This window comes from Arsukibacterium tuosuense (assembly GCF_900215315.1).
GTDB classification, from domain to species: Bacteria; Pseudomonadota; Gammaproteobacteria; order Enterobacterales; family Alteromonadaceae; genus Alishewanella; species Alishewanella tuosuense.
In genome coordinates this window covers 115,344-173,014 of sequence record NZ_OBEB01000003.1, presented here as the reverse complement: position 1 = coordinate 173,014, position 57,671 = coordinate 115,344, and the positions used below count along the sequence as shown (strand labels likewise).

Annotated in this window: 49 protein-coding genes (2 of these 49 cut by a window edge); 22 read left to right on the top strand and 27 right to left on the bottom strand. The window is 49.4% G+C overall.

The features are described 5' to 3' along the window. The 3 genes in view from CRO03_RS07675 to CRO03_RS07665 are tightly spaced (at most 15 nt apart) and all read right to left on the bottom strand, a layout consistent with a single transcriptional unit that may run on beyond the window. A protein-coding gene (locus CRO03_RS07675) for a CPXCG motif-containing cysteine-rich protein (protein ID WP_097111043.1) crosses the window boundary here: on the bottom strand, positions 1-150 show its 5' portion. It extends 51 nt beyond the left edge of the window; only the first 150 of its 201 coding nucleotides appear in the window; it begins with the start codon at positions 148-150; its stop codon lies off the left edge, out of view. A 15-nt stretch (positions 151-165) separates the two neighbouring features. Further along, positions 166-918 carry a pteridine reductase gene (locus CRO03_RS07670; protein WP_097111042.1) on the bottom strand — a complete coding sequence of 251 codons (753 nt, stop codon included), beginning with the start codon at positions 916-918 and terminating at the stop codon, positions 166-168. 8 nt (positions 919-926) lie between these two features. Next, a complete protein-coding gene (locus CRO03_RS07665) occupies positions 927-1,787 on the bottom strand; it encodes a fructosamine kinase family protein (protein ID WP_097111041.1) in 861 nt (286 codons plus the stop codon). 172 nt (positions 1,788-1,959) lie between these two features. Here CRO03_RS07665 and CRO03_RS07660 point away from each other — a divergent pair, with 172 nt between their 5' ends. The 6 genes from CRO03_RS07660 to rplT all read left to right on the top strand — a co-directional run bounded on the left by CRO03_RS07660 (position 1,960) and on the right by rplT (position 7,328). Continuing rightward, positions 1,960-3,453, top strand: coding sequence for a methyl-accepting chemotaxis protein (locus CRO03_RS07660; RefSeq protein WP_245861524.1), 1,494 nt, complete (start codon positions 1,960-1,962; stop codon positions 3,451-3,453). Between the two features lie 8 nt (positions 3,454-3,461). Further along, positions 3,462-3,986: a DUF6436 domain-containing protein gene (locus CRO03_RS07655; RefSeq protein WP_097111040.1), complete on the top strand. Its 525-nt coding sequence runs from the start codon at positions 3,462-3,464 to the stop codon at positions 3,984-3,986. Between the two features lie 185 nt (positions 3,987-4,171). Then, a complete protein-coding gene (gene thrS / locus CRO03_RS07650) occupies positions 4,172-6,082 on the top strand; it encodes a threonine--tRNA ligase (RefSeq protein WP_097111039.1) in 1,911 nt (636 codons plus the stop codon). Positions 6,083-6,123: 41 nt separating this feature from the next. Continuing rightward, positions 6,124-6,666 (top strand): translation initiation factor IF-3, encoded by a 543-nt coding sequence (infC, locus tag CRO03_RS07645; RefSeq protein WP_026349420.1) that lies wholly within the window; start codon positions 6,124-6,126, stop codon positions 6,664-6,666. Between the two features lie 91 nt (positions 6,667-6,757). Beyond that, entirely contained in the window at positions 6,758-6,955 is a 198-nt protein-coding gene (gene rpmI, locus CRO03_RS07640) for a 50S ribosomal protein L35 (RefSeq protein WP_027672243.1), read from the top strand. 16 nt (positions 6,956-6,971) lie between these two features. Next, entirely contained in the window at positions 6,972-7,328 is a 357-nt protein-coding gene (rplT, locus tag CRO03_RS07635; protein ID WP_019676566.1) for a 50S ribosomal protein L20, read from the top strand. 158 nt (positions 7,329-7,486) lie between these two features. On the opposite strand, the gene CRO03_RS07630 is transcribed toward rplT, so the two are convergent. From CRO03_RS07630 to CRO03_RS07610, 5 genes are all read right to left on the bottom strand, one after another. Beyond that, positions 7,487-8,590, bottom strand: coding sequence for an META domain-containing protein (locus CRO03_RS07630; RefSeq protein ID WP_097111272.1), 1,104 nt, complete (start codon positions 8,588-8,590; stop codon positions 7,487-7,489). Positions 8,591-8,654: 64 nt separating this feature from the next. Beyond that, positions 8,655-9,536, bottom strand: coding sequence for an alpha/beta fold hydrolase (locus CRO03_RS07625; protein WP_097111038.1), 882 nt, complete (start codon positions 9,534-9,536; stop codon positions 8,655-8,657). Between the two features lie 65 nt (positions 9,537-9,601). Further along, positions 9,602-10,228 carry a uracil phosphoribosyltransferase gene (gene upp, locus CRO03_RS07620; RefSeq protein ID WP_097111271.1) on the bottom strand — a complete coding sequence of 209 codons (627 nt, stop codon included), beginning with the start codon at positions 10,226-10,228 and terminating at the stop codon, positions 9,602-9,604. Positions 10,229-10,271: 43 nt separating this feature from the next. Continuing rightward, on the bottom strand, positions 10,272-11,540 hold the full coding sequence (locus CRO03_RS07615; RefSeq protein WP_097111037.1) for a cyclic di-GMP phosphodiesterase: 1,269 nt from the start codon (positions 11,538-11,540) through the stop codon (positions 10,272-10,274). 159 nt (positions 11,541-11,699) lie between these two features. Then, positions 11,700-14,303 carry a TonB-dependent receptor plug domain-containing protein gene (locus CRO03_RS07610; RefSeq protein WP_097111036.1) on the bottom strand — a complete coding sequence of 868 codons (2,604 nt, stop codon included), beginning with the start codon at positions 14,301-14,303 and terminating at the stop codon, positions 11,700-11,702. Positions 14,304-14,771: 468 nt separating this feature from the next. Between CRO03_RS07610 and psrA the strand changes: the two genes are divergently transcribed. Together psrA and CRO03_RS07600 are read left to right on the top strand one after the other, a co-directional pair. Then, positions 14,772-15,446: a TetR family transcriptional repressor PsrA gene (psrA, locus tag CRO03_RS07605; protein ID WP_097111035.1), complete on the top strand. Its 675-nt coding sequence runs from the start codon at positions 14,772-14,774 to the stop codon at positions 15,444-15,446. An 11-nt stretch (positions 15,447-15,457) separates the two neighbouring features. Continuing rightward, the gene (locus CRO03_RS07600) at positions 15,458-17,773 is read left to right on the top strand and encodes an acyl-CoA dehydrogenase (protein ID WP_097111034.1); all 2,316 of its coding nucleotides are present in this window, start codon (positions 15,458-15,460) and stop codon (positions 17,771-17,773) included. Positions 17,774-17,861: 88 nt separating this feature from the next. On the opposite strand, the gene CRO03_RS07595 is transcribed toward CRO03_RS07600, so the two are convergent. Next, positions 17,862-19,049, bottom strand: coding sequence for a Leu/Phe/Val dehydrogenase (locus CRO03_RS07595; RefSeq protein WP_281256380.1), 1,188 nt, complete (start codon positions 19,047-19,049; stop codon positions 17,862-17,864). A gap of 82 nt (positions 19,050-19,131) precedes the next feature. On the opposite strand from CRO03_RS07595, the gene CRO03_RS07590 reads away from it, so the two are divergent. Beyond that, entirely contained in the window at positions 19,132-19,581 is a 450-nt protein-coding gene (locus CRO03_RS07590) for a DUF4826 family protein (protein ID WP_097111033.1), read from the top strand. A 98-nt stretch (positions 19,582-19,679) separates the two neighbouring features. On the opposite strand, the gene CRO03_RS07585 is transcribed toward CRO03_RS07590, so the two are convergent. The 5 genes from CRO03_RS07585 to CRO03_RS07565 form a co-directional block, all read right to left on the bottom strand. Next, positions 19,680-20,834 (bottom strand): ribosomal protein uL16 3-hydroxylase, encoded by a 1,155-nt coding sequence (locus CRO03_RS07585; RefSeq protein WP_097111032.1) that lies wholly within the window; start codon positions 20,832-20,834, stop codon positions 19,680-19,682. Between the two features lie 4 nt (positions 20,835-20,838). Beyond that, positions 20,839-22,212, bottom strand: a complete 1,374-nt coding sequence (gene purB / locus CRO03_RS07580) for an adenylosuccinate lyase (RefSeq protein ID WP_097111031.1) — start codon at positions 22,210-22,212, stop codon at positions 20,839-20,841. 15 nt (positions 22,213-22,227) lie between these two features. Further along, the gene (gene hflD / locus CRO03_RS07575; RefSeq protein ID WP_097111030.1) at positions 22,228-22,857 is read right to left on the bottom strand and encodes a high frequency lysogenization protein HflD; all 630 of its coding nucleotides are present in this window, start codon (positions 22,855-22,857) and stop codon (positions 22,228-22,230) included. 2 nt (positions 22,858-22,859) lie between these two features. Then, positions 22,860-23,963 (bottom strand): tRNA 2-thiouridine(34) synthase MnmA, encoded by a 1,104-nt coding sequence (gene mnmA, locus CRO03_RS07570; protein WP_097111029.1) that lies wholly within the window; start codon positions 23,961-23,963, stop codon positions 22,860-22,862. Between the two features lie 123 nt (positions 23,964-24,086). Continuing rightward, positions 24,087-24,632 (bottom strand): pseudouridine synthase, encoded by a 546-nt coding sequence (locus tag CRO03_RS07565; protein ID WP_170948983.1) that lies wholly within the window; start codon positions 24,630-24,632, stop codon positions 24,087-24,089. Between the two features lie 297 nt (positions 24,633-24,929). On the opposite strand from CRO03_RS07565, the gene CRO03_RS07560 reads away from it, so the two are divergent. Beyond that, positions 24,930-27,158 (top strand): NADP-dependent isocitrate dehydrogenase, encoded by a 2,229-nt coding sequence (locus CRO03_RS07560; protein WP_097111028.1) that lies wholly within the window; start codon positions 24,930-24,932, stop codon positions 27,156-27,158. 149 nt (positions 27,159-27,307) lie between these two features. On the opposite strand, the gene cspD is transcribed toward CRO03_RS07560, so the two are convergent. Beyond that, positions 27,308-27,520 carry a cold shock domain-containing protein CspD gene (gene cspD / locus CRO03_RS07555; RefSeq protein WP_019676583.1) on the bottom strand — a complete coding sequence of 71 codons (213 nt, stop codon included), beginning with the start codon at positions 27,518-27,520 and terminating at the stop codon, positions 27,308-27,310. 192 nt (positions 27,521-27,712) lie between these two features. On the opposite strand from cspD, the gene clpS reads away from it, so the two are divergent. Together clpS and clpA are read left to right on the top strand one after the other, a co-directional pair. Further along, positions 27,713-28,033, top strand: coding sequence for an ATP-dependent Clp protease adapter ClpS (gene clpS / locus CRO03_RS07550; protein WP_097111027.1), 321 nt, complete (start codon positions 27,713-27,715; stop codon positions 28,031-28,033). A 52-nt stretch (positions 28,034-28,085) separates the two neighbouring features. Continuing rightward, a complete protein-coding gene (gene clpA, locus CRO03_RS07545; RefSeq protein ID WP_097111026.1) occupies positions 28,086-30,353 on the top strand; it encodes an ATP-dependent Clp protease ATP-binding subunit ClpA in 2,268 nt (755 codons plus the stop codon). A gap of 84 nt (positions 30,354-30,437) precedes the next feature. Here clpA and infA read toward each other — a convergent pair whose 3' ends face one another. The 4 genes from infA to trxB all read right to left on the bottom strand — a co-directional run bounded on the left by infA (position 30,438) and on the right by trxB (position 33,174). Further along, positions 30,438-30,656, bottom strand: a complete 219-nt coding sequence (gene infA / locus CRO03_RS07540; RefSeq protein WP_019676586.1) for a translation initiation factor IF-1 — start codon at positions 30,654-30,656, stop codon at positions 30,438-30,440. Positions 30,657-30,752: 96 nt separating this feature from the next. Further along, positions 30,753-31,481, bottom strand: a complete 729-nt coding sequence (locus tag CRO03_RS07535) for an arginyltransferase (protein WP_097111025.1) — start codon at positions 31,479-31,481, stop codon at positions 30,753-30,755. Further along, positions 31,474-32,190 (bottom strand): leucyl/phenylalanyl-tRNA--protein transferase, encoded by a 717-nt coding sequence (gene aat, locus CRO03_RS07530; protein WP_097111024.1) that lies wholly within the window; start codon positions 32,188-32,190, stop codon positions 31,474-31,476. The genes CRO03_RS07535 and aat overlap by 8 nt, the downstream gene beginning before the upstream one ends. A 27-nt stretch (positions 32,191-32,217) precedes the next feature. Then, entirely contained in the window at positions 32,218-33,174 is a 957-nt protein-coding gene (gene trxB / locus CRO03_RS07525; protein WP_097111023.1) for a thioredoxin-disulfide reductase, read from the bottom strand. A gap of 390 nt (positions 33,175-33,564) precedes the next feature. Between trxB and CRO03_RS07520 the strand changes: the two genes are divergently transcribed. After that, positions 33,565-35,106, top strand: a complete 1,542-nt coding sequence (locus CRO03_RS07520; RefSeq protein WP_097111022.1) for a S8 family serine peptidase — start codon at positions 33,565-33,567, stop codon at positions 35,104-35,106. An 85-nt stretch (positions 35,107-35,191) separates the two neighbouring features. On the opposite strand, the gene trhA is transcribed toward CRO03_RS07520, so the two are convergent. Then, a complete protein-coding gene (gene trhA / locus CRO03_RS07515; protein WP_097111021.1) occupies positions 35,192-35,839 on the bottom strand; it encodes a PAQR family membrane homeostasis protein TrhA in 648 nt (215 codons plus the stop codon). A gap of 185 nt (positions 35,840-36,024) precedes the next feature. Here trhA and CRO03_RS07510 point away from each other — a divergent pair, with 185 nt between their 5' ends. Beyond that, positions 36,025-37,275 carry a glycosyltransferase gene (locus tag CRO03_RS07510; RefSeq protein ID WP_097111020.1) on the top strand — a complete coding sequence of 417 codons (1,251 nt, stop codon included), beginning with the start codon at positions 36,025-36,027 and terminating at the stop codon, positions 37,273-37,275. A 43-nt stretch (positions 37,276-37,318) separates the two neighbouring features. Here the strand turns inward: CRO03_RS07510 and CRO03_RS07505 are convergent, their stop codons facing one another. After that, positions 37,319-37,738, bottom strand: coding sequence for a hypothetical protein (locus tag CRO03_RS07505; RefSeq protein ID WP_097111019.1), 420 nt, complete (start codon positions 37,736-37,738; stop codon positions 37,319-37,321). 140 nt (positions 37,739-37,878) lie between these two features. Here CRO03_RS07505 and CRO03_RS07500 point away from each other — a divergent pair, with 140 nt between their 5' ends. Then, positions 37,879-38,640 carry a Nif3-like dinuclear metal center hexameric protein gene (locus CRO03_RS07500; RefSeq protein WP_097111018.1) on the top strand — a complete coding sequence of 254 codons (762 nt, stop codon included), beginning with the start codon at positions 37,879-37,881 and terminating at the stop codon, positions 38,638-38,640. After that, positions 38,637-39,422: a methyltransferase domain-containing protein gene (locus CRO03_RS07495; RefSeq protein WP_097111017.1), complete on the top strand. Its 786-nt coding sequence runs from the start codon at positions 38,637-38,639 to the stop codon at positions 39,420-39,422. Before CRO03_RS07500 ends, CRO03_RS07495 begins: the two co-directional genes overlap by 4 nt. Positions 39,423-39,432: 10 nt before the next feature. Here the strand turns inward: CRO03_RS07495 and tamB are convergent, their stop codons facing one another. Continuing rightward, a complete protein-coding gene (gene tamB, locus CRO03_RS07490; RefSeq protein ID WP_097111016.1) occupies positions 39,433-43,068 on the bottom strand; it encodes an autotransporter assembly complex protein TamB in 3,636 nt (1,211 codons plus the stop codon). Beyond that, positions 43,065-44,777 (bottom strand): autotransporter assembly complex protein TamA, encoded by a 1,713-nt coding sequence (gene tamA / locus CRO03_RS07485; protein ID WP_097111015.1) that lies wholly within the window; start codon positions 44,775-44,777, stop codon positions 43,065-43,067. Before tamA ends, tamB begins: the two co-directional genes overlap by 4 nt. A gap of 316 nt (positions 44,778-45,093) precedes the next feature. On the opposite strand from tamA, the gene CRO03_RS07480 reads away from it, so the two are divergent. Then, entirely contained in the window at positions 45,094-46,212 is a 1,119-nt protein-coding gene (locus tag CRO03_RS07480; RefSeq protein WP_097111014.1) for a beta-ketoacyl-ACP synthase III, read from the top strand. A gap of 83 nt (positions 46,213-46,295) precedes the next feature. On the opposite strand, the gene CRO03_RS07475 is transcribed toward CRO03_RS07480, so the two are convergent. Continuing rightward, the gene (locus tag CRO03_RS07475) at positions 46,296-46,604 is read right to left on the bottom strand and encodes an isoamylase early set domain-containing protein (protein WP_097111013.1); all 309 of its coding nucleotides are present in this window, start codon (positions 46,602-46,604) and stop codon (positions 46,296-46,298) included. A 487-nt stretch (positions 46,605-47,091) separates the two neighbouring features. On the opposite strand from CRO03_RS07475, the gene CRO03_RS07470 reads away from it, so the two are divergent. The 4 genes from CRO03_RS07470 to CRO03_RS07455 are packed head-to-tail and all read left to right on the top strand — an operon-like array spanning position 47,092 to position 53,819. Next, on the top strand, positions 47,092-48,330 hold the full coding sequence (locus CRO03_RS07470) for an efflux RND transporter periplasmic adaptor subunit (protein ID WP_097111012.1): 1,239 nt from the start codon (positions 47,092-47,094) through the stop codon (positions 48,328-48,330). A gap of 1 nt (position 48,331) precedes the next feature. Continuing rightward, positions 48,332-51,853, top strand: a complete 3,522-nt coding sequence (locus tag CRO03_RS07465; protein WP_097111011.1) for an efflux RND transporter permease subunit — start codon at positions 48,332-48,334, stop codon at positions 51,851-51,853. Between the two features lie 38 nt (positions 51,854-51,891). Beyond that, a complete protein-coding gene (locus tag CRO03_RS07460; RefSeq protein WP_097111010.1) occupies positions 51,892-53,526 on the top strand; it encodes an L-lactate permease in 1,635 nt (544 codons plus the stop codon). 29 nt (positions 53,527-53,555) lie between these two features. Beyond that, positions 53,556-53,819, top strand: coding sequence for a putative signal transducing protein (locus CRO03_RS07455; RefSeq protein ID WP_097111009.1), 264 nt, complete (start codon positions 53,556-53,558; stop codon positions 53,817-53,819). A gap of 10 nt (positions 53,820-53,829) precedes the next feature. Here the strand turns inward: CRO03_RS07455 and CRO03_RS07450 are convergent, their stop codons facing one another. The 3 genes from CRO03_RS07450 to pabB all read right to left on the bottom strand — a co-directional run bounded on the left by CRO03_RS07450 (position 53,830) and on the right by pabB (position 57,523). Continuing rightward, the gene (locus CRO03_RS07450; protein WP_097111008.1) at positions 53,830-55,212 is read right to left on the bottom strand and encodes an L-serine ammonia-lyase; all 1,383 of its coding nucleotides are present in this window, start codon (positions 55,210-55,212) and stop codon (positions 53,830-53,832) included. A 306-nt stretch (positions 55,213-55,518) separates the two neighbouring features. Then, positions 55,519-56,121, bottom strand: a complete 603-nt coding sequence (locus CRO03_RS07445) for a CoA pyrophosphatase (RefSeq protein WP_097111007.1) — start codon at positions 56,119-56,121, stop codon at positions 55,519-55,521. After that, the gene (pabB, locus tag CRO03_RS07440; protein ID WP_097111006.1) at positions 56,111-57,523 is read right to left on the bottom strand and encodes an aminodeoxychorismate synthase component I; all 1,413 of its coding nucleotides are present in this window, start codon (positions 57,521-57,523) and stop codon (positions 56,111-56,113) included. Before pabB ends, CRO03_RS07445 begins: the two co-directional genes overlap by 11 nt. Positions 57,524-57,663: 140 nt before the next feature. Between pabB and CRO03_RS07435 the strand changes: the two genes are divergently transcribed. Beyond that, positions 57,664-57,671, top strand: the beginning of a protein-coding gene (locus tag CRO03_RS07435; protein WP_097111005.1) for a fumarate hydratase. Its footprint extends 1,525 nt past the window's final position; the window shows 8 of its 1,533 coding nt (coding positions 1-8); the start codon lies at positions 57,664-57,666; the stop codon falls past the right edge of the window.

Genomic DNA, 57,671 nt, shown 5'->3' with positions numbered 1-57,671 from the left:
CTGAATATCTTTATGTACTTTTAAGTGAATCGGATTGCAGCAATTGCTGCAATCCTCAATGTAATCCTGATCATCATCTGTGACTTCAATATCCATATGCACCGGATGGCCGCAAAACGGACAACTGATGGTCTTATTTAGCATACTCATACTGTCTCCTTGCGCTCAGGCTTTTTGGGCTGCTCCCAGGCTGCGGCCACCATCAACGGCGATGATCTGGCCACTGATATAGGGCGATTGCAGCAAAAACAACACGGTATTGGCGATGTCCTCCGGGGTACCGGTTCGTTGCAGTGGAATTTGCTGCAAAATGGCCGCTTTATCCGCCTCTGCCAGTTGCTGGCTGGGCCACAAAATGGCGCCCGGTGCTATACCGTTAACTCTTATTGTAGGCGCTAATTCCCGGGCCAGCGATTTTGTCATCATTAATAATGCTGCTTTGGCCATACAGTAAATACTATGGTCTTGTAATGGCTGCTGTGCATGTATATCGACCATATTGATAATACAGCCATTTCTGGCCGCCAGCGCCGGCGCCAATGCTTTGCTCAGAAAGTAAGGTGCTTTAACATTACTGCCAAATAAATCATCCCAGTTATCCAGAGTGGCGCTGCCAAGTGGCGTGGGATAAAAGCTGGAAGCATTATTAACCAGTACGTCCAACCGGTTAAAACAAGCCTGTGCTTGACTTGCCAGTTGTTCAACTTGTTGATTATCCAGTAGGTTTGCCTGCAGAGTTGCAGCGCTATCTGGCCGCTGCCCGTTCAGGCTGTCAGCCAGGCTGTTAGCGTCCGTTGCTGATTGATGATAGTGGATGATAACCCGATAACCAGCCTGGTGTAGTTTGCAGATAATTTGTTTGCCTAACCGTTTGGCACTGCCGGTAACCAGCGCTACCGGGCTGTCGGAGCTGGACATAAGAGATCCTAATAAAATTGCTGTTTAATCATCTCCTGTGCTTGTATCAGAAAACTGCCGCGAAACAAATATGCGTGATTAAGAACATGATATAAATTATAAAGATCTTTGCGTTGTTCGAAGCCATCAGGCAATTTATTAAATTGCTGATAGCTTTGGTAAAAGGCCTCTGGAAAGCGGCCAAACAAGCTACTGAAAGCGACATCGGTTTCCTGATCGCCATAGTAACAGGCGGGGTCGTAAATAACCGGTGAGCCGGCAATAAAGCCAACATTGCCCCGCCATAGATCGCCGTGCAATAAACTGGGCGCCGGTTGGTGATGTGCCAGGCGCTGCCGGCATTGCTCTACCAGATAATCGATATTGCCAAAACCAAAGCTTTGCTCCTGCAATAATTGCAGTTGCCAGCCCAGCCGCTGCTCTGAAAAAAAGCTGCTCCAGTTGCTTTGCCATTTGTTCGGCTGCGGGGTGCGGCCAATAGCATTATCCCAGTCAAAGCCGAACATCGCCTGTTCATGCTGTTGATGCAGCAGTGCCAGTTGCTGCCCCAGCTGTTGCCAGCCAGTGCCACTTTCTTTTACCAGTGGCAGATACTCCAACACCAGAAAGGCTTTATCAATGGTCTGGCCATAGCAAATAACGTTGGGCACTCTGATACAGTGATGCTGGCGCAGCGTTCTTAATCCCAAAGCTTCAGTTTCAAATTGCTCCAGCTGCTCGCGTTGGTTAAGCTTGACGAAAAAGTCGCGGCCACCACCACTGATTTTAAACGCCAGATTAATATCGCCACCCGTAAGCTGCGTTTTATCTTCAACTCTGAAGTCAGTATCCAATTCACTGTTGATATTATCAGCAATCGCCTGCCACATCGGGTTTCTCCCTGTACCGTCGTGATTTTAGTATGGCTGATAAACCAGAAAGATCACTGATCGAAAACCGCTTTTTATGACGTAAAACAAATTTTTGTCTAAAGTGATTGCTAAAGTTGTCAGTAACGTTAACTATCATATTGACGTTAATATACTGCCGCCAGGAGTTTACATGGTTATTGTTACCCCTCGTTTTCGTGCTCAAGCCTATACCATTATGAGTGCGGTTAATCTCGCACTGTTTTTCTTGGCATTAGCGTTGGCTAGTTGGCACAGCACCTGGCTACCTGCGCTACTAATAGGCTTGCCCGGTGCCTTGTTACCCATAGTGTTTTACAGGGTGCTGGGTGATCATCCGCTGGCCCGGATAAGCTTTGGTGTCAGTTTTATGTTTTTTGCGGCACTGCATATCCATCAGGCGGCCGGTATGCTGGAGATGCACTTTGGCATTTTTGTACTGCTGGCTATTTTAATTTCCTTTCGGGATTATCTGGTCATTCTGGCTGCAGCAGGCACGATTGCCGTACATCACCTGTTATTTATGTGGTTGCAAATGCAGGGGGCCGGGGTATTTTTAGTACCGCCACAGAGCTTGTCGTTGGGCATTATTATGGTGCATGCTGCTTTTGTGGTTGTGGAGGCAGTGGTGTTAGTCCTGATTTCAAGGCAAAGCTACCGGGAGGCTACTGTTGGCCAGAGCTTATTTGATGCCACCGAGCAGTTGCTAACCAGTGACGGCAAGGTCGAACTGACTCATCGATGTCCTGATATAGATTCGCAGGTGATTAACAACTTTAATGCAGTGTTTGATACTTTGCATAAAACGCTGACTACCATTGAACAACAGTCTGTAACATTAAAAAACGAGTCAGGTACTTTAAGGGAAGAGGGTGACGCGCTGGCGCTAAGTATGCGCAACGAAATGAACGAAGTTGAGCGGATAGCCGCGGCTACTGAGCAAATGTCGCATAGTATTCAGGATGTATTTAATTTATCGCAGCAGGTGCTGCAATACGCAAAATCAGCTGAGACAGCGGCAGACGAGGGCAAAGCCTCCGTAATTAATACTATTAATTCGGTCCAGCAACTGGCAAGTCAGTTAAGTGATACCGGCCGCAAGGTAAATGACGTGGCCAGTGCTACCGTAGACATTCGCAAAGTGCTGGATGTGATTCAATCTATTGCTGAGCAAACCAACTTATTAGCACTTAACGCGGCGATAGAAGCTGCCAGGGCGGGAGAGCAGGGCCGCGGTTTTGCTGTGGTTGCTGATGAAGTGCGTACCCTCGCATCGCGCACCCGGGGCTCGACAGATGAAATTAAACAGTTGATTGAACGCCTGGTAGAAAACAGTGCTCAGTCGGTTACTGAGGTCAAACGCAGTGTTGAGCAACTGGAAGACACCCGTCAGCATGCCGAACAAAGTGGCCAGCTGTTGCAAACTATTCTGGAGCAGGCCAGACAGGTTGCTGATTCTTCCGATACCATGGCCAACTCCCTGCAGCAGCAAAGCGCGTCCAGTAACGAGGTTGCGCAAAGTGTGCAGCAGCTTAATCAAATGACATCAGAGCAGAATGCGCTAGGTATTAAAGTGTTACAGAGTGCTGATAGTTTGGAAAAAATTACGGTGGCACTGACTCGAGAGTCTGCAAAATTCCGCGTTTAACTGCTGTGATGACAAACCAACAACGGGTGATGTTGTTGCTGCCACTATTTGTTGTCTGGGTTGTGCTTGCTAGTGCTGGGTTGTTTTATTTTGGGAATCAACATTATGGTCAGTTTGGCGGCGATAGCGACTGGCAGCAATCTGTTGTCACCGAATTTAACCTGACGGAACTTAATGTCGACGTGAGCCCGGGTATTCAGGTTGTGCATGTGCAGCAGCCAAATTGTATCTGTAATAGTAGGGTTGAGGAGCATATAGCGTTGTTTGCGGGCGATTATCAGGTGCCTGAACCGGCGCAATATCGGCGCCAATTAGCTGACATCGCTGCCGCGGGTTTCGTACTGCCCGCAAGCCCGGCTGTGCTGATTTTTAATAACGGGCACTTAATTTATGCCGGACCCTATGCCACAGGCCCGCTGTGCTCTGTTGCTGACAGTTTAATAGCACCTATTTTACGACAGGAAATACGGCTACCCGGTCTTTGGCTTAATGGCGAGGCTAAAGCGTGCCGCTGCTTGCAGGATGAAGAGTAAGCAGAGCATAGTAGTCAAGTCAGACGCCGGATGTTACTATAGCACCGCTATTTTTATTTGCGGGCCACACGCGTTGACAAATGACTTTTGGTGTAAGCCATTAACTGTCGATGCAGGCGCAGCAAGTACTCTCATTATTAAACAAGTGACCCTTGGTGTGGGCCACCACTGTAAAAGGATAAATCATGCCAGTTATTACTCTGCCTGATGGCAGCCAGCGCGCTTTTGATTCTGCTGTATCTGTTATGGATGTTGCCAAAGATATTGGCCCCGGTTTAGCGAAAGCCACTATTGCCGGCAAGGTGAATGGTCAGTTAGTGGATGCCTGTGATCCTATTACTACTGATTCAACGTTAAGCATTATTACCAGCAAAGACCAGGACGGTCTGGACATTATCCGCCACTCCTGCGCCCACTTATTGGGTCATGCCATTAAGCAAATGTGGCCAAACGTGAAAATGGCCATAGGCCCGGTAATTGAAAACGGCTTCTACTATGACGTTGATATCGACCAGCCTATCAGCAGCGATGACTTGGCAGAGCTGGAAGCGCGGATGCAGAAGCTTGCCAAGACCGAGTACGACGTTGTCAAGCGTAAGGTCAGCTGGCAGGAGGCCTTTGATACCTTTAAAGCCCGTGGCGAAAGCTACAAGATGGAAATTCTGGAGCAGAACGTGGCTCGTGATGACCAGCCTGGTCTGTATCATCATGAAGAATATATTGATATGTGCCGTGGCCCGCACGTGCCAAATATGCGGTTTTGCCAACACTTTAAGATTATGAAAGTGGCCGGCGCCTACTGGCGTGGCGACTCGAAAAACAAAATGCTGCAGCGGGTGTATGGCACTGCCTGGGCAGATAAAAAGCAATTAGCGGCGTACTTACTACAGCTAGAAGAAGCTGAAAAGCGTGACCACCGCAAAATTGGTAAGGCGCTGGGTTTATTTCACTGGCAGGAAGAAGCCCCCGGCATGGTGTTCTGGCACAACGATGGCTGGACTATTTTCCGCGAGCTGGAAAGTTATGTCCGGGAAAAGCTGGGCGAATACGATTACGACGAAGTTAAAGGCCCATTGATGATGGACCGGGTGTTGTGGGAGAAATCAGGCCACTGGGAAAAATATGCCGAAAACATGTTTACCACCCAGTCTGAGCACCGTGAGTACGCCATTAAACCAATGAACTGCCCGGGTCACGTCCAGATATTTAACCAGGGTTTAAAATCGTACCGCGATTTGCCGCTGCGGATGGCTGAATTTGGCTGTTGTCATCGCAATGAGCCATCAGGTGGCTTACATGGTTTAATGCGGGTGCGCGGCTTTACCCAGGACGACGCCCACATCTTCTGTACTGAAGATCAGGTGCAGGCTGAAGTCACCAAATGTATTCAGATGGTATTTGATGTTTACAGCACTTTTGGCTTTAAAGACGTTAAAGTTAAGTTGTCTACCCGGCCAGCGCAGCGCATCGGTTCCGATGAAAGCTGGGATAAAGCCGAGCAGGGCCTGATTGAAGCACTGAAAAGTAACAAAATTGACTATGATTTACAGCCGGGTGAAGGCGCGTTTTATGGTCCGAAAATTGAATTTACCCTGCACGATTGTTTAAACCGTGCCTGGCAATGCGGCACTATACAGTTAGATTTTGCTCTGCCGGGTCGCTTAGGTGCCACTTTTGTTTCTGAAGGCGGTGAAAAGTTGGTACCGGTGATGATTCACCGGGCAATTCTGGGATCGCTTGAGCGTTTTATCGGTATTTTGATCGAAGAATACGCGGGTCTTTTTCCAGCCTGGTTAGCCCCAACTCAGGTGGTGGTAATGAATATTACCGATAATCAGGCCGAATATGTGCAAAATTTAGTAAAAACTTTCAAATCTCACGGTATTAGAGCCATTAGTGACTTGAGAAATGAGAAGATAGGCTTTAAAATCCGCGAGCACACGCTTAAGCGTATTCCGTATCTTGTTGTCGTAGGCGATAAAGAGATGGAAGCGGGCGATATCGCCTTAAGAACGCGTAAAGGTGAAGACCTCGGAAAAATGTCGGTGGCTGCTTTTGTAGAAAAGCTGACAACTGAAATTAAAACCCGGGTTTAAGCCAGTAAGCGTATAAGAATAATTTTTCGGAGGAACATACTATTAAAGTAGGAAAGAAAACATTACCTGCAAACCGTCCTAACAGGATCAACGAAGAAATTAACCTGCCGGAAGTGCGGTTAATTGGCGTCGAAGGTGAGCAACTGGGTGTAGTAAGTATTGCTGAAGCCATTAAACTGGCCGAAGACAGTGGCAATGATTTAGTTGAGATCAGCCCGACAGCCGAACCACCAGTTTGTAAGTTGATGGACTACGGTAAGTTCCTGTTCGAAAAGAGTAAAGCTCTTAAAGAGCAGAAGAAGAAGCAAAAACAGATCCAGATTAAGGAAATAAAATTCCGGCCTGGAACTGACGAAGGCGATTACCAGGTAAAACTACGCAACCTGCGTCGCTTCATTGAAGAGGGTGACAAAGCTAAAGTAACGCTGCGCTATCGTGGTCGTGAAATGGCGCATCAGGAAATCGGTATTGAGATGCTTTCTCGAATCAAAGAGGACTTGTCTGATATCGCTATCTGCGAATCTTTCCCTTCACGGGTGGAAGGTCGTCAGATGATAATGATGCTGGCCCCAAATAAGAAGTAATAAGTGCCTTCAAGTTTATTTAGCTGCGGCTTGCCGCAGTTTTTTAACGCCTTATTATTCGTTGTAACTTAACAATGCGAGTTTAAATACTATGCCAAAGATGAAAACCAATAAAGGTGCCGCGAAGCGTTTCAAAAAAACCGCTTCTGGTAGCTTTAAACGTAAGCAATCACACCTTCGCCACATTTTGACGAAGAAGACTTCTAAGCGTAAGCGTCAGTTAGGTCCAAAAACCTTAGTCGCTAAAGTAGACATTGCCGGCTTAGTCCGTTGCATGCCGTACGCATAATTAACAGGAGTCAGAAATGCCAAGAGTAAAACGTGGTGTGACGGCGCGCGCGCGTCATAAGAAGGTGTTAAACCAGGCTAAGGGTTATTACGGTGCCCGCAGTCGTGTTTATCGTGTTGCTTTCCAGGCCGTTATTAAAGCCGGTCAATATGCTTATCGTGACCGTCGTCAGCGTAAGCGTCAGTTCCGTCAACTGTGGATCGCGCGTATTAACGCAGCGTCACGGATGAACGGTTTATCTTACAGCCGTTTCATCGCAGGCCTGAAAAAAGCCTCTGTTGAAATCGATCGTAAGATCCTGGCCGACATCGCTGTATACGACAAAGCCGCTTTCACTGCTTTAGTATCTAAAGCAAAAGAAGCCTTAGTCTGATATAAGCCGATAGCATCGGAAGCCACCTGACAGTGGCTTAAATACCCTCACTACCGTTGGTTTGAGGGTATTTTTTTGCCTGAAAATCATGAGTAAACGCTAGCAATAAAAAAACGGCTCAATTCAGAGCCGTTTTTTTAGTTCAGTGTTACCGGGTTTTAATTAAGCGCCGGTTTAAATTCGATCAGCAGGTTATTGTCTTTAAACAGTTGTAATTTATCGCCGTTTACTTCAGCCCTATCGGCAGCTTGTAATGAGCTGGTGAACTGCTGTTCAACATCACTGCTGTTGCTGCAATACTTCTGGGTACTGGCAAGTCCTGCCACGTTCAGGCGGTTAGCTTGGTGCTTGTAGCTGCCGTTAAAGCTGTTGCAACCGGCAAAGCCGTATAACCGGTCCTGGGAGTCAAAAATCATTCTGACATTCAGTTGTTGAGGCAGGTAACGACCAGCCAGTTTTTCTGCCCGCCAGACAATGCCCTGGATTTGGCCGGGAGCATAGGGATCGGGACAAACCGCGTTAGGCCAGAACTGCTCAAATTTTTCTATCAGTAACTGAGTTTCGCCCTGAGCATTGTCCTGTTTACGTCCCACCAGGGTAGCAATAACGGCATTGTTACGGAATCGTTCATCCTGCTGGTAGTGGCGCATCATGGGTAGATGGTGTTGGGTGTTGGCGACAGGCAGACTTTCACCAGACTGGCATAACGTAAAAGTAGCCTGATTATCATTTAGAAAATACAAGCCCAGCATGGGCTGGCGGGTATCGAGCTTAATAAAATCAGTTTCGCGTTTTAACTGGTAATTCAGCGCTGAGCTAATCGGCTTACCTGCTAAATCAAGCATTGCAAGCTGGTTGTTGTTGGAAAAATAGAACGCTGGCAGGGTATGCTGCTGGTTAACCAAATGCAGGTTACGTTTTTCAAGCAACCAGATCCCTTTAATAATATTGATATCACCACGTTCCAGGTACTGCTGGCGAACTTCAAAGCGGCCATCGCGATAAAGATTTAAATGGTACTGAATACCCGGACAATCAGCACAGGGAAGGGTGCCGGTAAAACTAATATCACTATCAATAAAAATTTGTTCAAAATTAGTGGCGATTGCTTCGGTAGTATCACTGTCAGGCACGACCTCTTCCTGCACTTGTTGTGCTGCAGGCTCGGGGCTCCTGACTTTATCTGGCGAAACCTGTTCAGGTGCAGGCAGTTGGCTACAACCTGCCAACACCAGTGCCACTAGTAATAACGACTTTCTCATCTGCATACCCTGATTCCATTTTGGCGCATTATAACGTAAAGCTGCGCTATTTATAACGCCAATTTTACCCGGCACTGAGGTCTAAGTGCTGCAGCATCAGCCTTGCAGTGGCGGCAGGGTTTTCCTGCATAAAGCAGTGTCCACCGTCTGTTAGGATACTCTGAACTGCCGGATTGCGACGTTGCCATTTTTCAACTGCGCTACGGATAAAAGGATAACTGTTTTTACCATAAATTATCAGTGTTGGCGGGCAGGGCTGGCTGAGTTGTCGCCAGAGTTTATCGGGGTACGAGCTGAAAATCTCAGCCTCTCGTTCCGGTTTACATTTCAGCTTAATACCCTGTTCAGTCGTTACCAGAGCATGGTCAATATAAGCAGCCAGCGCTTCAGGTTGCCAGTTTTTAAACATGCCGCGGTTGTTAAGATAGTTGTGAGCGGTGTCTTTGTCCGGCCAATGCTGACGACGGCGCAGTGCCGCTTTAGCCATCGGGTTTTTGCGGTACAGACCCACCCCATTCAGTGAGCGCATTAGCGCCAGCATAGAGGGAGTAAACAACACCGGGTCTAGCAGAATCGTTTGTTGAAACGGGCTGTCAGCTTTACTATGAATGAGTGCGGTCAGCACACCACCAAAACTATGGCCTACACCAATAACCGGCTGATCAGCGAACAGGTGCTGGTGTGCCAGTAACGCTGATTCAGCCAGATCGGCGCTGATATTCCAGCCTAAAAACGGCCCGCCGTGATCGCTGTCGCCGTGGCCCTGGGCGTCAGACAGGAAAAAGTCAAAGTGTTGGTTTAAATGTTGCAGCAGGGGCAGGTAAGTGCGGCTGCAAAAGCCGTTGCCATGCAGCATATGTAGCACAGGTTTACCGCTTGGTGTGGTGTGATAACCGCGTAAAGTAAAACCATAGTGTGTAGGGTAATGCCAGGGTATTAAATCCAAAATAGCTGTCCGCTAACGTAAAATGGCACCAAAGTGCCATGTTTTATCAGCGCAGGCAAGTGGCTTCAACGGGTGCCAAATAACTTATCGCCGGCATCGCCGAGGCCAGGCAAAATGTAGCCATGTTCGTTTAAACCTGTGTCTACGGCGGCGGTGTAGAGTTCAATTTCAGGATGCGCTGCGCTAAGGGCTTTGATGCCTTCCGGAGCGGCTACCAGCACCAGCGCTTTGATGCGCTGACAGCCCTGTTTTTTCAACAAATCAATGGTGGCAATCATCGAACCACCGGTTGCCAGCATTGGGTCCACCACCAGCGCCAGGCGCTGTTCCAAATCTGCCGCCAGTTTGTGAAAGTAAGGCACCGGTTGCAGGGTGGTTTCGTCACGATAAATACCGACCACACTGATCCTCGCACTGGGCAGTAAATCCAGCACGCCATCCAGCATCCCTAAACCAGCCCTTAAAATTGGGACTATGGTGACTTTTTTACCCTGAATTTGCTCTATCTGGCATTTGCCATTCCAGGTCTCGATGCTGGTGGTTTCAGTCGGTAAATCTTTGGTGGCCTCATAGGTTAATAAGCTACCCAGTTCAGCGGCTAATTGCCGGAACTGCTTGGTACTTATATCTGCTGCTCTGAGCAAACCAATTTTATGCTGAACCAATGGGTGCTTTACTTCGGTAACGTGCATCTGGTGTTCCCCATGCTTTTTATTAGTCTTTTTTTGTAACAGCTTAACCCGGTTTACCCTGAACATAATAACTGACCTGGGCTCTGGGGTTCAGGTACTCTCTGACCCGCTCGGGTAAGCTCGCTATGGTCAATACTTTACTGATGGTAAGGGCGTCGCTGTCCAGGCTGATGACCGGCGCTTCCAGTCTCGGCACTTCCGGCTCGTAAATCATCACGTTAGGTTGCAGCAAGCTGTCACTGTTAACTGACATTACCATAGCTATCCGTTGGTCGCTCAACATTACCACGGTACCGGGTGGATATACCCCCATCATTTTAATCATTACCCGCATTGTCGTATCGTCCAGCTTACCTTTCATACTCCGGTACAGGTAGGCCAGTGCATGATGCGGCGAGCGGGCTTTAGTCGGATCGGCCGGATGACACAAACTATCAAATTCGTTCACTACCGCCACAATATGCGCCAGTTTATTAATCTGGTCGTTTTTAAGGCCTTTAGGGTAGCCCGTGCCATCCAGATATTCGTGATGCTGTTCTATAACCGGCCAGGCCTCAAGCGGGAAAGTATCTGCCAGCCCGACCAAATCGGTACCGTACTTGGTATGCATTTTTAATAAGTTCTGTTCGGGAGCAGTTAACGGTGTTGTTTTGCGCAAAATCTGGCTGGGTATTTTTAGCTTGCCGATGTCGTGAAACAACGCACCAATACCGATTATTTTGATATCTGCCGCAGAAAAACCAAGGTTACGAGCCAGCATCATGCTGACAATAGAGACGTTCAGCACATGATAATACAGGGTTTCCTGATCTTTATTGCCTGAGGAAATTAAATGCAGGATCAGGCTTTCGGCATTAACGATGGTGTCGACTAACTGGCTAATTAGCTGGGATGCTTCGGTAATAGCATTCAGTGGCCGGCCGCTCACTTGTTTCATCAGATCACGCACCTGACTCAAAGAGTGGTTAAAGGCTTTTTCGGTTTTCTGAATATCACGCCGGTGTGCTTTTGCCTGCTCAATTCTGCGCATTTTTTCGTTAAGCATTTTCGCCTGCGCTTCAGACATTTTACTGTTAAATTCTATTTCTTCCTGTTCAGATAAATTAGTGGCAGTGGGGTCTTCAGTGATTTGCTTACTTTTCTCCGGATAGAAATAAACATAATCCAGCCCCAGGTTTTTAATGATATGCAATTGTTGCTGATTCTCTATCAGCATATTACTGGACAGAAAAGGGTGTTTCATCCAGCCGCTGGGTAGCTTAATGGCATAGCCCAATTTAACTTGTTCAGGTTTTATTTTCAGCGCAGACAAAAGCTACTCCGTATAAAGGGACGACAAAACAATGCTGGCTATCAGTTTAAGTAAGGATAAGCCGCCACGCCAGCGTTAACTAATACAAAAAGGGGCTTTTCAGCCCCTTTTTTGTGGTGGATCAGGATTATGTCTGATCTGTACTATGCTGCAGTCATGTTAGAAGTTAACAGTGTAACGTACTGTCCATAAACTGCCGGTCCAGTCATGTACTGAACTGGCATAGCCATTGGTTGGCGATGACGCATAAGGTGGCTTTTCGTCCGTCAGGTTGCGAACGGTCAGTAATACCCGCTGACTGTCTGTCAGCTCATAACCGACACTGCCGCTGAATACCAGCCAGGCATCAACCGTTTCGTTGCCACCAAATTTAAAGTCGCCATCACCCAGTTCACTGATGTAGTGCGCAGATAAACTGGCGGTCCAGTTATTCAGGCTCCAATCAGTGCCGAAGTCAGCAACAAAGTCTGGTCGGGCAATTTCATTGGCGCCGCTTAGTTTACCCAGTAAGTCCTCAGTACCACTCTCCGGGTTAATCTGGCGCTCATAAGAAAAGGTTTTGGTGCCGGCAGCAAACAGTTTAAAGGTACCCAAGCTGTCGGTGTTCAGTTGATAGTTGATTTTAACGTCAACCCCGTCGGTTTCCTGACTACCGACGTTGAAAAAACCGGTTCGTAAGAAGACTAAATCGTCGCCAGCATCCAGCACACAACCAAATTCGCCGTTCAGAGCATCAATACTGGTGGTTGTGGGTGCAGTACCGGCAATACAGGCTTTTAAGGTGGTATTGGCATCAACATCGACGATATCAGTATGGTCATAACGCCAGTAGTCTGCAGTAACTTGCAGGTTGTCGGTCAGGTTCCAGGAGAAACCAACGTTAACGGCTTCTGAGTTTTCTGCATTCAGGCCACGGTTGCCCAGTGTTTCCTGATCCAGCTCCAGCTCACCGGCTGAGGCGCCAAAATCACCACACAGCGCATCAAACGGCTGGTCAGCACCGCAGTTAATGTAAGCCGAGCCCAAAGATTCGCCGGCACCCAGTTGTGACAATGACGGAGCTCTGAAACCGGTGCTCCACGAGGCGCGGACGATGAGATCATCTGTTGCCCGGTAGCGCAGTGATAATTTAGGGTTAGTATCACCACCAAAGTCGCTGTAATGATCGTAGCGAAGGGCGGCAATCATATCCAGGTTATCAGTCAATGGCAGATTAAATTCACCGTATGCTGCATATTGGGTCCGATCTGCTGCGGCGTCACTGGCACCCAGCGCGAATACACCGCCATTTTTGGCAACCAGCGCCGGACGGTCAAAAATGTCTTCACTTCGGAATTCACCGCCGAATACTGCACTGATATTGCCAGCTGGTAATTCAATGGCTAAATCTCCTGCGATATTAAAATCGACTGAGAAAACCTCTGATTCACCAACCCGGGGCGCCAGCTCGCGCACAGCAGCAATGGCGTTGCTGCTGTTATCCCGACCTAAATTGAAAGGATCAAAGCTGCCGTTAGCAATGGCGTCATTTACTTTATCAATACCCATGTAACCCTGAACATGAGTGATTTCATTGTCGGTTTTGCCGTAGGTTGCTGCACTTTCCCATGACCACAACCCCAGTTCGCCGCGTAAACCTGCTAATAAACGATAACTGGTTGTGTCGTAATCCTGGACCCGGGTTTCCGGGAAGCGGGAGCGCACCCGGATTTGGTTTACTTCACCATCTTCAGCATCAATGGCACGGGCCCACTCAGGTACCAGCGGTGAATCACCTGCTACCCGTACATCGAATGCCGCTGCAGAGTCATATGCCGAGCCGGTATTATTCTGAAACATTGCTTCGGCAAAGAATTCACTGCCATTGGCCAGTTGGAAATTGTGGTGCAGGGTAGCGCCAATAGAGGTGGTATCTGGCTGAATGGCCCGCTCAATAACATAGTCATAACGACAGCGCGTGCCACCGCTGCTGACATTATCGCCACACCAGGGTTCTGCATAATCGGCGCCATCGATGCTGACCCGGGTGCTGGATGTTAACGTTACGTCAATTGGCCGGTCACTGTTAAACAGGGCATTGCGATCAAAGTAATCGACTACCAGCGTGGTATTGCTATTTTCGGTATTAAAGCCGCCGACATAAGTCAGGTTGGTGCGACCAAAGTCACTGCTTTTAGTATCATCACCGTAGGACACTGATACTTCATGGCCTTCTACGTCTTTACGCAGAATAAAATTGATTACCCCGGCGATGGCATCAGAACCGTATACCGACGAGGCACCGTCGGTCAGTACTTCAACCCGTTCTAATGCAGACATCGGGATAGCGTTGACGTTGACGAACGAGTCAAAGCCATTGGTAAAAGAATCTACTGCGACCCGCCGGCCGTTCACCAGTACCAGGGTAGAGCTACTACCCAGACCACGCAGACTGACACCCGATGAACCTGCTGGCGCACCGTCTGCACCGCCAACACCGCCATTTTCGGTAAAGGTACCGGCACTGGAAGCTTGTGGTAAGTCACGCAGGAAAGATCCAACACTGTCATAGCCGCGTTTGGCCATATCTTCACGGCTGAACACCTGTACCGGGTTAGCCCCTTCCATATCCACGCCTTTTAAGCGGGAACCGGTGATCTGAATTTTTTCAATTTTTTGCTCTTCAGCAGTGGTTTCCTCTGCTGCCAGTGCGTGTTGGCCGGTGGCGGCCAATATAACCGCTGCGCTTAAGGTGGATAGCTTCATTTTTGCTTTAAAGTACATACACATTCCTCTGGATTACAAACGTTGCCTTTAGCGGCAATCTGATTAAAAAAGGGAAAAGTGCGTCAAAGCAGAAACGGATAGATACACCCCGCAGGCGATTTAAAGGCAGCAAAATACTGGAATTATTTTAAATACACTACGGGAAAGCCTCTGCCTGACGCAGAGGGAGAACTAATTATTGAACCATTCAGACAGGTAAAACGGAGAGCAATAGTAACAATGATTGCGGGCGCATTTTTGCATCAGGCTACTCTCCGGTTGATTAAGATGACAGCAAAGTTCGCTCAGTGGCCAAATAATGTCAAGCGTTTTTTTTCGTCAGCGATGACCTGCAGAATTTGTCTTGGCAAATAAAGCTTTTAAATAAAACTGCAGTAGGATGTCAGACCAGTAAGGCAGTTGTCGCTTGACATAAATTGAATTCAAACGTACATTTCAAACACTTGTTTAAATTGTGCGGTGGATATGGTCGCTAAACAAAACACTCAACAAAAAATTCTGGATGCAGCACAAAGCCTGTTTGCTGAAACGGGTTTTAATGACACGTCATTGCGGCAGATAACCAGTTTGGCTGAAGTTAATCTGGCCGCGGTTAATTATCATTTTGGTTCAAAGAAAGAATTAATTCAGGCCGTACTGCAGCGTTACTTACGAGTACTAATGGCGCGTCTGGACCAGGAGTTCAGTCGGTTGCTGGCAGTACAGCAACCGAATAATCTGACGCAGGTACTAGCGGTTTTTGTTAAGCCCTTACTTGAGCTTAATTCGGTACATAACAATGGTACCCGGATTTTTCTGCAGCTACTGGGGCGGGGCTATACTGATGTGCAGGGCCATTTGCGCTGGTTTATCAACCATAATTATGGCCGGGTGCTGGACAAATTTGTATTGCTGGTACAGCAATCCTGTCCCCAGTTGCCAGCCAGTGAACTGTTCTGGCGGCTGCATTTTTCACTTGGCACAGTGGTTTTTACCATGGCATCAAATGAAGCGCTTGCGGAGATTGCCGAAGCGGATTTTAGCGAAGAAGTTGATATTGAGGGTGTTATTCAACGTCTGTTGCCTTATCTGGCGGCAGGTATTGCTGCGCCGGTATTTAGTCGTTCACAACCTCAGCAGCAGTTGCGCTCAGGTACTTAAAGGAAACCGTTATGGAAATATTGTTAATTTTGGTTTTAGCTGTGGTCGTGGTACTTGGGGTGACCGATATCCGACGCAGTCTAATCAGTAAACCGGTATTTGCGGTATTTAAAAAGATCTTACCGCCACTTTCTGACACCGAGCGCGAAGCGATGGAGGCGGGTGACGTCTGGTGGGATGGCGAGTTATTTAAGGGTAAACCTGACTGGCAGAAGCTGCACAGTATTCCTAAAGCGGAATTGTCAGAAGATGAGCAGGCTTTTATGGATAATCAGGTAGAAACGCTGCTTGCCATGCTGGACGATTACAAAATTGTCCAGGAAGACCGGGATTTGCCGCAAGACGTCTGGGATTACATAAAAAGCGAAGGCTTTTTTGCGATGATCATTCCCAAAGCCTACGGCGGCCGTGAATTCTCTGCTATTGCCAACTCAACGATTGTCTCCAGAATTGCCAGCCGCAGCTTGACGGCGGCCGTGACGGTTATGGTGCCTAACTCGTTAGGCCCGGGCGAATTGCTAATGCACTATGGCACTCAGGCGCAGAAAGATTTCTGGCTGCCCAGCCTTGCCAATGGCACCGATGTTCCCTGTTTTGCCCTGACCGGCCCGGAAGCTGGCTCGGACGCCGGTGGTATTCCGGATACCGGGGTAATTTGCAAAGGCGAATTTGAAGGCAAAGAAGTGCTCGGTATTAAACTTAACTGGGATAAGCGTTATATCACGCTGGCACCGGTTGCCACGGTACTGGGACTGGCATTTAAACTGTATGATCCTGAAAAGTTATTAGGTGATAAAGAAGAGCTGGGTATTACCTGTGCCCTTATTCCTACCAGCCATAAAGGGGTGGAAATTGGCGACCGTCATTTCCCGATGAACATGGCCTTTATGAACGGAACGACTTACGGTAAAGATGTATTTATCCCAATCGATTGGATTATTGGTGGCCCGGACTACGCCGGTCGGGGCTGGCGGATGCTGGTCGAGTGTTTATCAGCCGGGCGCGGTATATCATTGCCAGCGTTGGCAACGGCTACCGGTCATTTAGCGACCCGGATGACCAGTGCCTATGGTTATGTCCGCCAACAGTTTGGTATGTCTATTGGCAAGTTTGAGGGCGTACAGGAAGGTATGGCGCGAATCGGCGCTTATACTTACACTCTGGAAGCGATGCGGGTAATGACTGCCGGTGCCATAGATTTAAAACTGAGCCCTTCAGTTGTAACCGCCATTGCCAAATATCATATGACAGAAATGTCGCGTATCTTGTTAAACGATGCATTTGATATTCATGCCGGCCGGGCTATACAGTGTGGGCCGATGAACTATCTGGCACATGGTTATATGGGGATCCCAATTTCAATCACGGTTGAAGGGGCGAATATTCTGACCCGTAACCTGATGATATTCGGTCAGGGCGCCACCCGCTGCCATCCATACGTACTGGCAGAGCTGGAGGCAGCAGCCAACCCCGATGCAGAGGAAGGCCTGAAGCAGTTTGATAAGTTACTGCTGAGTCATGTTGGCTTTGCAATAGGTAACACCTTCGCCGCGTTATGGCAGGGTTTAACAGCGGGTGCCTTTAACAATGCGCCGGTTGCCGGTGAAACTGCCCGTTATTATAAACAGTTAAGTCGGATGAGCCGTGCTCTGGCGTTAAGTGCTGATGTGTCGATGCTGATGTTAGGGGGCGATTTAAAGCGCAAGGAGATGTTATCTGCCCGGTTAGGTGATGTGTTAAGCCACCTGTATATTGCTTCAGCAGTACTGAAGTTTTACGAGGACAATGGCCGTCAGCAAGCTGACTTACCATTTGTGCACTACAGCGTGCAGCGCTCATTGTTTGAAATTGGCAAGGCGTTTGATGGTTTCCTGGCAAACTTCCCAAGCCGGGTTGTAGCACGGGTTATTCGTACTCTGGTGTTCCCGTTTGGTATCGGTTACAAAATGCCGGATGATGATATTGCAATTGCTATTTGCACAGCACTGGCTAAGCCTGGCGTGATCCGCGACCGGTTAACCCATTTATGCTTTATTGGTCAGGGCGAAGATGATGCTACCGGGCTGATGGAATCTGCTTTTGTTGCTATGCACAAAGCGCAACCGGTCATGAAGAAAATATATCAGGCGCAGCGGGAGGGCAAACTTGCCCGTAAGCTGCCGCTGGCTGACACTATTGTTCAGGCACTGGAAAAGCAGGTTGTCAGCGACGCGGAAGCGGCGCAATTAACTGAAATGAACCGGTTACGGTTTAAATCGATTTCGGTCGATAGCTTTAAACCCGGGGTACTTTCGGCAATGACGATAAACAAACAGAATGCGGCCTGATCCTGGGCGTGCATAAACCGTGGAAATAAAAAACCGGAGTAAATTACTCCGGTTTTTTTCGCGGTACGATTCTGTAACAACCGCTAATTTATTGCTGGCCGCGACTGATAATTTCCTGTGCCATCACATCAGCGATGTCACTGGTAGGTTTATCTTCTTCATCGGCGCGCTGAAAAATGTTCAGCAGGGTATGATAAATCTGGTTAACTTTAGCGGTAGACTCCGCCGCATCGTAGCCTTGCGGGCGCATTTCACAAGCAACGTTGATAATGCCGCCGGCATTAATGACGTAATCCGGTGCGTATAAGATACCGCGCTGGCGCAGCATTTCACCGTGGCGGGCTTGTTTTAACTGGTTATTGGCACAACCTGCCACTACCTTTGCTTTTAACAGGCCAATGGTTTCATCGTTCAGGGTTGCACCCAAGGCACAAGGTGAGTAGATATCGGCTTCAACTTCATAAATGCCGTGCAGGCCAACAGCGGTTGCACCGAACTGGGCAACGGCCCGCTCAACTGCAGCCTGATTAATGTCAGTAACGATAAGTTTGGCGCCTTCTTTGTGTAAGTACTCACAAAGATAAAAGCCAACACTGCCAAGGCCTTGCACCGCGACCGTTTTCCCGGCTAAATCGGCAGAGCCAAATTTATGCATCGCTGCCGCTTTAACGCCTTGATAAGTTCCCAGCGCGGTAAAAGGCCCCGGGTTACCACTTTTGCCTTCTAAACCGGCAACAAAAGGGGTTTCTTTATGCACCTGCATAATATCGCCGGTCGTGATGTTTACATCTTCTGCACTGTAATAACTGCCTCCGAGTCGTTGCAACATCCGGCCAAAGGCCCGGAACAAGGCTTCAGATTTAATGGTTTTCGCATCACCAATAATCACTGACTTACCACCACCTAACGGCAAGCCAGCCATGGCGTTTTTGTATGTCATACCGCGGGATAAGCGCAATACATCGTCAATGGCTGCTTCATCAGAGGCGTAGTTCCATAAACGACAGCCACCAACGGCTGGTCCTAAACGGGTGCTGTGCACAGCAATAATTGCCCGTAAACCGGTTTCCTGGTCACTGCAGAACACCACTTGCTCGTGGTTGTCGAATTCAGGATGATTAAATACTGCCACGTCTGATTCTCCCTCGGGTTTAAACTGACTGTTTGTCAGTGACACTACGTCACTTTTTTGCGCCGCGGAATGTAACATTTCAACCTGAATTACGCCATGTTTCGCCAAAAATAATAGCTGGTAAGACAAGTAAATTGTCGACAATTAATGTCATTGCTTGATTGTGTGATCAGACTCCCTTAAAGTACCGGGATCTGACAGATAAATTATAAATTGGAACATTAAAATGAGTGAGCAGTTAACTCAGGCACAACAGCAAGAACAGCACGCCGCCGCCGAACAGCAGCGGTCAGAATGGGTAAGAACTCAGTACCAGAAGGCGAATCAGTACCTGGCCGGCAAGGGGATTATCCCCGACAACGTTGCGGTAACAGAAAGTTGCTATCTGCCGCCTTTGGTAGCAGTTTGGAAACTCAACACCAGAGACAATAAGTCTTACTGGGTGATCAGTGGTGATTTACCTACTGATCATATGCCGTTTTCTGCTGCGGCTACCGCGCGTGATGCGATGCGTTCCTTTTCACTAAACTGGCAATTAAAGGCCGAGCACATCGTTACCAGCGATTCGGTTGATAAAACTCAGCAGGAGTTTGCCGACTTACTGGTTGCCCGGGCTCAGGGGTTGTACGAGCTATTCGAAGACGATGCGTTGTGGCAGACGGCTACCGGCGCTTAGTCTGTAACGCAGAGCATACAGTTAATAAAAAAACCGCAATTACTGCGGTTTTTTTATTTGGCGCGCCACCGTTTATCGTGGCGGCTGCAACTGAGAATTTACTCGGTAAAATGCCAGTATCCCAGGTTTATCAAATGAACTAGTAAGCCCAGGCGCTCTGGCAACGCCAGAAAATGGCGACATTGCTCTTCGTTGAGCTGACGCTGTTCAGTCAACAGCCTGGCAGTGGTAAGTTCATTACCGGGCAGCAGGTATTGTTCGCCATTAATAAACAACGCTATATCGGCATTGGTGTCTGCCTGATGATAGCAACAGCGCAAGCCTCCGGTCAGGGTCAGCACCGAGCCTTCTTCCAAATACTCGGCAATTTCATCGGCCTGATAATGTGGATCTGGTTCCTGCAAGTCCAGTTCATGCTTGGCTCTGCTGATGTATTGGCCAAACCACAAGGGTAAGCTGTCTTCGTCACTTACCAGTTGTTGCAGCAGTTGTTTTACCTGAGCTAAATCGGCGCTGCCCAGTTCACCAATATTCTGACATACCGGCCGTTCTGGATCGGTGAATCGTTTGCCACTGATATCGTTGTCAATCAGGTAATCGGCCAGCCCGGTCAGTAAGTCTTTCTGGGCAGGTGCCCGAAAACCGACGGAATAATTTAAACTGTTCTCAAGCGAAATGCCTTCATGCGGGCAGCCTGGTGGAATATACAATATATCGCCTGGCTCCATTATTACATCGATACAGGCCTGAAAAGGACTAACCTGTAATAACCTTGGATGCGGGCAGAATTGTTCCAGACTACTGTCAGGCATGCCTACCCGCCAATGCCGCTTGCCCTGGCCCTGGATAATAAACACATCATACTGATCGAGATGCGGCCCGACGCCACCACCCGGGGTGGAAAAGCTCACCATTAGATCGTCTATCCGCCAGTTTGGAATAAACCGGAAGGGTTCGAGCAGCTGAGCCGCTTCAGCATGCCAGTGATCTACCGCCTGGACTAAAATTGCCCAGTCCCGCTCGCCAAAATGGCTGAAGTCAGTAATCGGGCCGGTTTCAAGTTGCCAGTCCCCGTTGGCACACTGTACCACCCGGGACTCGACTTCTTCCTCCAGCGCCAGGCCGGCCAGTTCATCAGCTGACAGCGGATCTGTAAACTGGCGAAAGCCCTGTTTTAGTAGTAGCGGCTTTTTCTGCCAGAACTCGGCTAAAAAACGTGCCGGGGAAAGGTCGGCAAAATTCAATTCATACATAAGGCTATTCCGCCAGTTTATCTACCAGGGCAATCGCATCACCAATATAATTGGCTGGAGTTAATAGTTTTAGCTCAGCTTTTACCGGTTCAGGCAGCGCCAGGGTATCGATAAAACGGGCTAAATCAGCCTGGTTAATTCGTTTGCCACGGGTCAGCTCTTTCAGTTTTTCGTATGGCTTTTCGATGCCGTACTTGCGCATTACCGTTTGCACGGGTTCGGCCAGGAGTTCCCAGTTTGCGTCTAACTCGGCCAGCAGAGCAGGGGTATTCACTTCCAGTTTGCTAATGCCCTTTAACGTTGCCTGATAGGCAATCAGCGTATAACCAAAACCCATGCCGAGGTTACGTAATACGGTTGAGTCGGTTAGATCGCGTTGCCAGCGTGAAACCGGCAGTTTCGCCGACAAATGGTTAAACAATGCATTGGCGATACCAAGGTTACCTTCAGAATTTTCGAAATCAATCGGGTTAACTTTATGCGGCATAGTAGAGGAGCCAATTTCACCGGCTACCGTTTTTTGTTTAAAGTGCCCCAGCGCAATATAACCCCAGATATCCCGGTCGAAGTCGAGCAGAATGGTATTAAAGCGGGCTACGGCATCGAACAGCTCGGCAATGTAATCGTGCGGTTCAATCTGGGTAGTGTAGGGATTAAAGCTTAAACCGAGGCTGGTGACAAACTGTTCGGCGAACTGATGCCAGTCTAGTTCCGGGTACGCTGATAAATGGGCATTGTAGTTGCCTACGGCGCCATTGATTTTACCCATAATGTCAACGGCAGCAATCTGATCACGCTGCCGTTTCAGGCGGGCGTATACATTGGCCATTTCTTTACCCATGGTAGTAGGTGAAGCGGGCTGGCCGTGGGTGCGTGCCATCATGGCCACGGTTTTATGTTCGTGCGCCAGATTTTTTATCGCAGCAAGCAGGGCATCGCATTGTGGCAGTAGTACCTCGTTGCGAGCCTGGCTAAGCATCAAACCATGCGACAGATTGTTAATGTCTTCAGAGGTGCAGGCAAAGTGAATAAATTCACTGATAGCATTCAGCTCGCTGTTGCCGGCTACTTTTTCTTTTAGCAGATACTCTACGGCTTTAACGTCATGGTTGGTGGTGCGCTCAATGTCTTTTACCCGTCGCGCATCTGCCAGATTAAAATTGTCGACAATGTCATTCAGCAATGTATTGGCCTGTTCAGACAGCGCAGGCACTTCAGTAATGGCAGCAGTGGCTGCTAATTGCTGCAACCAGCGTACTTCAACAGTCACCCGGTACTTAATCAGACCAAACTCACTGAAATACGGGCGTAGCTCAACCGTCTTGCTACCATAGCGGCCGTCAACCGGGGATATGGTGGTAAGGGCATTAAGTTCCATGAAAACTCCTGAAGTTTAAGGTGTGGTTTGTGCCAGCATATGTTTAGCAGCAGCAACCAGTTTACGACGTTGAAAAATAAAGTGCAGCCGGCTACCGCCAGCCTGGCGCCACAGCACCGCGGCCCGCACCGCCGCCAATAATAGCGCCCGGACTTTTTGCTGTACTGCGGTTTGTTTTAGTACATCGGGTTGGCCGTATACCTGAATGCGGCTACCGAGGCTGCTGATGCAATCACTGTAGATATCAGCAAGACGGCCAACTATGGTCTCGTCGGTAACAGCAAAATGTTGAAGTTGTCGCTCGAGTTGACCCAACTGCTTGCCAAGCTCGGTCATATTTCCCCGGTTTTTATTCAGCTTGCGCTCCAGCGCTAATACACCAACCAGATAACGGGTAAATTCCACGTCTCTTTTGGTGCCATCCCCCAGTTGGGTAACAATGATTTGTAAACCATCGCGCAGCCTGGTTATATCGTTACCATACACTGCCAGTGGCGATTCCGGATTCAGGTTGGCAATACTGGCCAGGGTCGTTTCGTATAGCTCCGGCTCCAGTTTGTTATGCCGGGCCAGGCTTTGCAGCAAGCTGACTGCCTGGCATAAGCCAGCCAGACCAATAATTTGGGTAGATAAAGACGATTGCATAGTTATTTAATGGCCTTGTCGATAATGCCGCCGCCTAAGCAGACGTCATCAAGATAGAATACCGCAGACTGACCCGGGGTAACGGCTTTTTGCGGCTGATCGAAAACGACATTAACCTGACCATCCGCCAGTGGGGTCAGCGTACAGTTAATATCGGTTTGCCGGTAACGGGTTTTTACGGTGCAGCGCAAGGTGTCTGCCGGTCCCTTGCGGTCTACCCAATCTAATTGGCTGGCAATAAGACCATTGGCCAGCAAGGCCGGGTGGTCGTGGCCCTGGGCAACCAATAGCCTATTTTGCTGTAAATCTTTACCAACGACATACCAGGGGTCGTCACTGCCATCCCGCAAGCCACCAATTTTTAAACCTTTACGCTGGCCAAGAGTGTGGTACATCAGGCCATCATGGCGGCCTAAAATCTGTTGATCGTCAATGCTGACGATATCACCCGGTTGGGCAGGCAGGTATTGCTGTAAAAAATCTTTAAATTTGCGCTCGCCGATAAAACAAATACCGGTAGAGTCTTTTTTATCGTGGGTAACTAAACCCTGTTGCTCGGCGATTAGCCGCACTGCGGGCTTTTCCAGCTCGCCAATCGGAAACAGCGTCTGGCCGACATGCTCCTCGCCCAAGGTATACAAAAAGTAGCTTTGATCTTTATTGTTATCTAAACCGCGTAGCAGTTGCCAATGGCCATTGTGGAGCCGACGACGGACATAGTGGCCGGTAGCGATATAATCTGCGCCCAGTGCTTCAGCGGCAAATTCAAGAAACGCTTTAAATTTTATTTCCTTATTACACATGATATCCGGATTCGGGGTACGCCCTGCACGGTATTCAGCCAGAAAATACTCAAACACATTGTCCCAGTATTCGGCAGCAAAGTTTACTTTGTGTAATACAATGCCCAATTTATCGCATACCTGCTGGGCATCCTGCATATCTTCAGCTGCGGCACAGTATTCGTCATTGTCATCTTCTTCCCAGTTTTTCATAAACAGACCTTCAACCTGATAACCCTGCTGGATTAACAAATAGGCCGAAACTGAAGAATCTACGCCGCCAGACATACCGACGATGACTTTTTTACTGCTGTTAGCTGACATTGCACCACACTGGTTGTGACAAAAATGAGGCGCGGAGTATAGCACTAATTTGGCGGGTTAAAAATCGTTATCGCCAGCGTGGCTGCCGCTTATGTGTCGGTAACGCCGTTTTACACAGCATCTTTAAAGTTCAACCACCCGATATTCACCGGGCTGTAAGTTTTCTAAGTGCCACGGACCAATCTGCTGACGTATCAGCCGTAGCGTGGCAAACCCGACCGCTGCGGTCATCCGTCGTACCTGGCGGTTGCGGCCTTCAGTTATAGTAAGACTAAGCCAGCTGGTTGGAATGTTAGCCCGGTAGCGCACCGGTGGTGTGCGTGGCCAGAGCGCTGGTGCGGCCGTGCGTTCGGCTACTGCAGGCAGCGTCGGCCCATCTTTTAATACCACCCCCTGACGCAACTGCACCAATGCCTGCTCAGTGATGTCACCCTCTACCTGCACCAGGTAAGTTTTTGGTGCTTTATGTTTAGGATCGCTCAGCAGGTGCTGGGTCTGGCCACAGTTGGTCAGTAATAACAGGCCTTCGCTGTCGCGATCCAGCCTGCCCGCAGGATACACCTCTTTTAATGGAATAAAATCAGCAAGCGTCGAGCGCGCAGGGGTGCTGTTATCGGTAAATTGGCTAAGCACATCGTAAGGTTTATTGAACAATACCAATAATGGAATTTCGACCTTGGTCCTATTGTTTTTTTTACTAATTGGCTTATGTTGCCTGTGGCGAAAAGGCGTTGGTTGTTTCAAAGCTATTTCCTATACGTCTCTGAGCGACGCACCCAGCCTGTCGCGTGACGGGTAATGCGGCGCCTGTTTTAATCAGTTTTATGCTGATATACTAACGACCGTTGTTTTTGCTGCGTTTTAAACAATAGTCTCAGTTTTACAGTGTTAGCGCGGCACTTCCCATCGGGCCATCGGGGCCGCGGGCTTCCGTGGACATTGTGCGATTACAATACAGGAACTAACATGTCGAAAGAAAGTGCAACAATCATTTACACCATTACCGATGAAGCGCCCGCGCTGGCTACTCATTCTTTGCTGCCTTTTATCCAGGCATTCTCATCAGCGGCCGGTATTGCTGTTGAAACCCGGGATATTTCATTGTCAGGCCGCATTATTGCCAGTTTCCCGGACTTTTTAAAGCCTGAGCAGCGGATTAACGATGCATTGGCTGAATTGGGCGAAATGGCTAAAACCCCTGAAGCTAATATTATTAAGTTGCCAAATATCAGTGCATCAGTGCCACAGTTAAGAGCGGCTATTAAAGAATTGCAGAGTCAGGGCTACGCATTACCTGAGTATCCTGCCGAGCCAAAAACCGAGCAGGAACGTGATGTAAAAAGCCGTTACGACAAAATTAAAGGTAGTGCGGTAAACCCGGTTTTGCGTGAAGGTAACTCTGATCGCCGTGCTCCGGCGTCGGTAAAGCAGTATGCTAAGAAAAACCCACACAGCATGGGCGCCTGGCAGGCAAGTTCTGCCTCACATGTTGCCCATATGAGCCAAGGTGATTTTTATGGTTCAGAGCAATCAACCACGCTGCAAGCGGCGGATACCCTGCGAATTGAACTGCATCAGGCTGATGGCACTGTTAACGTATTAAAAGACAAAGTCGCCGTGCTGGCAGATGAAGTTATTGATGCCGCCACCATGAGTGCTAACGCGCTACGTGAGTTCTATGCGGCTGAAATTGCTGATGCAAAAGCCAAAGATGTGCTGTTCTCGCTGCATTTAAAAGCTACCATGATGAAAGTGTCTGACCCTATTATGTTTGGTCATGCGGTCCAGGTGTTTTATCAGGAAATTTTCAGTAAGTACGCTGAAGATTTTGCTACTGCGGGTGTCGATGTTAGTAATGGTCTGGGCGATGTTTATTCAAAAATTGCCAGCTTGCCTGACGCGAAGCAGCAGGAAATTAAAGACGCTATCGCAGCGCTCTATGCTGATAAACCGGCCATGGCTATGGTCAACTCTGATAAAGGTATTACCAATTTACATGTACCCAGTGATGTCATCATTGATGCGTCGATGCCGGCAATGATCCGCAGCTCAGGCCAGATGTGGGGCCCGGATGGCCAGCTAAAAGATACCAAAGCGGTTATCCCCGATCGTTGCTATGCTGGTGTGTATCAGGAAACCATTAATTTCTGTAAAGAAAACGGTGCTTTCGACCCGCGTACTATGGGCTCGGTACCTAACGTCGGCCTGATGGCGCAAAAAGCTGAAGAGTATGGCTCGCACGACAAAACCTTTGAAATCGCGGCCAAGGGCACGGTTAAAGTGCTTAACAGCCAGGGTGATGTGTTGTTCAGTCATCAGGTTGAAAAGGGCGATATCTGGCGGATGTGTCAGGTGAAAGATGCGCCAATTCGTGATTGGGTAAAACTGGCAGTAAATCGCTCACGCTTAAGCGGTACCCCTGCAGTGTTCTGGCTGGATGGCAAACGGGCGCATGATGCTGAGCTGATCAGAAAAGTAGATCTCTACCTGAAAGATCATGATACCAACGGCCTGGACATTCAGATCATGGCGCCGGTTGAGGCAACCCGTCATACCCTGGCTCGGATCAAACAGGGACTGGACACTATTTCAGTAACCGGTAACGTGTTGCGTGATTACCTAACCGATTTGTTCCCGATTTTAGAGTTGGGCACCAGTGCCAAAATGTTATCGGTGGTGCCATTGATGAATGGCGGCGGCTTATTTGAAACGGGCGCCGGTGGTTCAGCACCTAAGCACGTTGAACAATTTGTTGAAGAAAACCATTTACGCTGGGATTCATTGGGTGAGTTTCTGGCACTGGCGGCTTCGCTGGAACATTTATCTCAGGTAACCGGCAACAGTGCCGCCAAAGTACTGGCCGACAGTCTGGATAAAGCCACTGCCACCTTCCTCGATAACGATAAATCGCCACGGCGCAAAGCGGGTGAACTGGATAATCGTGGCAGCCACTTCTATCTGGCGTTGTACTGGGCACAGGAGCTGGCGAATCAAACAACTGATACCGCACTGGCAGCCCGCTTTAAAACGCTGGCAGACGCGATGCAGGCTAACGAGCTGGGGATTTTAGCTGAACTTAACGGTGTGCAGGGTAAGCCAGTTCAGATTGGTGGTTATTACCGGCCAAATGATAAACTGGTCAGTGACGCGATGCGGCCAAGCCCTACATTAAACAGAATCCTGCAGGCGCTATAGTCTGGGGGCATTTATCAGTGTTTAGCAACTGTCGTTTGCTAAACACTGACAGTTGTCATAAAAGCTGAACGGTAAATAAAAAAAGCAGGCATTTTGCCTGCTTTTTTATTAGTAGTTGCCGATGCCAGGTCGGTACAACGATGGAAAAGTTATTCTTCGCCGGGGAGCTTAATATTTACAGCATGTAGCCCTTTCGGGCCTTCAGACAAATCGAACACCACATCCTGGCCTGCTTTTAGCGTGCGGTAGCCATCCATGCTAATGGTTGAATAATGCGCGAAGATATCTTCATCACGGCCATCTTCACGAATAAACCCAAATCCTTTGGCATTATTGAACCATTTTACTTTACCGGTAGCCATACTACTTACTTCCTTCTCTAAGTTAGCTATATTCTGTATTCTAGACTGTACTTGAAGGGGACTAGTGCAGCCCCAACATCTAATGTAGATAATTTAAGCAAACAGTCAAGCTATTTGCAAAAATAGTGCGAATTTTTTACTAATTTTTAATAAAAGCGCCTTTGCTGGTTGGCGCAGGCATGGCTATAGTTTATGAGCGGTAAGCAAAATTTAGATACAAAACACGATGACCTGGCAGAGCTAACCCGACAAAAGGTTACTCCTCCACCAATGTATAAGGTGATTTTGCACAACGACGACTACACTCCTATGGACTTTGTTATCGATGTGCTCACCCGTTTTTTTAATATGCAGTACGAAAAAGCCAGTGAAATAATGTTGAAAGTACATTACGAGGGCAGTGCAGTATGTGGAATTTTTACTGCTGAAATTGCAGAAACTAAAGTACAGCAGGTGCAGCAATATGCAAAAGAACATCAACACCCGCTGCTGTGCACAATGGAGCGCGTTTAGGTATGTCTTGGCATGGTCTGGAAGTGGTTCTCAGGGGTATTGGGAGTGAGCTATGTTAAATAAAGATCTGGAACTGACGTTGAATTTAGCGTTCCGGTTTGCGCGTGAACGCCGGCATGAATACATGACGGTCGAACATTTATTGTTGGCGTTGCTGGACAACCCGGCTGCAGGTGATGCGTTAAAATCGTGCGGCGCCAATATTGAAAAACTCAGGCTGGAGTTGGCCAGCTTTATTGATTCCACCACACCGGTGTTACCTGACGGTGACGCTGAGCGTGACACCCAGCCAACGCTCGGTTTTCAGCGGGTACTGCAACGGGCGGTGTTTCATGTGCAGTCTTCAGGCAAATCAGAGGTGACCGGCGCCAATGTGCTGGTTGCCATTTTCAGTGAGCAGGAGTCTCAGGCTGTTTACCTGCTGAAAAAAATTGATATTACCCGACTGGACGTGGTTAATTTTATATCTCATGGTGTCACCAAAACCGAAAAGCTTGAGCAGCATGATGACAGTCCGCAGGAAGAGCTGAGCGATACCATAGCGGAAGAAAGCAAATATCTGGAAAACTTTACCAGCAATTTAAATGTGCAGGCTAAAAACGGTCATATCGATCCGTTAATTGGCCGGGACCGTGAAGTAGAGCGGGCGGTACAGGTATTGTGCCGGCGTAAGAAAAACAATCCGTTGCTGGTGGGGGAAGCAGGGGTAGGTAAAACGGCCATTGCTGAAGGGCTGGCGTATCGCATCGTGCAGCAACAGGTACCTGAAGTAATTGCTAATGCCACCATTTATGCGCTTGATATGGGGGCCCTGCTGGCCGGGACCAAATATCGTGGTGATTTTGAAAAGCGCTTAAAGTCGTTATTAAAAGAGCTGGAAAAAGAGAAAGATTCCATCTTGTTTATCGACGAAATTCACACAGTAATAGGGGCCGGTGCGGCATCCGGCGGGGTGATGGATGCGTCTAACCTGATTAAACCTTTGTTGTCTAGTGGCCGCTTACGATGTATGGGGTCGACCACTTATCAGGAGTTTAAAAGTATTTTTGAAAAAGATACTGCTCTGGTGCGCCGTTTTCAGAAAATTGATGTTACTGAACCCAGTGTGGAAGATACCACCCGGATATTAATGGGTTTAAAAGAGCGGTACGAGCAGCATCACAATGTCCGTTACACCCAGAAAGCCATCCGCGCTGCGGCAGAATTGTCCGCCAAGTACATTAATGAGCGGCATTTACCGGATAAGGCAATAGACGTGATTGATGAAGCCGGCGCCAGCCAGCGCTTGCTGCCAGCGTCAAAACGTAAAAAAGTGATTAATGTTGCTGAAATAGAGCATGTGATTGCCAAGATGGCGCGGATCCCGGAAAAATCAGTGTCCGCTTCCGATAAAGACGTGCTGGCGAATCTGGATCGCAACCTGAAGCTGGTTGTGTTCGGTCAGGATGAGCCGATAGAAGTGCTGACCGCAGCCATTAGGTTGTCGCGCTCTGGCCTGGGCAATGAAGAAAAACCCATTGGTAGCTTTCTGTTTGCCGGTCCGACCGGGGTAGGTAAAACAGAGGTAACCAAGCAGCTGGCTAAAGTGATGGGTGTAGAGTTACTGCGCTTTGATATGTCGGAATATATGGAACGGCATGCAGTCAGCCGGCTGATTGGTGCACCGCCGGGTTATGTGGGTTTTGAGCAGGGTGGGCTACTGACCGATGCCGTATCTAAACATCCTTATTCGGTGGTGCTGTTGGATGAGATTGAAAAAGCGCATAGCGATGTCTACAACATTCTGTTGCAGGTAATGGACCACGGTACCCTGACAGACAACAATGGTCGTAAGATCGATTTCAGGAATGTGGTGCTGGTGATGACGACCAATGCCGGCGTGCAGGAAACGGTACGTAAGTCGATTGGATTTAAACAGCAGGATCACAGCCATGATGCGTTAAGTGAGATAAACCGTACCTTCAGTCCGGAGTTTCGTAACCGCTTGGATGGTATTATCTGGTTTAAACACCTGGCTGAGGATATTATTCTGCAGATTGTTGATAAGTTTGTCTGTGATTTACAGGTACAGTTAGATAAAAAACAGGTATCGATGGAATTAACCGCAGACGCCAGACAGTGGCTGGCAGACAGGGGTTACGATCAGGCCATGGGCGCCCGGCCAATGGCACGGGTTATTCAGGAGCAACTGAAAAAACCACTGGCTAATGAAATTTTATTTGGCCGTTTGCTGCATGGTGGTGATGTTAAAGTCAGCCTGAAAAATGATGCGTTGATTTTTGACTATCAGACTGAGCAGGACCTGGCTTTAATGGATTAAGCTTGGCGCTGCATACTTGGGTCGTATAAATAGAAGCAAACAAAAAACCCGGCATTAACCGGGTTTTTTGTTACCAAAGCTGATTTAACGCTGGCGGAATACGATACGGCCTTTACTTAAATCATAAGGCGTTAATTCAACGGTAACTTTATCGCCTGTCAGGATGCGGATGTAGTTTTTACGCATCTTACCGGAAATGTGAGCGATAACCACATGACCATTCTCCAGTTCAACTTTGAACATGGTATTTGGCAATGTATCCAGGATGGTACCTTGCATTTCAATTACGTCTTCTTTCGCCATTCAGCGTACTCGCCTCTATAAATTTGGGGTCAACCTTCAAAAAACTGCGCAGATTGTGCCGAAATCACAGCAATAAGTAAAGCAGCAAGCGCTTTTTTAGGCAAAAGAGTGCCATTGTCCCTGAATAAAACGTTGTTGTGGGGTAAATTCAGCCTTATATGCCATCTTTTGACAGGCTTCAACCAGGTAACCTAAATAAACAAAATCTTTGCTATCCAGCCGGGCTTGTTGCAGTAAGTAGCTTATCGCCAGTTTTCCGGGGGAGAACTGCCGGTATTGCTCGGAAAAAAAGGTATAAACCGCGGAATAGCTATTGGCAAGCTCGTCAATAATACTGACGCTGACCAGTTGCTCATCATGATATATTTCCAGAAATCGCACCGGCAGCCAGCTGCATTCCAGCATACTGCTGAGTTGTTCCTGGTTGGCCGGAAACATAATGCCATCATCATGTTTAAACGCGATGTAAGCGGCAAATAATGGGTAATAGCGGTTCAGGTCGGCCTGAGTTACCAGGCGATATTGCAGACCAGCGCGTCGGGCTTTACTGAGCAGCCTGCGCTGACTGCGTGATGGCTGCCATTGCTGTGGTTTAATGCGCACCGACTGACATGCCTTACACGCCTGGCAGTGCGGGGTATAGCTTTGCTCGCCACTGCGCCGGAAATTAAGCGCCAACAGCTGCTGATATAACCCGGCGCTCATTGGCTCGTCCGGCATTAGTACCACTAACTGCTCTTGCTGGCCGGTGATATAACTGCATGGACTGGGCTGAGTTAAGCCAAAACGCAACGGGCGCTTCGTGGGCGGGAGTGACTCAGTCATTGGCCAAACTCAGGGATTTTGGCTGCCAGTGGCCGTGTGGGCTGCTAATCTCTGCCTGTTGTTGTAACAAGCTTAAATACTGCAGTCGGTCGATAGTCTCGGCGCCTAATTGCTGTAAAAACGGGTTAGGCAGCTGGCAGTCAATCCAGCCTGTTGCATACCGGCTTAAATGTTGTTGCAGGGCCAGCAGGGCAAATTTCGCGGCATCAGGCACCCGGTTAAACATTGACTCACCACAAAACAAGCCACCAACCACAATACCATACAGGCCACCGACCAGCTTATTGTCCTGCCATACTTCGATACTATGGGCATGGCCTTGCTGGTGCAGGCGCTGATAGGCCTGCTGCATCGGTGGCAATATCCAGGTTTCAGGTTGGTTTTTTCGTGGTGCAGCGCAACCTTGTACCACGTCGTCAAAAGCATGATTAAGGGTCAGGTTCAGCGCTGAGCGCTGCCATGTTTTACGCAGAGTACGGTTAAATTTCAGGCTGGCAGGGGGGAATACGGCACGGACTGCCGGGCTCCACCATAACAACGGATCGCCATCGCTGAACCAGGGGAAAATGCCGCTGCGATAAGCCAGTATCAGGCGGCCAGCCGATAAATCGCCGCCCATTGCCAGTAAGCCATCCGGTTGCTCAAGCGCCCGCTCAACCGGGGGGAACCACAGTTGAGTGGGGTCAAGTTCTGGTAAGTAAATGGCCATGTTAAGCGGCGTAGGTAACTGGCGAAATTACTTAACCAGACCATCCAGATAACGCTCGGCATCGAGGGCAGCCATACAACCGGTGCCGGCTGAGGTAATGGCCTGACGATAAATATGATCAGACACATCACCTGCGGCAAAAACACCCGGAATACTGGTTTGCGTGGCATTGCCCTCGGTACCACTGACGACTTTTAAATAGCCGCCATTCATTTCCAGCTGGCCTTTAAAAATATCGGTATTAGGTGAGTGGCCAATGGCAATAAATACACCTTGCAGCGCCAGTTCGGTTGCCACTTCGCCTTTGGTCGAGCCTATACGCACACCCGTAACGCCCATCTCATCACCTAATACTTCTTCCAGTACGCAATGGGTATGCAGCACAATATTGCCTGACTCAACTTTGGCCATTAAACGGTCGACCAGAATTTTCTCAGCTTTAAAACTATCGCGGCGGTGGATCAGATGCACTTCACTGGCAATGTTCGATAAATACAGTGCTTCTTCGACGGCGGTATTACCACCGCCCACAACTGCGACTTTCTGGTTGCGGTAAAAGAAGCCATCACAGGTTGCACAGGCTGATACGCCACGACCACTGTATGCCTGCTCTGAGGGCAGGCCCAGGTACTTGGCAGAGGCACCGGTGCAGATAATTAATGCATCACAGGTATAGCTGCCGTTGTCGCCGGTCAGGGTGAAAGGGCGCTGCTCTAAATTCACCGTATGAATATGGTCGAAAATAATTTCGGTATTAAAGGCTTCGGCATGCGCCTGCATCCGCTCCATCAGTACCGGCCCGGTTAAACCATGGCCATCACCCGGCCAGTTTTCCACTTCGGTAGTGGTGGTCAGCTGGCCACCCTGCTGCATGCCCGTTAGCAGCACCGGATTTAAATTGGCTCTGGCAGCATAAACTGCGGCGGTATATCCGGCCGGGCCTGAACCCAGAATTAGTAACCGACAATGCTTGCTGTTTGACATCTTTTACTCCAAAAAACGACTTAGTGAAAACGCAATGGGGACGATTCTAAAAGAATGCAATGACCATAGAAAGATCTGGTCGCGAATTAGTTCGGTGTCAGCTGTAAACTTCTTGCTCAAAATTGATATTGCTAAAACGTATAAGTCAGGCCTTTTAGTTATATGAGATGCAATTAATTTTTCTGAAACAGGTTATTTGTTTCTATTCGTTGGTTTTTTTTCCTGAAACAGGGCGGGTGTATTTTTTTATAATCACTTTGTAAGATTTTTGTAATTGTTGTTGTTCTGAGCAACTGGTTAGTTAGAAGCCGCAGGACGCAGCTAATGCACAGGATGTCTGATAATTAATAATTGAACAACCAAATTATTTAAAAAATAAAAGGTACCACAATGAAAACAACAAAAACCCTCTTAGCTCTTAGCGTCAGCAGTTGCTTCGCATTAACCTTAACCGCTTCGGCAGTCGCCGACAGTCTGGTCGACGCAGCAGACGATAGCAGCCGTTATATTATTAAGTTTAAACCCACAGCAGCGGTTATGAGCAGCAACAATGGCCAGAGTGAGTTCTCAACTCAGCAGGCGGAGTCAGTATTGCGCGGTCATCTGGTTAATGCCCTGATGCATTTAAAATCCGCCAACGCCAGTGTGGCTAAGTTATCGGCTAAACAATTAAAGGCGCTGCAGGCTAACCCCAATGTGCAATATGTTGAAGAAGATGCCAAACGCTATCTGATGGATGTTATCAGCCCGATGGCGCAATCAACCCCTTATGGTATCAGTATGGTACAAGCCAATCAGGTTAGTGATGGCAGTGCCGGCAACACCAAGGTGTGCGTTATTGATACCGGCTATACCTCTGGCCACGAAGATCTGCAAAGTTCCGGTGTTACCGGTTATGCGTTCTCAGGTCATGGTAACTGGTATTCCGATGGTAATGGCCATGGTACTCATGTTGCCGGCACCATGGTGGCGCTGGACAATAACTCTGGTGTAGTTGGCGTTATTGGTTCAGGCCAGGCCGGGGTGCATATCGTTAAAATATTTAACGATTCAGGTAACTGGACTTACGCCTCTAACCTGGTGCAGGGCATCCAGTCCTGTCAGGATGCCGGTGCTAAAGTGGTCAATATGAGCCTGGGCGGTGGTTCGTCTAACCAGACTGAAAACAACGCCATGAACAATTTCTACAATGATGGCATGTTACTGGTCGCCGCAGCGGGTAATGCCGGTAACACCAGTTTGTCTTACCCTGCGTCGTACAACTCAGTCGTATCTGTGGCAGCGGTAGATTCAAACCGTAACCTGGCCAGTTTCTCGCAGCGTAACTCGCAGGTAGAAATTGCCGGCCCGGGTGTCAATGTCAGTTCAACCTGGCGTAATGGCGGCTATAACAGCATCAGCGGCACGTCTATGGCCTCACCACACGTAGCGGGTGTTGCCGCGCTGGTATGGAGTAATCACCCGTCCTGTTCGGCACCACAAATCCGTAATGCGTTAAATGTAACAGCACAGGACCGCGGCGCAGCCGGCCGGGATAACTCTTACGGTTTTGGTATCGTCCAGGCTAAAGCAGCTACCGACTGGATCACCAATAACGGCTGTGATGGCAGTGGCGGCGGTGGCGGCACCCCTCCGGGCGGCGGCGCAACCTTCCCTAACCTGTCAGCGTCTACCGGTCAGTGGTTACGTGGCAGCTATCAGATCCCATCTGGCGTATCGCAAATTACCTTCCAGATCTCGGGCGGTAGCGGTGATGCCGATCTGTATGTACGTTATGGCAGCCAGCCAAGCACCAGTGCCTACACCTGCCGGCCGTACTTAAACGGTAATAACGAAGTGTGCACCATCAACAACCCGCAAGCCGGCACCTGGCATGTCGGCATCCGCGCTTACAGCGCCTTTAGTGGTGTAACGTACAGCTACCAGTACTAAGCTGTAATAGACACCCGATAAGGTTGTTATCAGGGCTGCGCAAGCAGCCCTTTTTTATAGATTTTAAGTGATTTATCAGATGGTGTTATTCATGTGGCATCACATACAAATACACCGCTAAAAAGTGCAGTATGCTGCCGGCCAGCACAAACAGGTGCCAGAACATATGGTGCAGGTACAGGCTGCGCCAGATGTAGAACAGTACGCCACCGGAGTAGGCCAGGCCGCCGGCCAGTAACAGCCACATTGCCGGGGCGGGCACGTTTGCCAGCATCGGTTTAATTGCCACGACGACTATCCAGCCCATCCCCAGATACAGCACTAAAGATAATTTTTTATATTTAAGACCGGTAGCCAGTTCCAGTACGACACCGGCTATGGCGATAAGCCAGATTATTGTAAATAAGGTCAGGCCCCAGTCGTCGCGCAGGCTGACCAGGGTAAAAGGGGTGTAAGTGCCGGCGATCAGAATAAAAATAGCCGCATGATCAAGCTGGCGCAGCCGGTACTTAATAAGCGGGTGATGAATGCTGTGATACAGCGCTGAACTGCTGTACAGCAGAATTATACTGCTGCCATAAATCAGCGCGCTGGCCAGTTGCCAGTTATCACCGAAATTGAGGCTTAATTTTAGCATCAGCACCAGGCCAATTACGCCCAGCACGGCACCAATGGCATGACTTAGTGCATGCAAGTGTTCTTCCAACGGGGTATAGCGGCTTACACTGGTCATAGTTTTTAATCAGTTGCATTCATTAATAAAGTTGATTCAGAGCCATATCTTAACAACAACCAAGCTCAGGTAAACAACAACCTGAGATGAAGCGGTAAAAGCATTGGTATTTGCGAACAGCAGCGGTAAACTGCGTTTTTTCAGCCAGGTCTGTTCAGCAAGGCCCGTTCAGCAAAGTTAGCCTTATGCCACTACTTATTATTCTGGGTTATGTCTGGCCCGAACCCAATTCTTCTGCCGCTGGCAGCCGGATGCTTAGCTTAATTAAGCTGTACCTTAGCTATGGCTGGCAGGTGCAATTTGCCAGCCCTGCTGAACTGAGCCCACATCGGTATAGGCTGGCTGAGCTTGGCGTAGCGGAGCAGCAAATTACATTAAACTGCAATAGCTTTGATAGCTGGCTGGCTGCGCAAAATCCGCAGGCGGTGCTGTTTGACCGTTTTATGCTGGAAGAACAATTTGGCTGGCGGGTAGAGCAGGCTTGCCCGGCGGCCATGCGTATTCTGGATATGGAAGATTGCCATGCCCTCCGCCAGGCCAGACAGCACTGTCACACCCAGCAACGGCCGGTTGACGCTGAGGCGCTTAATTCTGAGCTGGCGCTGCGCGAAATAGCGGCCATATATCGCTGTGATCTGACGCTGGTAATTTCTGAAGCGGAAATGCAGATATTGCAACAGCACTATGCTGTGCCGGCGGCGTTGCTATGCTATTGCCCGTTCTGGTTAGGGAGCCTGCCTGAAAACAATAGCCCCGGCTTTAACCTGCGCCAGCATTTTATAGCGATTGGCAATTTTCGGCATGCCCCCAACTGGCAAGCCGTACTGTGGTTAAAACAACAGATTTGGCCGCACATCCGTAAACAGCTGCCTGCTGCCGAGCTGCATATTTATGGTGCTTATCCGCCGCCGAAAGCCACGGCGCTGGATAATCCGAAACAGGGTTTTTTAGTCAAAGGCTGGGTTGCCGACAGCAAGCAGGCAATGCGCCAGGCCAGGGTGTGTTTAGCACCGCTGGCCTTTGGTGCCGGCCTGAAGGGCAAGCTTTTGGAGGCCATGTGTCAGGGTACGCCCAGTGTTACTACTGATATTGGCGTCGAGGGCATGAATATTGATAGCGGCTGGAGCGGCGCTATTGCTAACGACAGTGCTGCTATTGCCAATGCTGCAGTAGCCTTATATCAGGACGAGCCGCGTTGGCAGCTGGCGCAAACACAAGGTTACCAGATCATTGCCAGGCGTTTTAGTCCCGAGCAGGCGCTGCGGGTATGGCGGCACATTGAACAGGTAAGGGCAGATCTGGATAAACAGCGCAAGGCTAACTTTACCGGGCTGATGCTCAGGCATCACGCTTATCGTAGTACTAAGTTTATGGGGCAGTGGATAGAGGCGAAAAGTAAACTGGCGCAAATTGCGCCAGTATCGGGTAACGAATAACTAATCGTTAGTTCTACAACAATTAATACCTTAAAAAATAGTATTAACGTGAACCACGTGGTGGCCGTTGCTTGCTATCGTTAATTTTTTCAGCCCAGAAAGCAGCAGCTGCGCCCGGCGTGGTTTTTGCCGGTTTAGCGGCCTTAGCTTTGCTTTTTGCCGCTGGCTTAGCTGCAGCTTTCTCAGCAGGTTTAGCGGCTTTAGCGGGCTTTTTCTCAGCTTTAGCAGGCTTGTCAGCCTTTTCTGCCTTAGCGGGTTTTTCTGCTTTAGCCGCAGCAGCTTTGGCTTTGCCGCCTTTACCATAGCTTTCAGCTAATTCTGCCAGTTCAGCCAGACGGATATTTTTACCGCCATCAACACTGAACCAGCCTGGTTTTTGCTCCAGCTCGGGCTCTTTACCAAATTTTGCTTTGTAAGCTGCGGTAAAATCAGCGATTACCTGATCTTTATCCAATTTTGTCATGCTTAGGGTACCTGTGCGTGAAAATTAATCGTTGCCCGCTATTTATACATCAAAACACAGGTAATAGACAAATCTGCCTGCTTTTTAACAGTTTTTAAGTACAATAGTGCCAGTAGTGGATAATTTGAACCGGAGTTTTTATGCTGCAACGGCAACAACTGGCCAGCCTGTTAGCAGAGCTGCTGCAAACCGAACGGGTACGTGATTATTGCCCAAATGGTTTGCAGGTTGAGGGCAGGCAGGACATAACCCGGATAGTTACCGGGGTAACGGCCAGCCAGGCATTAGTCGATGCTGCAATTGAGTGGGGCGCGGATGCCATTCTGGTGCATCATGGTTACTTCTGGAAAAACGAAGCGCCAGAGATCACTGGCATGAAGAAAAAGCGTTTACAGGCGCTATTGGCCAATGACATAAACCTGTTTGCCTATCATCTGCCGTTAGATATTCACCTGACGCTTGGCAACAATGCCCAGCTGGGCAAACTGCTGAACGCGGAGTCAATAACGCCGTTAGCAACCGTTGAACCGGTTGGGGTGCTGATGCAGGGTGAATTTAGTGCGGCCAAAAGTTTAAGCGAGATAGCCGCATTGTTGCAGCAACAGCTGAACCGGGATGTGCTGACGCATGATGCTGGCAGTAATAAGCCGGTACGCAAGCTGGCCTGGTGTACTGGGGGCGGTCAGGGTTATATTGAACAAGCGGCCGCAGCCGGTGCTGACGTGTTTATCAGTGGTGAAGTGTCAGAGCAAACTATTCATGTCTCGCGCGAGCTGGATATTCATTTTATTGCCGCCGGCCATCATGCCACCGAGCGTTATGGTGTTAAAGCCCTGGGCGAATATCTGGGTGCGAATTATCCGGTAGAGGTTAAGTTTATCGATATCGATAACCCGGCATGAATAAAGATACCGATCGCAGCTTCGATGGCATTGCCGCCAAGTTTCAGCGCAATATTTACCAAAGCAGCAAAGGCGAAATTCGCCAGCAGGTGTTGCTGCGGGATTTAAGCACTTTACCCTTACTGCAGGTGCCCTGTCAGGTACTGGACGTCGGTGCCGGGCAGGGTCAGATAAGTCTGGCGCTGGCTAAAATGGGCCATAGTGTCCATTTAACCGATATTTCTGCTGAAATGCTGGCTATTGCAGCCGGGGCAGCAACAGCACAAGGCCTCACAACAACAGGACCTGATGCTCAGCTACGTTTCAGCCAGCAGAGCCTGGCTGATTTAAGTCGTAATGTGCAGCGCCAGTATCCATTGGTGCTGTGTCATGCCATGCTGGAATGGTTAGCTGAGCCAGCCGCTGCATTAAAGCAACTTAGCCTTTTGGTGGCAACGGGCGGGGTATTATCGCTGATGTACTACAACAAAGATGCTATGCGGCTCAGTAATATTTTGTATGGTAACTTTGATTATGTCGCGGCCGATTTGAAGGTAAAAAAGAAAGTCAGTTTAAGTCCGCAAAATCCGCTGGAGCCGCTGCTGGTCGAGCAGTGGTATCAGCAAGCAGGTTTCAGTGTAATCAGCAAAACCGGGGTACGCTGTTTTCACGACTACCTGCAAAACCGCAGCATGCAACAAAGCCACTTTAGTCAGTTGCTTGAGCTGGAGCTGAAATATAACCGGCAGGAGCCCTACGCTTCGCTGGGGCGATATACCCACCTGTTGCTGACCAGACATTGATTAACAATGCTTAGTCAAATTCAAAGCGATAAAGTATATCTACCGCATTATCCAGCCCGGAAACGGCTTCCAGATATAAACTCTGCATTAAGCGGTAACGCAGGGTAAATTCACCAATTGGCTCAAAAATGCCGATACCGTATTTAATTTGTAAGTCACGATTTAGATAGCCACTTACCGTTACCTGCGAGCTGTCGCCAGAGCCGGCAGTGTCGAGCGTGAGATCACTTACCCCGAACGCCTCACCAATTTCCCCCACCAGGCTGCCGCTGGAAGCGATGCTCATACCAATCAGGCTGGTGGTCACCGCATTGGCGGCGCTGCCAGATTCGCTGTCCAGATCGCGGCCGACCAACAAATAGGACAGGGCATTCGCCTGCGGCATTGCTGGTTCAGAAAAAATGTTAATTTGTGGCCGGTCTGCCGGGCCGGTAACCCGGATCCCTGCTATCACGTTATCTTCCATATTGGCCGGGTTGCGAATAGCCTCCACATTCAGATAAGGCTGGTCGGGCGGGCCGCTGAAGGTCATTTTACCCTTACGGATCAGTAAGTCCTGACCGTAAGAACGGAAGGTGCCGTCTACCAGTCGTACCTCGCCATTTATCGTTTGTTTATTCTGCTTCTGCCTAACTTGTAAGCCACCGCGCAGCAGGGTTTCCAGACCGAATGCCTCCAGCTGAACCTTTTCTCCCAGCTCCACCCTGATATTTGCCTCCAGCGGGATGGCCGTGGCCTGTTGCTCCGTAATCGGCTCGCGTTCGGCATTCAGAATAACCGTATCATTTGATAAGCCAATGGCGTTTGGCGGCAGTTCATCGATACTGAGCTGGGCACTGGGAATATCGATTTTGCCGCTCACTTTGGTAAGTGCAGGGCTGGCAGTTATTTCCAGATCCGGTTTAACCTGCAGTTTGCCCTGCTCAATCTGAATGCTCAGGGGATCACCTTTTACTGTCAGCCGGGCCCGCCAGTCGTCAAGTTGTTGCCAGTCAGCCTGTCCGGTCAGACTGAGCTGACCTTGTGGTGTAATAATGTCCCCCTGCAAGTCAGCCTGCTCGCCTTTAAAATTCACCTGCAAGGTGCCGTCATTAATGTCGGTTGGCGCCAGTTTGCCTTTTACCCGCAGTTGTTGCAGGGCCAGCTGCCCCGCCAGCATCGGGCTTTCGACACTGCCGTCTGCGGTAATATCAGCACTTAACACGCCGGCTAGCTCACTGTATTCATCCAATATGGGTTCGAGAAACGCCAGCGTAAAGTCGCTCAGTTGCAGTCTGCCGCTTAAGGGGCGCGTGGCAGTGCTGATGTCACTGATACCCAGCTCAGCGCTTAACTGTGCCTGTTCATTCAGGGTTGCCTGCAGGTTGGCGCTAAGCTGGTCATTCTCTAACACGCTGGTCAGTGTTAATTGTCGCCAGTTCAGCTCAATAGGCGGGTTAGTTTGTTCAGTTAGTGCACCGCTGCGACTTTGCACAGACAACTCAACAAACGGGCTTTGGCCTGGCTGCCAGTTGGCACTGGCGTTGGCACTAAGCTCGCCACTTACCCTAACGGCCAGTGGCATAAACTCATTCAGACTGGCCAAATCCAGCTGCCGCAGTTCAATATTTACCGCCATGCTTTGCGCGCTGAGACTGGCATCGCTGGTTAAACACAGTGAGCCAGGGCTTTGCAACCAGCAATGCTGACTGATATTCAATTGCTGTTTTTCATGCAGATAAAGTAAGTCTACTGTTTGTTGCAGCTGCCAGGTGCCCAACGGGCTGCCCAGATCAGCGCTACTTAACTGGCCTTGCCAACGATTGCGGTCAGTCAGTTGCCCGCTGAGCTCAAGATTAATATTGGATAGTGGTGATTGCAGTGCCAGACTGAACTGATGCTGGTTCTCATTACCCGACGCCTCCAGAGTCAGCTGTTTCAGCTTATTCCCCAGCACGCGGCCGTCGCTGGCGACAACTTCTATCTTTGCCTGTAACTGTTCTGCTAATTGTAGTTGCAGCTCAACGGTCAGCTGCTCCAGTGTGTCCGCGCCATAACGTAAAGTGTTACCGTCAATGCTGGCCGACAATTCCGGCTTGCGCTGCGCACCCCGAACGCTAATGTCGGCGTTTAACTCGCCGCTCGCCGAGGGCAGACTGCTGCTTAAGTCGGCAACAGCAACCTTTGCATCCAGTTGCCACTGCTCTGCCAGTGAGCCGGTTAAGCTGATCTGGTTCACCCCATGCTCAAATATCAACTGGTCGCTGCTGAACTGATACCGGCCGCTTGGCTTAGAAAAACTGGCCGTGACGTTGCCACTGACGTTAATAATTTCATCCCGCAAGCTGCCATCAACTGTCAGCTGGCTTACCTCAGTTTGCCAGCTGCCATCGCTACTGAAGGACCCGCTGTTCGCCAGTTCTCCACTCAGCTCGCCGCTAAGCTCTCCGTCAAGCGAGGGCCAGAATGTGGCGGGCTTAATTGCATCCAGCTTAAGTTGAGCCTGCCAGCTTAGTGCCGGCGCCAGTTCAAGCCGGGCGTTGCCGGCGATAGTGCCATCCAGCGTTTTAATGTTAAAGCGGCTTATCGTCAGTAGCGACTCTGCTAACTGAAACTGGCCCCCGGCGCTTAGCTCAGTTGGCGGCACGGTGCGGTGCGCCACGCCGGCATCGACATTAAACTCTAGCTGCTGTAAATCACCACTGGCAGTTATTTCACCGCCACTAAGTTGCCAGGCTTCACTCTCTTCAGGCGGCCAGCTAAAGGCATCATATTGCAGATTAACATTAAGCGGCAGCTCGGCAGTCAGCAATGCCAGCTCAGCTTCAGCATTGGCATTTATTGTGCCGGTAGCGCGGGCGGTTACCACTAAGTCAGCCAGGCTGCCACTCAGGCCGAGGTTAAGCTGTTGCTCAGTCAGGGGGGCTTGCTGCAGCACTGCGCTTAACCGGCCACTGAGTGGATAACTACCTTGCAGGGTAATGTCAGCTACAGCGCTGAGGTTAACCAGTGGATGGCTGGCTTGTAAGTCCAGCAAGCGGATATTTTGCTCACGGGCTTGCAGGCTGAAACTCACATCAGGTAATGCTGTTTGCTGATCCTGCTGCAGCAGACTGGCATCGGTCAGGCTGAAACCATTAATAAACACTGAAATGGGCAGGGTAATATCGGTTAGCTTAGGTGGCTGATAGCGAAAGGGTTCAGTAGTGGGTTCGCTGCCTGGGGCAAGTTCAATCTGTAACTGCTGTAACAGGCTGTCATTAAGTTGCAGCTGACGGCCCCAGGCTTCGATGGCCGTATTAAAACGGGCAAAGCGCACGGTGTTAGTGCCAAACTGAGCCATCCCGTCATTAATAGTTAAGTCGGAGATACATACCTTAAGCTGAAAAAGGCAGCCACTATCAATATCAAGCTGTAACTGCGTCAGCTGTATGTTGCTGGTGTCGTTCTGCCAGCGGATATCGTTAAGCGTCATGCCACCAAGCAGGCTGCCACTGTGTTCTGCAACAGCCAGCTGCGGCACATATTTATGGCCTAGCCATACGCCTAATTTTAATCCGGTTGGCGTATATAACAAAATGACCAGCAGCAGCACCACAACCAGTAACGGCAGGAGCAGCGTCCAGTTCAGCCATTTCAGCACTTTTTTGATTAGATTAGTCTTCATAGTTCAGGGCCAAGGGCAAAATGGATCTGAAAGGCATTACGTTCACCACTGTCCAGACCATATCCAAAATCAAGCCGTACCGGGCCTACCGGCGAGCCCCACCGAATACCAAGACCTACGCCGCGTTTGAAGTCGGGGCTGTCATTCCAGGCACTGCCGTAATCAAAAAAGCCCGCGACCCACCAATTACCTTTAACCCGATACTGGTACTCCAGTGACGCCGCTACCATATAACGGCCACCAATCAGTTCATTGTCATTATTTACCGGCGCAATGGTTTCATAGCCATAACCCCGTATATTATTATCGCCACCGGCAAAAAACCGCAAAGAGGGTGGGATCTCAGTAATGTCATCAATTACCACGGCACCTGCATCCAGGCGGCTCACAAAACGATGGTTGCGCTGATAACTGCCAATCCACCCGGCCCGGCCACGCAATCTGACAAACTGGGTATCGGATGCCCAGGCCGGTTCAGAAAACTCCACTCCAAACAGTAAACGGTCAGCGGAGCGTGGCATATTGCCCTGGCTTTGCCGGGAACGGCTAAAACTGATCCCCGGCATAATCAGGCTTGAGCTGGCGTCCTGATCAGCCTGAATAAAATCCTCATACAAATAGCGCAGGGAGACGGTGCGATACCATTCGTTGGCCAGCAACCAGTGCCGTTCCAACGCAACATTGACTTCTTTACTACGGGTATCCAGAGTATCGCGGTTGCGAAATCCTACCTGTAATTGGTAGTAGTCGGTGGCGGCGGTGCTAAGCGGCATTCGGTAAGCCGATTCAATAGTCTGCTCAACTTCTGATATTTCAAACTTACTGTGCAGACTGTGACCACGATCGTTTAACCAGGGTTTTAACCAGTTTACTTTCAGGCGCGGACCAACCACGTCGGAGTAGCCGATACCGGTTTCCACACTGTTTCGCAGTCTCGGTTCCAGTTTCACTAAAATGGGCAGGGTATAGTCGTCTATTTGCTCAGTGTCACCTTCAATTGAGATTGACGAAAACCAGTTGGTATTGGCCAGCGTCTGATTAAATTCGCCCAGCTCACTGGCGAGATAAGGTTGGTCTGGTTCGAACGGGATCAGCGATTGCATCCACTCATCACGAATTTGCTGACCGCTGAAGGTGACCTCGCCAAATTTGTAGCGATTACCGCTATCGAAATGCAAATAAATATTCGCTTGATGCAACTCCGGAATAACTTCCAGAGTGCTGCGGCTGAATTCTGCATCAAAATAGCCCTTGCGCAGGGCCAGACTGCGCAATTCGCTTTTTAAGCTCTCGTATTTACCGTGATGCAGCACATCACCAACTTCAGGTGCCTGCCGTCTTAACAACCAGCCGAACTGCCGATCCTCTGTTGCATCGCCGCTCAGTTGAATATCTGCAGTATGGATCCGGGTCGGCTCGCCAGCGACTACATCCACTTGCAGTGTCGTTTTGCCAGATGTTTCTGCCAGGGTAAACTCAATTTCACTGTGATAATAACCCAGTGCCTGCAACGCTGTTTCAATATCTTGTTGTAATTCCATCTGAAAACGCAAAGAGCCTGAAATGTCAGCTTTATCGTAAGTGGCGATATGATCGTTAACGTTCTGTTCCAGCTCACCGCTGAGACCACGGATCCGCAATTCAGTTTGTGCCTGAAGACAGAAACTTGTCAGGAATAAAATGCCAATTAGTGTTCTAAATAGCGACATGCGGTTAATCTGGTATCCTGTAAACAAAAGCACCTGTTGGTGTGAGACTGACACGCTGAGAGAGTGTCTATTATGGCGCAAAATTAACAGCAGTGTATACCGTCTTTACTGGATCCCGGCTTAACAAACTGTGTAAACTCCCGGGGCGGCGGCAGCCCCTGATACCAGACAGTTGGTTTGTTCCACTAAACGCGATGGTTTTTTTTCGTTATACTAGGCGTCAGGCCATCCTACTGACGGCGGAAAGCGTCAATAATGGGCCAGGCGCCGCCAGAACTTATAATAAGATCGTCGCAACCGGACAAGGTGTAATTTAATGCAAAATATTGTAATCAGTGGCTCAGGGTTATTTACTCCCGCCGCTACCATCAGCAATGCAGAGCTGGTTGCCAGCTACAATCAATACGTCGATTTATTTAATCAGCGGCATGCTGCTGAAATCGCCGCCGGACAGTGTCAGGCGCTGGAGTATTCCAGTACTGAGTTTATTGAGAAGGCATCTGGCATTAAAGCCCGCCACGTATTGTATAAAGAGGGTATTCTTGATCCTGAGATTATGCATCCGGTGTTTGCAAAGCGTGATGAAGACACCCCTCCTGAAATGGTTGAAATGGCTGTCAGCGCAGCCCGGGAGGCCATGGCGCAGGCCAATAAAACGGCAGCTGATATTGATTTAATAATTTGCGCCGCCTCTAATATGCAGCGGCCTTATCCGGCACTTTCTATTGAGTTACAGCAAATCCTTGGTGTCGAAGGTTATGCCTTTGATATGAATGTGGCCTGTTCCTCAGCGACATTCGCCATCAGCAACGCTGTTAATGCCATCCGGGGGGGCACTGCCAAAGTAGTGTTGGTGGTTAATCCGGAATTTGCCTCGCCACAGGTTGATTACAAGAACCGGGACAGTCACTTTATTTTTGGTGATGTCTGTACCGCTACCATTATTGAAGCGCACAGCAGCTGTACCTCGGATAATGCTTTTACTATTCTTGGTATGCGCCTGAAAACCAGTTTCTCCAATAATATTCGCTGTGATATTGGTTATACAGAGCATTGCTTTGCTGAGACTGACCCGAAAGTACCGTTTTTTAAACAGCAGGGCCGCAAGGTTTTTAAAGAGTTACTGCCAATTGTGGCCGACGTTATTCAGAATGAGATGGCGGCACTGAATATCGGCCCGGATCAGTTGAAGCGACTGTGGCTGCATCAGGCCAATATTAATATGAATATTTTTGCGGCAAAGAAAATTCTGGGGCGGGATCCGCTACCCCAGGAGGCACCATTGGTACTTGATAGCTATGCCAATACCGCCTCAGCTGGCTCTATTATTGCTTTTCACAAAAATAAGACCGGGCTGAACAGTGGTGATAAAGCTGTATTGTGTTCGTTTGGGGCCGGATACTCAGTAGGTTGCCTGATATTGGAGCGCTGTTAGCCATATCAAAACAATTAGTCATATTTAAAAAACAGGCAGCTACGACGTTAGTAACTGCCTGTTTTTTCTGAACTACCTGATTGCTATAAACGAATAACAGAGTTGTGGTCATACGATAATGGCGACGGCAGATACGCATCTGCCGCGTCATCATTTAACCAGGTGCCGCCATTTACCAGATAGCGGAATTGATATTCACGGTCATTTTCCAGGGTAAGGCTGGCACTGAAATCACCTTTCTTACTTTTTTTCATCGGCAAAGCGCTGGGGTCCCAGTTGTTGAATTCGCCAAGCAAGGCAACAGATTCAGCATCTGCTAATTGCTGTGCGCTCAATTTAAACGTGACTTTGCACGCGGGTTTCGATTTTAAATATTGTTTAGTGATACTCATATTTTTTCCCTCAATCTGGTGGCGTTGTCAGCCTGTCTTAGCATACTGCCGATGCGATAGTGAGTACTACCAGAAATACTACGCGCAATTTGTGACTAAAAAATGACCAATCTGATCACTGCTGCTACCATAAATCAGGGTGGAGCAATCGGCAAATAATTTTATGTTGTAGTGTTATAACTGGCAGTCAAACAGCTGTTTTAATTAGCCGGGTAGGGAATGATGTTTGTAACAAAATATTACGTTGGATATGCGATATCGTTGCTGCAAAAAAGCCGGCTTTAACTGGACTGCCAGCAGGTACCCGATGACACACCCTGATATTAATGGGCTGACGCCCCGCCGCCTGATAAAAAATAGATGCGGGGTAAACAGAATATCTGGGTCACTTTGCTATTGTGGGATACAAAGATTAACAGTCGCTGCAATACAATTGCTGCAGTAACGATTAAGATACAGCTAGTTAATTTTGACAGGTGGGTAAGTCATGTCGTCTTTCTTTGTAAAAGTAATACTTCCTTTGTTAGTTGTAGTGGTAGCGATAGCAGGTGCTGTAGGGTTATCAATGTTACGCCAGCCTCCAGAAAAAAATGATGAAAGCAGGCCGGCGATTCTGGTAAATGCGGCAGTAATCGAGCCGGACAACATTGTTTATCAAATCAGTTCGCAGGGCATGGTAACCCCTAAACTGGAAACCAGCTTAATTTCAGAGGTAAATGGCCGGGTTGTGGCTGTTGCTGAACAATTTGTTGCCGGTGGCTTTTTTAAGAAAGATGACTTACTGGTAACGGTAGAGCAAAGCGACTACCTCACTAATGTCAAAGCGGCGCAGGCCGCGCTGGCGAATGCGCAGGCTATGCTGGCGGAAGAAAAAGCCCGGGTAAGAGTTGCAGAGGAAGAGTGGCGATCCTTTACCGATGGCACCGCCCCGGCGCTGGGCTTACGCCAACCGCAATTAGCCAGTGCCCTGGCCAGTGTGCAGTCGGCAGAGGCGGAACTGGAGCGAGCCAGACGTGACCTGGCTCGTACTGAAATTCGCGCGCCTTACGATGGCATGGTGCGCAGCCGCGCGGCTAATCTTGGCCAGTTTATCAGCCGCGGTACGGTACTGGGTAGTATTGTCGGCACAGATGTCGCTGAGATTCGCTTACCGCTGACCGATACCGATATGGCATTTTTAGCAATGCCGGGAGCGGTAGAGTCTGACAACAACAAGGTAACGCTGAGCAGCACCGTTGCTGGCCAGCAACTGGCGTGGCCGGCAAAGCTGGTCAGAACCGAAGGTATTCTGGATGAGCGCAGCCGGGTGATTTACGTGGTGGCCGAAGTGACCGACCCTTATCAGCGCAACAGCCAGGGGCAACCGGTATTAAATTTTGGCCGCTTTGTCGGTGCCACTATTGTTGGAACTCAGGCAGAGCAAGTCGTCAAAGTCGCACGCCACCTGTTATTGCCTGGTAATCAGGTACTGGTGGTAGATAAAGACAATACGCTGCAGTTTCGCCAGGTAACAGTAGACCGGGCCACCAGTGATTTTGCTTATATTCAGGCTGGTTTAGAACCGACTGATCAATTAGCGTTGTCTGCAATTTCCAATCCGTTGGCCGGCACAGTTGTGCGGATTGCCGGGGAAACTCAGGCTGACGATGAAACAGTTCAGCCCACACAGCTGGCTGATGCCGCTGCGGCCAAAGCTGACAATACAGACAATGTAAAGGGGCAGTAATATGGATACCAATAAAGGTATTATTGCCTGGTTTACCCGTAATAGCGTAGCAGCCAATTTGCTGATGGCCATTATTCTGGTAGCGGGTATTGCGTCGGTAATGACCATCAAAAAGCAGGCATTTCCTGAAATAGAACTTGAAGTTGTCAATATCCGGGTGCCATATCTGGGCGCTGCGCCGCAGGAGGTGGAAACCGGCGTTATCGATAAGATTGAGCAAAGCCTGCGGGGCGTAAACGGCATTAAGCGGATCCGTTCCACTGCAGTTGAAGGCCTGGCGACTATCCGGGTTGAAGTAGCTTCAAACTATGAGGTGCAGGAGGTCATGGATGAGATTAAAACCCAGGTGGGTTCAATTTCGTCATTACCTGAGCAAACTGAACGGCCGGTGGTGTACCGGGTCCGGTTTCAAAGCAATGTAATGTGGTTATCGCTTTATGGCGACGCCCCTGAGCGCACGTTAAAGGAACTTGCCAAGGACATCCGGGATGAAATAAAAAAACGTCCGGGGGTCAGCAAAGTTGACGTGATAGCGGCTCGTGATTACGAAGTAGCAGTTGAGGTACCCGAACTTAAATTAAAAGAATATGGTTTAACCCTGGATCAGGTGGTGGCAGCAATCCGGGCCAGTTCGGTCGATTTGCCCGGTGGGGCTATTCGCTCTGAAAGCGGCAATATTCTGCTGCGTACTAAAGGCCAGGCCTATAACCAGATCGACTTTGACAATATTGTGTTGCTGAAATTTGCCGACGGCAGCCGGCTGACCCTGGGTGAAATTGCCACTGTGAACGACGGCTTTATTGAACGCAGCCGGCTGGCGACCTTTGATGGTAAAAACAGCGTTTCAATAAGGATTGATGCGGTTGGTGAAGATGATACCTTGCAGATTGCTGATACTGTAAAACAATACGTAAAAGACAAAAAAGCCAGCCTGCCACCCAGTGTCCAGTTAGATTACTGGGGGGACTCCAGCTACTATCTGCAGGGGCGGCTCGATCTTATGTCCAGTAACCTGATATATGGCGTGCTACTGGTGTTACTGGCACTAACCTTATTCCTGGAGTTCCGGGTCGCGTTCTGGGTTATGGTCGGTATTCCGGTGTGTTTTCTCGGTGCATTGGCAATGCTACCGCTGCCGATGTTTGACGTCTCAATTAACATGATCAGTTTGTTCGGCTTTATTCTGGTGCTGGGGATAGTGGTTGATGACGCCATTATTATTGGTGAAAGTGCCTACACTGAAATAGAAAAACGCGGTAAATCGACGGCAGCAGTGATTGCCGGTGCCAAGAAAGTCGCAATGCCGGCGACATTCGGTGTGTTAACAACCATTGCGGCTTTCGTGCCGATGTTAATGGTGGGTGGCGGCATGTCGGCTATCTGGGAATCGATTGCCTGGGTGGTGGTGCTGTGTCTGGTGTTCTCGATTATCGAATCGAAACTGATTTTACCGACCCATATCGCTAATATGGATACCAAACCCTGGGATCCGGACAAAGGTGGTATATATGCAGTCGGCCGCTTTGGCAGCAACACATTAAAGCGGATACGGGAAGCGGTATCGCGTGGTTTATTCCGGTTTATTCACAATACATACAAGCCTTTTATCGAGCGTTGTATCCGCTTACGCTACCTGACGATGGCCTGTTTTTTCGCCATGCTGATTCTAATGATTGGTGTGATGCAGGGTGGTTTCGTGCGCTGGGTATTTTTCCCGGATATTCCCAGTGACTTTATTCAGGCTAACGTGCAAATGGAAGAGGGCGCGTCGAACGAAGCTACCGTGTTGGCAATGCAGGAAATTGAAACCGCCTTACTGCGCGCTAATACTGAACTTGGCCGCGAATTTAACGAAGATGTGATTAAACACCGCCTGGTATTTTTAAACAGCGATACCGCTGGCCAATTGGTGGTGGAATTGGAAAAAAGCGAAAATCGTGAAATTGACGGCTTTGAAATTGCCCGGCGCTGGCGTGAACAGGTACCGGAAATTCCAGGTTTAAAATCGTTTAAAATTAACAGCTCTACCATGGGTGGCGGTGGGGCCGATATTGCGCTGCAATTGCGTGGTACCAATCTGCAGAACCTGCAGCTGGCAACCGAAGAGTTGAAAGCCAGATTAGCAGATTATGCCGGCGTGTTTGATATTGAAGACAACCTGCTCGGTGGCAATGATGAGATTGTACTGGCGTTAAAACCCGAAGCTGATCTCCTGGGTATTAGCCTGGCCGATTTAGCCCGCCAGGTGCGTTATGGCTTTTATGGTGCAGAAGCGCAGCGGCTGCAGCGCAACGGTGAAGAAATAAAGGTGATGGTCCGTTACCCGCGGGAAGAGCGCCGCTCCATTGGCGATTTAGAGAATATGCGTATTCGCACTGCCAACGGCGGCGAAGTGCCGTTCTCCCGTGTCGCCAGCTATACCATGCAACCCAGTTTCAGTGCTATTAACCGGGTAAATGGTGAGCGGGCAGTGACCATCACCGCCGCCGCAGACAAAACCCTGATAGAACCGAGCGTGGTGGTGCGGGAAATACAAAGCAAAGTGATTAAAGAACTGGAGCAAAAATATCTGGGTGTTACCGGCTCGCTGGATGGTGCCAGTCAGGATGAAATTGATGCCCGGGTCGACTTAATGAAAGCCGCGGTGCTGGCAATGTTTGCTATTTATGCACTGATGGCTGTTCCGCTCAAATCATACAGCCAGCCGTTAATCATCATGAGTGTGATCCCGTTTGGCTTAATTGGTGCTGTTGTTGGCCATATGCTGCTGGGACTGAGCATGAGCATTATGTCGATTTTCGGCCTGGTGGCGCTGGCCGGGGTAGTGGTAAACGACAGTTTAATTATGGTCGACTTTGTTAACCGGGCCCGGGCGCAGGGCATCGCTGTGCGCCAGGCAGTGGTTGAGGCAGGTACCCAGCGCTTCCGGGCTATTCTGCTAACGTCACTGACCACCTTTGTTGGTCTGGCGCCAATAGTACTTGAGCGCAGCTTACAAGCCAAAATTGTGGTGCCAATGGCGGTATCACTGGCGTTTGGTATCTTGTTCGCCACAGTAATTACCCTGGTGTTGATACCCGCTTTATATGTGATTCTGGAAGATACTAAGAAAACGGTACCACAGGCCATCAGCAGCTTTGGCCGGGCTATTCGCAGCTATGCCTTGTTTAATCAGCCTGACAGCCGCCGCGAATTCTGGCAGTTTTTCTTGGTTCATATGTTGCTGTTAGTGGTGTTGCTGATTGTCGACGCCATTGTCGCCAGTACCGGTTTGCTGCCAAATGGCATAATCGCGCTGACCTACTTAATCGCGATGACGCTGCCAATTACTGCAGCAATATGCCGGCGATTAACTGATCTGCAGTTCAGCCGCTGGTGGGCACTATTACTGATCGTCCCACTGCTTGGCTTTATTATTTTGCTTATACTGACGTTGCAGGCCGGAAGAAGTGAGAGCAATAATGCCGGTTTTGATGAGCAAGCTGATGCGGGACAGCCAGTATTAAGCGAAGGTGGTTACTAGCAACACCTACTGCGGGCAGGAGGCGATGAACTGAACCAATGACTGTCTTGCAATGGTTAACAGCGGCGATGCCGCTGTTAAGTGTGTTTATCCTGCTGGTACTGCTGCGAATGCCTGCACGCCGGGCTATGCCGCTGAGCCTGGTTATTTGTGCAGTACTGGCCTTGCTGGTGTGGCAGGTGCCACTGGTGCAGCTGGCGGCAGCCGCTGCGGAAGGGCTGGTGATAGCCGTTACCATTTTATGGATAGTGTTTGGTGCCATCTTATTGCTTAATGTGCTGAAGCTGACCGGCGCGATTGGCGTAATTGAAACTGGTTTTGCTGCCATTTCAGCCGATAAGCGGGTGCAATTGATCATTATTGCCTGGCTTTTTGGTAGTTTTTTAGAAGGCGCCGCCGGTTTCGGCACCCCCGCGGCTATTGCCGCGCCGCTGCTGGTTGCCCTGGGTTTCAGCCCGCTGGCAGCCGTAGTACTGGCGCTGGTAGCCGATTCCAGCGCGGTTTCATTTGGGGCGGTGGGTACCCCGGTACTGGTTGGTATTGCCCAGGGTGTGCCGGGCATCGGGCCTGATACTGTGCTGCAGGTGGCACTAACCGCCATTAGTATTGATATTTTGGTAGCGTCCTGGTTGCCACTGTTGATGGTCATTATGTTAACCCGCTTTTTCAGTGAGCAAAAAAGCTGGCGCGCCGGTTTTGCTATAGCCCCCTTTGCGTTGCTAAGTGGTTTAGCCTTTACCGTTCCTGCCTACCTGGTAGCGCTATTGTTGGGGCCGGAATTTCCATCGGTTGTCGGAGCCTTAATCGGGCTGGTACTGATTTGCACCGCCGCCCGCTACCGGATATTGCTGCCTGCCCGGCCATGGGTATTTGGTCGCAGTCTGTCTGAGCAGCGCACAGATAAGCCGTCAGCTCAGTCATCTATCGTTACCATACCAACTGCACGGTTAACACCGCTCATGCCGTTATGGCGTGCCTGGTTACCTTATGTGCTGGTGGCAATATTGCTGGTATTAAGCCGGATCCCGGCCTTACCGTTGCAAGCCGCATTACAGCAACCAGCCTGGCACTGGCCCGCTATTTTTGGTACGGAGCTGGCAGTAACCGTTAGCCCGCTCTATTTGCCTGGCAGCTTGTTTGTGCTGGTTGCACTGGTCAGCTGCTACTTATGGGGTGGCTCCACACCTGTGCTGCTGAGCGCGCTGAGGCTCAGTGGCCGGATGTTACTTCCTTCGGCTATTGCCTTGGCCGGCGCGGTGCCGATGGTCCGGATTTTTCTGCAATCTGACGTTAATAGTGCGGGGTTGCCGGCCATGCCCTTAGCATTGGCTGCAGAAGCTGCCCACTATCTGGCCGATAGCTGGGTATGGATAGCGCCTTTTATCGGCGCCCTGGGCTCCTTTATTGCCGGTTCAGCTACGTTTTCCAATTTAATGTTTGGCAGTTTTCAACAAGCAATGGCTACACAAGCCGATTTGCCACTAAGCTTAACACTGGCATTGCAGATGCTGGGCGCCAATGCCGGCAATATGATTTGCGTGGTTAATGTGGTGGCGGCTGCCAGTGTCGTCAATTTACATGGGCGTGAAGGGGATATTATTCGCTATACGCTGTGGCCGATGTTATTTTACTGTTTAGCTGCCAGTAGCGTGGCATGGTTGCTGTTACGGTAAGCTGTTAAGGCAAGTGTTGTAAGGTAAATATGAAAATAATTTTTAAAGCGAACGATATTCTGGAGGCACATATTGTCGCCGGAATGCTGCAGTCTTATGGTATCGAAGCGCATGTTGGTGGGCATTATCTGCAGGGTGCTGTCGGCGATGTGGCACCGCTGGGTATTGCCAATATTTTGGTGCAGGATGAAGACAGTGAGCAAGCTGAGCAGGTCATTGCAGAGTATCAGGATAATACTGCTACCAGCAGCGAACCGGACGATCCGCTGCTGGCATCAGAACCTGCAAAATAGCTGCTACGGTTTAACACTCGATAATATTTACCGCCAGCCCGCCACGCGATGTTTCTTTATACTTGGTTTGCATGTCGCGGCCGGTGTCCCACATGGTTTTAATCACTTTATCCAGTGAAACTTTCTGATCGCCACTACCACGTAGTGCCAGCCGTGAGGCGTTAATCGCTTTAATTGAACCCATGGCATTGCGCTCAATACAGGGCACTTGCACCAGGCCACCGACCGGATCGCAGGTTAAGCCCAGGTTATGCTCCATGCCAATTTCAGCGGCATTTTCAACATGCAGTGGCGTGCCGCCCTGAATTTCAGTCAGCGCAGCTGCCGCCATTGAGCAGGCTACGCCTACCTCGCCCTGACAGCCGACTTCTGCGCCAGAGATAGAGGCATTTTTCTTATATAAAATGCCAATCGCAGCTGCTGCTAACAGATAGCGAGTCGCAATTTCCGGGCTGACCGGCTGAATAAACTTGTCGTAATACATCAACACGGCCGGAATAATGCCGGCGGCGCCGTTGGTGGGGGCTGTTACGACCCGGCCACCGGCCGCGTTTTCTTCGTTTACCGCCAGGGCAAACAGGTTTACCCAGTCCATTACCTGCAGCGGGTCATTGCTTTTCTCTGATATCAGGCGTTTGTAAAGTGCCGGTGCCCGCCGTTTTACTTTTAAGCCGCCAGGCAGAATACCTTCAGTTTTAATGCCACGCTCAATGCAGGCGCGCATGGTTAACCAGATATTGTTCAGTTCACTTTCAATTTGTGCTGGCTTGCGCAGCACTTTTTCGTTTTCCAGCATTAAGCTGGAAATGGACAAGCCATTTTCCTTGCACAGGGCCAACAGCTCGGCGCCGGATTCAAATGGAAAGGGGGGCGGATTGTCGGCAGCAAACTGACTGGCCGCTTCTTTTTCTTTGGCAAAGTCTTCGGCTTTAACAATAAAGCCACCACCAATGGAAAAATATATTTCGCGCAGCAATTCGTTTTTGCTGCTGTCAAACGCCACCAGTTCCATGCCGTTGGAGTGTTCTTTTAAGGTTTTGCGTCGGTGAAACACAATAGCGCCTTCGCGCGGAAATTTTACGCTGTGGCTTTGCGCCAGTTGCAGCTGCTGGCTGTCGTGTACTTGTTTTAACAAACCGTCGATGGTATCCGGATCGATGGTTTCCGGTAAATACCCGGATAAACCAAGGATCACCGCCTTGCCGGTACCATGGCCCACGCCGGTCTGACCCAGTGAGCCATACAGTTCTACTTTGATGCTGGCGACCTTTTCCAGCACTGAAGCTTCACTGAGGTTATCGGTAAATTTTTTAGCGGCACGCATCGGGCCCACAGTGTGCGAACTGGAAGGGCCAATGCCAATACTGAACATGTCAAAAGCACTGATAATCATATTGGGTATCTATTAGTTTACTTTATGAAATTGCGGCCATTGTAACGGAAGCGGGCCACTACTGTAAGCGGCTTGGTAACTGGTCGGGTGTTATTACAGCTTGTAAAGGAGCCAGAACCCTGGGGAAGGGTATTCGGACGAGAATCGGTTTGCTCTAAGCCAACCGTTGAAGCCCCGGACGGGCGGAAACGAGCCCCCAGGGATGGGTTCACGGCGTGTTGGCGTGAGCAAACCGGTTCGACTCAGCTACTTCTATATTTGGTTGTTGCGGCGCTGAACAAGCAATTCTGTAAACTAAATATTACATTAAGCCAATTGCAAACAGAGCTGATGCATAATGGCGGCTGTGGCGCCCCAGATAAACTTATCCTGATACGGCATAAAATGCAGATCCCGGGTTTTACCCCGCAACGTTAATGATAATTGATGACGGTTTTGCTGTGGTAAGAAATGGCTAAGCGGCACCTCAAACACTGCTGCTACTTCCGATACTTGCAACTGAAAACCGCGTTGCGGCTGCAACAGGCCAACCCAGGGTTCAATAATAAAGCCGGTGGTGGTGTCTTGCGCTGGTAGGCGGCCCAGCAGGGTGACTTCAGTGCTGGCCAGGCCTATTTCTTCTTCCGCTTCACGCAGGGCTGCCTGGTTGCTGTTTTCGCCAGGTTCAATCCGCCCGCCCGGAAAGCTGATTTGCCCCGGGTGATGGCGCAGGTGCAGGGCACGTTGGGTAAATAACACTTTAAGCTGATGACCGTAGTCGACAATCGGCACCAGTACAGCAGCATGCTGAGAGGTACTCCGGGCGTTGTTGGCTAATGGTACCGGGCCTTTTGTCACCGGCAGCGGGCTGCCCGCTGTCAGTGTATTGCGGGTTAACACAAAGCGGCTGCTAAATTGCTCAGCCAGCATCGGCCATATCCTGTGTTTTTGCCATGGGTGAACCCAGTGAATTATTCAGGTTGACTAATACCGGCAATATTTTGTTTACCTTATCTAAGGTTTCCTGATATTCGCTGGCCGCTTCAGAATCCGCGACAATACCGCCACCTGCCCAACAGTGGATTACGCCTTTGCTGCAAACCAGGGTGCGAATAGCGATGTTGGTATCCATATCACCGTTATTATTAATATAACCAATGGCGCCGCAATACACTGAGCGCCGGTGCGGCTCAAGCTGTTCAATAATTTGCATTGCAGCTACCTTGGGGGCTCCGGTAATAGAGCCACCCGGAAAAGCACCGCGCAGCAAGTCACAGGCGCTGTATTGCTCAGCTAAAGTGCCGGTAACGGTACTGACTAAATGGTGCACCGCCGGAAAACTTTCAATAGCAAATAGCTCCGGTACCGCGACGCTACCAACACTGCAAACCTTGCCTAAGTCGTTGCGCAGCAAATCGACAATCATTACATTTTCGGCCCGATCTTTTTCAGCCTGTTGTAGCTGCTCGGCGGCTTGTTGGTCTAACTTTGGGTTGAGGTGGCGTGGTCGGGTGCCTTTAATCGGTTTGGTTTCAACCTGGCCGTTTTTTAACTGCAAAAAACGTTCAGGTGAAATGCTTAACACTGCCCCATGCTCAAGCCGGATAAACGCAGAAAAGGGCGCGGCATTGGCTTCCCGCAATGCCAGATAAGCTTGCCATTCATCGCCCTGAAAACCCGCGCTAAAGCGCTGCGCTAAGTTAATCTGATAGCAATTGCCATTGAGTAAATGCTGCTGAATTTTTTCGAATCGCTCATTATACTGCTGCTGGCTGATATTAGCCTGCCAGTCGCCGGTTAGCTGAAATGGCGTTGCTGTTGTGGCTTGCGCCAGCTGATACTGCAGTTTCTGCCAGTGGCTTTCGGCGTCATTATTATAATCGACACACCATAATTGTTTTTGTTGTTTATCCAGGATCAATGCCCAGCTATACAAACCTATTGCCATATCTGGCAGTTGAATATCATACTCGCTATGGTCTGGTAGTTGTTCTAAGTAGCGGCCTAAATCATAACCAAAGTAACCCAGGGCACCGCCGCTAAACGGCAGTTCGCTATCAGCAGGGGTCGGGAAATAGCGCTTTAGCGAGCAATCTAATACGGTAAACGGGTCTTGTGGGTAGTCATGACTGCCGTACTCGTCACGCAATGTGGTGATGCCGTTACTGGCCGTCAGGGTGGCCAGCGGTTGCAGCACCATGATCTGATAGCGACTGTTCGGGTGGTCGCTGGCCGCAGAATCAAGCAGCATTGCCCATGGCTGGCTGGCAAAATGACTAAAATAGTCCGTCAATTCATCTGGCGCGAGTTGTGGAATTAAATACTGCTGCATAGAAGAGCTAGCCGCTGTTTTCGATGCGCGCTATCATACCAGCACAACAGCCAATAGTTAATGGCACCCCTGGTTTCAAATAGTTTCAATATTAACCCGGTTCGACATTAGTCCGTTTCGACATTAAAGGAAAAGTAAGCATGACGGT

Bases quoted from the DNA above. Each gene is read 5' to 3' on its own strand.
- CRO03_RS07670 (WP_097111042.1), bottom strand. From the start codon at position 918: ATGTCCAGCTCCGACAGCCCGGTAGCGCTGGTTACCGGCAGTGCCAAA.
- CRO03_RS07665 (WP_097111041.1), bottom strand. From the start codon at position 1,787: ATGTGGCAGGCGATTGCTGATAATATCAACAGTGAATTGGATACTGAC.
- CRO03_RS07660 (WP_245861524.1), top strand. From the start codon at position 1,960: ATGGTTATTGTTACCCCTCGTTTTCGTGCTCAAGCCTATACCATTATG.
- CRO03_RS07655 (WP_097111040.1), top strand. From the start codon at position 3,462: ATGACAAACCAACAACGGGTGATGTTGTTGCTGCCACTATTTGTTGTC.
- thrS (WP_097111039.1), top strand. From the start codon at position 4,172: ATGCCAGTTATTACTCTGCCTGATGGCAGCCAGCGCGCTTTTGATTCT.
- rpmI (WP_027672243.1), top strand. From the start codon at position 6,758: ATGCCAAAGATGAAAACCAATAAAGGTGCCGCGAAGCGTTTCAAAAAA.
- rplT (WP_019676566.1), top strand. From the start codon at position 6,972: ATGCCAAGAGTAAAACGTGGTGTGACGGCGCGCGCGCGTCATAAGAAG.
- CRO03_RS07630 (WP_097111272.1), bottom strand. From the start codon at position 8,590: ATGAGAAAGTCGTTATTACTAGTGGCACTGGTGTTGGCAGGTTGTAGC.
- upp (WP_097111271.1), bottom strand. From the start codon at position 10,228: ATGCACGTTACCGAAGTAAAGCACCCATTGGTTCAGCATAAAATTGGT.
- CRO03_RS07610 (WP_097111036.1), bottom strand. From the start codon at position 14,303: ATGTACTTTAAAGCAAAAATGAAGCTATCCACCTTAAGCGCAGCGGTT.
- psrA (WP_097111035.1), top strand. From the start codon at position 14,772: ATGGTCGCTAAACAAAACACTCAACAAAAAATTCTGGATGCAGCACAA.
- CRO03_RS07600 (WP_097111034.1), top strand. From the start codon at position 15,458: ATGGAAATATTGTTAATTTTGGTTTTAGCTGTGGTCGTGGTACTTGGG.
- CRO03_RS07590 (WP_097111033.1), top strand. From the start codon at position 19,132: ATGAGTGAGCAGTTAACTCAGGCACAACAGCAAGAACAGCACGCCGCC.
- CRO03_RS07585 (WP_097111032.1), bottom strand. From the start codon at position 20,834: ATGTATGAATTGAATTTTGCCGACCTTTCCCCGGCACGTTTTTTAGCC.
- purB (WP_097111031.1), bottom strand. From the start codon at position 22,212: ATGGAACTTAATGCCCTTACCACCATATCCCCGGTTGACGGCCGCTAT.
- hflD (WP_097111030.1), bottom strand. From the start codon at position 22,857: ATGCAATCGTCTTTATCTACCCAAATTATTGGTCTGGCTGGCTTATGC.
- mnmA (WP_097111029.1), bottom strand. From the start codon at position 23,963: ATGTCAGCTAACAGCAGTAAAAAAGTCATCGTCGGTATGTCTGGCGGC.
- CRO03_RS07560 (WP_097111028.1), top strand. From the start codon at position 24,930: ATGTCGAAAGAAAGTGCAACAATCATTTACACCATTACCGATGAAGCG.
- cspD (WP_019676583.1), bottom strand. From the start codon at position 27,520: ATGGCTACCGGTAAAGTAAAATGGTTCAATAATGCCAAAGGATTTGGG.
- clpS (WP_097111027.1), top strand. From the start codon at position 27,713: ATGAGCGGTAAGCAAAATTTAGATACAAAACACGATGACCTGGCAGAG.
- clpA (WP_097111026.1), top strand. From the start codon at position 28,086: ATGTTAAATAAAGATCTGGAACTGACGTTGAATTTAGCGTTCCGGTTT.
- infA (WP_019676586.1), bottom strand. From the start codon at position 30,656: ATGGCGAAAGAAGACGTAATTGAAATGCAAGGTACCATCCTGGATACA.
- CRO03_RS07535 (WP_097111025.1), bottom strand. From the start codon at position 31,481: ATGACTGAGTCACTCCCGCCCACGAAGCGCCCGTTGCGTTTTGGCTTA.
- aat (WP_097111024.1), bottom strand. From the start codon at position 32,190: ATGGCCATTTACTTACCAGAACTTGACCCCACTCAACTGTGGTTCCCC.
- trxB (WP_097111023.1), bottom strand. From the start codon at position 33,174: ATGTCAAACAGCAAGCATTGTCGGTTACTAATTCTGGGTTCAGGCCCG.
- CRO03_RS07520 (WP_097111022.1), top strand. From the start codon at position 33,565: ATGAAAACAACAAAAACCCTCTTAGCTCTTAGCGTCAGCAGTTGCTTC.
- trhA (WP_097111021.1), bottom strand. From the start codon at position 35,839: ATGACCAGTGTAAGCCGCTATACCCCGTTGGAAGAACACTTGCATGCA.
- CRO03_RS07510 (WP_097111020.1), top strand. From the start codon at position 36,025: ATGCCACTACTTATTATTCTGGGTTATGTCTGGCCCGAACCCAATTCT.
- CRO03_RS07505 (WP_097111019.1), bottom strand. From the start codon at position 37,738: ATGACAAAATTGGATAAAGATCAGGTAATCGCTGATTTTACCGCAGCT.
- CRO03_RS07500 (WP_097111018.1), top strand. From the start codon at position 37,879: ATGCTGCAACGGCAACAACTGGCCAGCCTGTTAGCAGAGCTGCTGCAA.
- CRO03_RS07495 (WP_097111017.1), top strand. From the start codon at position 38,637: ATGAATAAAGATACCGATCGCAGCTTCGATGGCATTGCCGCCAAGTTT.
- tamB (WP_097111016.1), bottom strand. From the start codon at position 43,068: ATGAAGACTAATCTAATCAAAAAAGTGCTGAAATGGCTGAACTGGACG.
- tamA (WP_097111015.1), bottom strand. From the start codon at position 44,777: ATGTCGCTATTTAGAACACTAATTGGCATTTTATTCCTGACAAGTTTC.
- CRO03_RS07480 (WP_097111014.1), top strand. From the start codon at position 45,094: ATGCAAAATATTGTAATCAGTGGCTCAGGGTTATTTACTCCCGCCGCT.
- CRO03_RS07475 (WP_097111013.1), bottom strand. From the start codon at position 46,604: ATGAGTATCACTAAACAATATTTAAAATCGAAACCCGCGTGCAAAGTC.
- CRO03_RS07470 (WP_097111012.1), top strand. From the start codon at position 47,092: ATGTCGTCTTTCTTTGTAAAAGTAATACTTCCTTTGTTAGTTGTAGTG.
- CRO03_RS07465 (WP_097111011.1), top strand. From the start codon at position 48,332: ATGGATACCAATAAAGGTATTATTGCCTGGTTTACCCGTAATAGCGTA.
- CRO03_RS07460 (WP_097111010.1), top strand. From the start codon at position 51,892: ATGACTGTCTTGCAATGGTTAACAGCGGCGATGCCGCTGTTAAGTGTG.
- CRO03_RS07455 (WP_097111009.1), top strand. From the start codon at position 53,556: ATGAAAATAATTTTTAAAGCGAACGATATTCTGGAGGCACATATTGTC.
- CRO03_RS07450 (WP_097111008.1), bottom strand. From the start codon at position 55,212: ATGATTATCAGTGCTTTTGACATGTTCAGTATTGGCATTGGCCCTTCC.
- CRO03_RS07445 (WP_097111007.1), bottom strand. From the start codon at position 56,121: ATGCTGGCTGAGCAATTTAGCAGCCGCTTTGTGTTAACCCGCAATACA.
- pabB (WP_097111006.1), bottom strand. From the start codon at position 57,523: ATGCAGCAGTATTTAATTCCACAACTCGCGCCAGATGAATTGACGGAC.